The following is a 56661-nucleotide window of genomic DNA, read 5'->3' as shown; positions in this document are numbered from 1 at the left end:
GATCTTCATCGCGTCGAGGACGAAGCGGGCGAGCGCTGTCAGGCGCACCTCGTCGACATCGCTCGCGCCCGACTCGTTGGCGACGAACACGGCCATCAGCGGTCCTCTCCGACCGCGGGGACGGTCACCGTCGCTCCCGGCGGCCGGAGCGCGCCGGCGCCGCCGCGCCGGGCAGGTTCTCAGCCGCGTCCCAGCGGGCGTAGGCGTCCACGATCTCGCTCACCAGCCGGTGACGGACGACGTCGGAGCTGGTCAGGGAGGCGAAGTGCACGTCGTCGACGCCGTCGAGGATTTCCCGGACGACACGCAGGCCGCTGCGGGTGCCGCTGGGCAGGTCGACCTGGGTGATGTCACCCGTCACCACGATCTTGGCGCCGAAGCCGAGCCTGGTCAGGAACATCTTCATCTGCTCGGGCGAGGTGTTCTGCGCCTCGTCGAGGAGGATGAAGGCATCGTTGAGGGTGCGGCCGCGCATGTAGGCCAGCGGGGCGACCTCGATGGTGCCGCTCTGCATCAGCCGCGGGATCGAGTCCGGGTCGACCATGTCGTGCAGCGCGTCGTACAGCGGCCGCAGGTACGGGTCGATCTTCTCGTACAGGGTGCCGGGCAGGAAGCCGAGCCGCTCGCCGGCCTCGACCGCCGGGCGGGTGAGGATGATCCGGTTGACCTTCTTCGCCTGCAGCGCCTGCACGGCCTTGGCCATGGCCAGGTACGTCTTGCCGGTGCCGGCCGGGCCGATCCCGAACACGATCGTGTGCTGGTCGATCGCGTCGACGTAACGCTTCTGGTTGAGGGTCTTGGGCCGGATCGTGCGGCCCCGGTTGGAGAGGATGTTGAGGGTGAGGACCTCGGCCGGGCGCTCGCCGGCACCGCTGCGCAGCATCGCCAGCGAGTGGTCGATGTGCTGCGGACTGAGCTCCGTGCCCGCGTCGAGCAGCGCGATGAGCTCGGCGAACAGCTTCGCGGCCAGCTCGTTCTCCGCCGGCGCGCCGGTGATGGTGATCTCGTTGCCGCGCACGTGGATGTCGGAGGAGAAGGCCCGCTCGATGGTGCGCAGCAGCTCGTCCTGGTGGCCGAGCAGGCTCACCATGCTGTGCGGACCGGGTACGACGAGGCGCGTCGTGGCGGGAACGGCCGACGCGACGGATGGCGTGACGGATTCGGGCATAGAGAGCGGCCAGCTACGGCCGCGGCACCTCTCAGAATCGATTACCGTGGTGATGGGTCGGCGACTCGTGGGCCACGGCGCCTTATGGGCTACGGAGTGAACCACGGGTGCTACCCGTCCAGTCTATCCATCATCACCCGGGCCGTCCCAGCGACCGAGTTCGGCCTGCACGACGGCCGCCGCGACCACGCCGGCCGTGGACGTGCGCAGCACCGTGGGCCCGAGCCTCGCCACGGCCGCGCCGGCCTGCCGCAACGCGTCGACCTCGCCGTCGTCGAGCCCGCCCTCGGGACCGACGACGAGCAGGATCTCCCCCGCCGGGTCCGCATCGAGGCCCCCGGCCGGACCGACACCGCCGGCGTCCACGGCGGCACCGGCCTCGGCACGCCATCGCCGCGCCAGGCCGACCAGCGGCTCCTTCGCCTGCTCGTGCAGCGCGACCGCGAACGACACCGATGCCACCCGCCGTGCCAGCTCCGCGGTGCCCACGAGCTCCGTGACGCACGGCCAGTGCAGGCGGTGGGACTGCTTCGCCGCCTCGGCGGCGGTGCGTGCCCAGCGCTGGCGGGCCCGCGCGCCGCGCTCGCCCTCCCACCGGACCACCGACCGCGCCGAGGACCACGGAACGATCTCGTCGACGCCGACCTCGGTCAGCATCTCCACGGCCCGCTCGCCGCGGTCCCCCTTGGCAAGCGCCTGCACGACGACCAGCCGCGGCCGCGGCGGCGGTACCCGCACCCGGCCGCGCACCGCACAGTCGATCTCGTCTCGGCGCACCGCGACGACGATGCACTCCAGACCGCCGCCGACGCCGTCGGTGACATCGACGGGCTCACCCGCCCGCAGCCGGCGCACCGCCGCCGCGTGATGACCCTCCGGGCCGTCGAGCGTGAAGGCGTCCCCGCTCGGCAGCGGCGAGACCTGGAACAGCGCGCTGGTCAGGGGATGTCCTCGAAGTCCTGGCGGTGCCGGCGCGGCGCGTCAGCGGCCACGCCGGGAGCCGCGCCGGCGGAACAGGCCGCTCGCACCGCCGCCGGTGGAACCACCCACCACCGCGGGAGCCTCCTCGTCGCGCAGCTTCGCGAGCTCCCGCAGCAGCCGTTCCTGCTCCGCGTCCAGCTTGGTCGGCGTCTCGATGTTGATGTGGATGTGCAGGTGGCCACGCCCGGCGGCGCGCAGGTGCGGCACCCCGCGACCAGCCAGCTTGATCACCTCGCCGGGCTGGGTGCCGGGCTTGACGGCGATCGTCTCGGTGCCGTCGAGGGTCTCCAGCGTGGCGGACGTGCCCAGCGCCGCCGAGGTCATCGGCAGCGGCAGCTCGCAGTGCAGGTCGTCGCCCTCGCGGGTGAACACCGCGTGCTGCCGCTCGGAGACCTCGACGTACAGGTCGCCGGGCGGGCCGCCACCGGGACCGACCTCACCCTCGCCCGACAGCCGGATGCGCATCCCGTCCTCGACGCCGGACGGGATCTTCACGGTGAGGGTGCGGCGCTTGCGGACCCGGCCGTCCCCGCCGCAGTCGCGGCAGGGGTGCTCGATCACGGTGCCGGTGCCCGAGCAGCGCGGGCACGGGCGGGAGGTCACCATCTGGCCCAGGAAGGACCGGGTGACCTGCTGTACCTCGCCGCGGCCGGCGCAGGTACCGCAGGTCGCCGGGTGCGTCCCGGGCGCGGCACCGGCCCCGGAGCAGGTCGAGCACACCGCCGCGGTGTCCACCGTGATCTCGCGGGTGGCGCCGAAGGCGGTCTCGGACAGGTCGAGCTCGATGCGCAGCAGCGCGTCGTTGCCACGCCGCACGCGCGAGCGCGGGCCACGGTTCGCCCCGCCGCCGAAGAAGGCGTCCATGATGTCGCCGAGCCCACCGAAACCGGCGCCGAACGGCGAGCCGCCACCGCCGCCACCGCCCGGCGCGAGCGGGTCGCCGCCCAGGTCGACGATCTGGCGCTTCTCCGGGTCGGAGAGCACCTCGTAGGCCGCGGTCACCCCACGGAAGCGCTGCTGCGCCTCCGGGTCGGGGTTGACATCCGGATGCAGTTCACGGGCCAGCTTGCGGTAGGCCCGCTTGATCTCGTCGTTCGACGCGTCTCGACGCACGCCAAGAACGGCGTAGTAGTCCACGGCCATCAGTCGGCACCCAAGAGTTCACCCACGTATTTGGCGACGGCCCGGACGGCCGCCATCGTCCACGGATAGTCCATGCGCATCGGCCCGACCACGCCCATGCCGCCCAGTGCGAAGGGGCCGCGGCCGTAGCCGGTGGCCACCACCGCGGTCGACCGCAGGGCGTCAACGTCCGTCTCTCGGCCGATGCGTACCGTTACAGTACCGGTCTCGCGGGCCGAGCCGATGAGCTTCATCAGCACGACCTGTTCTTCGAGCGCCTCGAGGATAGAGCGCAGCGAGTCCGCGAAGTCGACCGTGGCCCGGGTGAGGTTCGCCGTGCCGGCCATGGCGATGCGTTCCTCCGGGCGCTCCACCAGCGCCTCCAGCACCACTCCGGTCATCGTCGCCAGGCACGGCCGGAGCTCGGGCCTGGCCTGGTCGGGCAGCGCCGCGACCACCTCGTGCGCCTCCGCGAGCCGCTGGCCGGTGAGGCCACAGTTCAGCGCCGAACGCAGCTCCGCGGCCATCTCCTCGTCCACCGGGGTGAGCAGGTCGACGATGCGCTGCTCGACCCGACCAGACTCGGTGATGATGACCATAAGCAACCGTCGCGGACCGAGGGTGACAACTTCGATGTGCCGCACGCTGCTGCTCGACATCGACGGGTACTGCACCACGGCGACCTGCCGGGTGAGCTGCGCGAGCAGCCGCACGGAGCGGCGGACGACGTCGTCCAGGTCGACCGCGCCCTCCAGGAAGCTCTGGATCGCGCGCCGCTCCGCGCGGGACAGCGGCTTGACGCCGGACAGCCGGTCGACGAACAACCGGTAGCCCTTGTCCGTGGGGATACGCCCCGCGCTGGTGTGGGGCTGCGTGATGTAGCCCTCTTCCTCCAGCGCCGACATGTCGTTACGAACCGTGGCCGGCGAGACGCCGAGGCTGTGACGCTCCGCCAGCGCCTTGGAACCCACCGGCTCGTTGCTGAGGACGAAGTCCTCGACGATCGCCCGAAGGACTTCGAGCCGCCGATCCTCCAGCACGCGGTCGCACCCCCTTCAGCAGCGGGACGTGGCCGGGCCACGGTGCGTGCACCGGCGAACACCGGAACTGGCACTCGGCCGCAGTGAGTGCCAAGTGTAGCCGCCAACGCTCGGACAAGCACAGAACATCAGCGACCTCACGAATAGCCGGTGAGGATCCGGTAGCCGGTGAGGATCCGGCGACGTCCCCCTGCGAGAACGACCCCGCGGCGCGGCGTGTTCCGGGGCACGCCGGACGCCGCGTCAGTCCGGCAGCAACGCGCGCACGACCGTGTCGGTGAGCAGGCGACCGCGCCGGGTCAGGCGCACTCGGCCGAACTCCAGCCCGCCCGGCTCGACCAGGCCCGATCGGGCCAGCTCCGCGCAGGCGGCCAGCCCCGCCTCGGCCAGCTCGCCGACGGGAAGCCCCTCCGCGAGGCGCACGCCCAGCATCACCCGCTCGACCCGCCGGCTCTCGTCGTCGAGCTCCTCACGGGCAAGCGCCGGGCTGCGGTCAGCACCGAGCCGGGCGGCGTACTCGGCGGGATGGCGGACGTTCCACCACCGCACGCCACCCACGTGGCTGTGCGCGCCGGGACCGAAGCCCCACCAGTTGTCCCCGCGCCAGTAGCCCAGGTTGTGCCGGCAGCGGGCATCCGCGCCGCGCGACCAGTTGCTGACCTCGTAGTTGACCAGACCGGCGGCGCCGAGGATGTCGTCCGCGAGCAGGTACCGGTCGGCCAGCAGGTCGTCGTCGGGTTCCAGCAGCTCCCCGCGCCGGACCCGGCGGGACAGCTTGGTGCCCTCCTCCACCGTCAGGGCGTAGGCGCTGACGTGGTCGGGCCCCAGCTGCACCGCGGCGTGCAGGCTCGCCGCCCAGTCGGCCTCCGACTCGCCGGGCGCCCCGTAGATGAGATCGAGGCTCACGTGGTCGAAGCCGGCCTTGCGCGCCCAGCGCATGACCTCGGACACCCGCCCGGGGGTGTGGCGGCGGTCAAGGGCCGCCAGCACGTGCGGCCGGTCGCTCTGCATGCCGAACGAGATCCGGGTGTATCCGGCGGCGCGCAGCTGCTCGAGCTGGGCCGGGTCGACCGACTCCGGGTTCGCCTCGGTCGTGACCTCCGCGCCGGGAGCCAGCCCGAACTCGGCGTCGAGGGCGCGCAGCAGGCGGGCGAGGTCGCCCGCGGGAAGCAGCGTCGGCGTGCCGCCGCCGACGAAGACGGTGGCGATCGGGCCGGCCGCCGCGCCGAGGACCTCGCGGGCCAGCCGGATCTCCCTGGTCGCCATGTCGACGAAGGTCGTCAGGCCCACCGAGGAGATCAGGGCGCCGCCGAGATCCGCGGCCGTGTAGGTGTTGAAGTCACAGTAGCCGCAGCGCGCCGCGCAGTACGGCACGTGCACGTAGGCCCCGAGGGCACGGTGCGCCAGCTCGGCCAGAGCGGCCGCGGGCAGCGCGCCGTCGTCGGGGGGAGGTGCCCCGTCGGGAGGCTTTTGTGGCATGCCCCCAGTGTGCCCCCAACCGATGGATTTACGGCAACGCAAAGTTTGTCAAGCGCACCAGCGGGCCGAGGCTGGCCACAGCAGGACCACGTGCGGACCAGCAGGTCCACACGACCCCCGGCCGGCCGGGGTAGACATCAGCGATGTTTTGCCGACGTTGTGGGCAGAGGGGAGGAATATGGGCGAGGCGTCGTGGACTGGGCGCTCCGTGTACGAAAAGATCCAGTCATGGACGATGACGTCAGAGCCGTTCTGGAGAACATCTTCGAGCTGCTCCCGCCCCGCACCACCGTGTATCGTTCCAGCGCCGCCGCGTCGGGCGGCGGCCGCTCGCTCATCGAGCCGGTGACCGAACCGATCCCGCTGCCCGCCGCGCCGCTGCCCGCCAGCTGACCCGATCCGACCACCCCGGGGCCCCGCGACCGGGCGCCCCCCACCGCGCCGCCGGCCGCGCTCGACGGCGTCACGCCGGGGACTCCGAGACGGAGCGCGACCCGGGCGGCGCCACCACACCTCGGCACCCCCGGCCGCCCCGGTGCTGGTGCTACTTGGGCTGGCTGGTCTTGGTCGCGTCCGTGGACAGCGCCGCGATGAAGGCCTCCTGCGGAACCTCGACCCGACCGATGGTCTTCATCCGCTTCTTGCCCTCCTTCTGCTTCTCCAGCAGTTTGCGCTTGCGGGTGATGTCACCGCCGTAGCACTTCGCCAGCACGTCCTTGCGGATCGCCCGGATGTTCTCGCGGGCGATGATCCGGCTGCCGATGGCCGCCTGGATCGGCACCTCGAACTGCTGGCGGGGAATCAGCTCGCGCAGCTTCGTCGTCATCGACACGCCATAGGTGTAGGCCTTGTCCTTGTGCACGATCGCGGAGAAGGCGTCGACCGTCTCGCCCTGCAGCAGGATGTCGACCTTGACCAGGTCGGCGAGCTGCTCGCCGGCGGGCTCGTAGTCGAGGCTCGCGTAGCCGCGCGTGCGGGACTTCAGCGCGTCGAAGAAGTCGAAGATGATCTCGCCGAGCGGGAGCGTGTACTTGAGTTCCACCCGGTCGGTGGACAGGTAGTCCATACCGCCCAGCACGCCGCGCCGGCCCTGGCAGAGCTCCATGACCGCGCCGACGAAGTCGGTGGGCAGCAGCAGCATCGCCTGGACGATCGGCTCGTGCACCTCGGCGATCTTGCCCCCCGGCCAGTCGCTGGGGTTGGTGACGGTGACCTCCGAGCCGTCCTCCATCACGACCCGGTAGACGACGTTCGGCGCGGTGGAGATGAGCGTCAGGTTGAACTCGCGCTCCAGGCGCTCCCGGACGATCTCCAGATGCAGCAGGCCGAGGAAGCCGCAGCGGAAGCCGAAGCCGAGCGCGGCGGACGTCTCCGGCTCGTAGGTGAGGGCGGCGTCGTTGAGCTGGAGCTTGTCGAGCGCCTCCCGCAGCGCCGGGTACTCGCTGCCGTCGATCGGGTACAGGCCCGAGTAGACCATGGGCAGCGGGTCACGGTAGCCGCCGAGCATCTCGGTGGCCGGGCGCACGCTGGTGGTGATGGTGTCGCCGACGCGGGCCTGGCGGACGTCCTTCACGCCGGGGATGACGTAGCCGACCTCGCCGACCGACAGCGAGCCGGTCGGGTGCGGGTCCGGCGAGATCACGCCGACCTCGAGGGTCTCGTGGCTCGTGCCGGTGGACATCATCAGACAGCGGTCCCGGGTGGTGAGCGTGCCGTCGACGACCCGGACGTAGGTGATGACACCGCGGTAGATGTCGTAGACGCTGTCGAAGATCATGGCCCGGGCCGGGCCGTCGGGGTTGCCGACCGGCGCGGGCACCTGCCGGACGATCTCGTTGAGGAGCTCCGGGACGCCCTGACCGGTCTTGCCGGACACGCGCAGGACGTCGTTCGGGTCGCAGCCGATGATCGCCGCGATCTCCTCGGCGTACTTCTCCGGCTGCGCCGCCGGAAGGTCGATCTTGTTGAGGACCGGGATGATCGTCAGGTCGTTCTCGATCGCGAGGTAGAGGTTCGCGAGAGTCTGGGCCTCGATCCCCTGCGCGGCGTCGACCAGCAGCACCGCCCCCTCGCAGGCGGCGAGCGAGCGGCTCACCTCATAGCTGAAGTCGACATGCCCGGGCGTGTCGATCAGGTGCAGGATGTAGTCCCTGCCATCCTCCGCCCGCCAGGGCAGCCGCACGTTCTGGGCCTTGATCGTGATGCCGCGCTCGCGCTCGATGTCCATCCGGTCGAGGTACTGGGCGCGCATGTTGCGCGCCTCCACGACGCCGGTCACACCGAGCATCCGGTCGGCGAGGGTCGACTTGCCGTGGTCGATGTGGGCGATGATGCAGAAGTTGCGGATCATCGCCGGGTCGGCGCCGGGCGACAGGTGCGGGGCTGCGGACACGCGGAGAGTTCTCGTTTCGCTCGCGGTGGTCACGGGACCCGCGGTGGTGGCGGACGGGTCCCGGGCCGGGATCTGGGGTCGACCTCACCTTCATCGTGCCAGGAGCCGCGGCGAGGTTGCGGTGGTGCACCGGGCGACACCAGGTTCGATCCCACCGGTGCGCGGTTTGATAACGTGAAGACCTCCAGGTGGGCTGCCGGCCCTGACCTGGCTGCAGGTACGGCACAACAGATCCTGATCTGGCCGCGGGTATGGCATGACCAGTACCGAGCGTCAGGTGCGGATCTACCCATCCCGACTCGACAACCCAGAGGTTCCTCCGCGTGGCCAACATCAAGTCGCAGATCAAGCGCAACCTCACCAACGAGAAGCGGCGGCTGCGCAACAAGGCGGTCAAGTCCGAGCTCAAGACCCACGTGCGTCGCTTCCACGCGGCCGTGGACGCCAAGGACGTCGAGCAGGCCGGTGAGACCCTGCGGATCGCCAACCGCAAGCTCGACAAGGCGGCGAGCAAGGGCGTCATCCACGCCAACCAGGCCGCCAACCGCAAGTCGGCGCTCGCTCTCGCCCACGCGAAGCTGATCGCCAGCTGACCCTCCGCGGCCGAGCCGGGGTGCGTTCGCGCTCCGGCTTTTCTGCGTGTCCGGAGACGGATTCGTTCCGGTGGATACCGCCCTACCGCGGGGCGCCGTCCGGCCCGGGTGGATCCGCCGCGTCGATGGTTGCTTCCGGGCGCATCATGCGCTTCAGCGCCTCGTGGTAGGCGACCATCGCGGCGACGGTGGCCGGCAGCACCACCACGACCCAGGCGCTGGCCAGATCACCGAGCGCGACGACCACCGTCACCAGCGCGGTGATGCCCATGAGCAGCCCACGCATCCACCCGGCCGGCAGTACCCGCAGCCCGAACCAGCCACCCGGCGGTGGCACGTCGGGCTCGGGCCCCGGCGAGGCCGTCGGCGAGGTCATCCGCGTCCCCCTCGGGACCCACGGTCGCGTGAGAGCGAACGGGCCACGGCGACCTCCCGCAACAGCTTCTCCAGGGCGTAGCCGGCGTCGACGGAAGCGCCCTTGACTCCCGCGTCCGCGGTCGCCGCCGCCCGCAGCGCGATCCCCAGCCCGGCGTCCGACCAGCCCCGAGCCGAGCGTTGCGCCTTCTCGACCTTCCAGTCGGGCATCCCGAGCGAGCGGGCGAGGTCCCACTTGGTGCCGGGCCCGGCCGCGGCGACCCGGGCCAGCTCCCGCAGCCCACCGGCGACGGCGCTGGAGATCAGCACCGCCGCCGTGCCGCCCTCCACCGCCTGGCGCAGCAGCGTCAGGGCCTGCGGCAGGTCGCCGCCGATGATCGCGTCCGCGACGGAGAAGCCACTCGCCTCGGCCCGACCGCGATGGAAACGCGCCACCGCGGCCTCGTCGAGCATGCCGCCCTCGGTGTCGGCCACGAGCTGGTCGCACACGGCGGCGAGCTCGCGCAGATCACCACCGATGGCGTCGAGCAGGGCCCGCACCGCGCCGTCACTGATGCGCCCACCGAGCCGGCGGACCTCGGCGACGACGAAATCGTGCCGGTCCCGCGGCTTGGTGATCTTCGCAGCGGTGACGACCCGCGCTCCCGCGGCCTTCATCGCGTCCGCGAGCTTGCGGTTCTTCACCCCGCCGCTGTGGACCAGCACCAGCACGACGTCGTCCAGCGGGTGGCCGAGGTAGGCCAGCAGGCCGTCCCGCAGCTCCTCGCCGAGATCCTGCGCGCCGCGGACGATCACGACCCGCCCGCCGCCGAACATCGACGTGGTGCCGAGGTCGACAAGGTCCGCGTCGGTGAGCTCACCCGCGCCCCGGTCGACGACCTCCACCTCGGGGTCGCGCCGGCGGGCACCGTCGACCACCTCGCGGACGGCTCGCCCGACAAGCAGGTCCTCGTCACCCGTGACGAGGACGAGCGGGGCGGGTGCGGAGGCGGAGGCGGCCACACCGGTGAGCATGTCACGATCCGTCCCCGGCCCGCCGGCGCACCACCGACACGTCACCCGGGAGCGCCACACCGGGGTCTGCCCGTGGGGATGGGCAGGCTCCTCCGCCCCCCACGGCTGCCCCGGTCCGCGCGGGCATGGCCGGGGCGGTGACGGCGAGCGCTCCGTCGCGGTCGGTGCGGGCGACGGCCATGCCGGCCCGGGCCAGGGTCCGCAGCGTCGGCGGCGCGGGGTGGCCGTAGTCGTTTCCCCGGCCCACGCTGACGAGCGCGAAGCGCGCTCCTGACGCGGCGAGAAAGGCCGGGTCCTGGTTCGCCGAGCCGTGATGGGGCACCTTCAGCACGTCCGCCCGCAGCAGCGTCGCCTCCCCCGGCAGGTCGCGCAGGCTCCGCTGGGCGACGGCCTCGACGTCCCCGGTCAGCAGCACGCGCAGCGCGCCGACCCGCGCCGAGACGACGAGCGAGTCGTTGTTCGGATCACTGTCGGTGCCGTGCAGGACCACGCGGGGTCCAAGTGCCGTCCAGCAGACCGCGCCGGCGGCACCGGCGGTCCCGGCCTCGATGGTCCGCAGGGGCACGCGGGCCTGCTGCGCCCACCGGCGCACCAGCCGCCACTGCCCGGCCGGCTCCCGCAGCTGGCCGACGACCACCTCCCCCACCGGCAGCCGGCCCAGCACCGCGGGCAGGCCGTTCACGTGATCGGCGTGCAGGTGGCTGAGCAGGATCAGGGGCAGCGACCGAATGCCCAGCTCGGTGAGACAGCGGGCGAGGAGGCCGGGATCGGGCCCCGCGTCGACGAGCACGGCGCTGCCCGGCCCGGCGCGCAGTACCAGCGCGTCTCCCTGGCCGACGTCGCAGGCCACGAGACGCCAGTCGGCCGGCGGCCAGGCGGCGAATCGCTCCACCACCGCGCAGCGCGCCAGTAACAGGCCGGCCAGCGCCGCCGCGGCGAGCCGTCGGCCCCGCCGCCGGCGCAGCAGCGCCAGCGCGACGGCCACGGCGACGGCGGCGCCGGCCGCACCTTCGGCGCCACCGGGCCAGCCGAGCGTCGCCCGCGGCAGGGCCGCGCAGCGATGCGCCACCGTCACCAGCCACCAGCAGGGCAGGTCGGCCAGGTGCGCGAGCCAGCGCGCCGGCACCGGCGCCACCACGCCGACGCACAGCACCAGCACACCGAGCACCGTCGCGACCGGCACCGCCGGCGCGGCCAGCACGTTCGCCGGGATGGCGACGACGCTGACCCCACCCCCGATCCAGGCCAGCTGGGGTGTGCAGGCGAGCTGCGCCGCGGCCGCGACGGCGAGGACGTCGGCGATCCGCTCCGGCAGCCGCCGGGCCAGCGCGACCCGCCAGCCCGGTGCCAGCACGATCATTCCGGCCGTCGCCTGGACGGACAGCGCGAACCCGACCGACACCGCGAGCGTCGGCTGGACGAGGACGAGGAGGGTCACGCTGGCGGCGAGGGCGGGCAGCACCGCCCGAGGCCGGCCGGCCGCGTAGGCGGCCAGCCCGATCAGCCCCATCACCCCGGCGCGCAGCACGCTCGGCGAGGGCCGGGCCAGGACGACGAAGGAGATCAACGCGCCACCGCCGAGTGCGGCCCGCATTCGCCGGCCGCGCCGGGCCCAGGCCGCGGCGAACAGCACCGACGCGGTCACGATGGCGGCGTTGCCGCCGGACACGGCCGTCAGGTGGGACATCCCGGCGGCGCGGAAGTCGGCCCGCACGCCCGCGTCGAGCCCGGAGACGTCGCCGTCGACGATGGCCGGCAGCAGGCCGCGCCGCGGCTGCGGAAGCCCGGCCGCCGCCTCGCGCAGCCCCGCCCGCAGCCGGCCGGCGGCCCGCTGGACGGGGCTTGGCCGCCCGCGCGGCTGCGGGTCGCCGCTGACGAGCAGCACCGCGGCGACCCCTGGGTCGGACCGGGGCGCCGCCAGCCGACCGGTCACGGCCAGGTGCTGGCTGGGAAGCAGCTCCTGCCAGGCTGAGCCCCGGCCGATCAGGACGACCGCCGCGCGCACCCGCAGCGTCACTCCCGCGGCGGTGACCCGCTCCAGGCGGGCCGGCGTGACGTAGGTCGCCCGCGCGCGATCTGGCGCGAGCTGCCCCTGGCCGGTGCCCTGGCGGGGGTCGTCGGTCACGACGACCTGCGCGGTGGCCGCCGCTTCGCGACGCACCAGGTCGGCGAACGGGCCGCGGTCCCCAGGGCGGGTCCCGAGGCCGCCAGCGATGACGCCGGCTGCGAGAAAGACGACCACGACCGCCCCGAGCGTGACGAGCCGGGGCGGCTCGTCACCCGGGTTCCGGCCCGAAGGGCGCTGATCGGCCTGCCTGGGGCCGCGCCTGGGGCGAGCCCGGGCGGACCCCCGCCGTCCGGGCACACCTCGCCGATACCAACCGGCCAGCAGGGCCGGCACCGCGATGACCGGCACGGCGGCGAGGGTGAGCAGGATGCCCGGCATCGTCCAGCGCACCGCGACCGCGGCGCCGGCCCAGGCGGCGACCGCCGGCAGCACCAGCCGTGCGTCGACCGGTTCCGGCGGTGGCCCGGGCCGCCTGGCCGGCCCGGAGTCCACGGTTGCCTCCCGGGGGTCGTGGGACACCACGACGGTCAGACCCGCACGAGCGGCAGCAGATCCGCCAGCCGCCGATCACCGACGCCGCTGACCTCTCCGAGCTGTTCGGGAGACCGGAACGGGCCGTGCTCCGCACGCCAGTCCACGATCCGCTGCGCCAACACGGGACCGACCCCGGGCAGGCCGTCGAGCTGTTGCGCGCTCGCGCTGTTGAGGTCGAGGGGACCGCCCGACGCCGCGCCAGCCCCGGACGTCCCGCCAGCCCCGCCGCCAGCGGATCCGTCGCTGCCACCGGCCGGTGGCGGGACCGCGGCGGGCGGCGAGCCGGGCCGCCCGTCGACGAGCACCTGCTCGCCGTCGACGAGGATCCTGGCCAGGGCGATGCCGGTGGTGTCGGTTCCCGGCAGGACCCCCCCGGCCCTGTCGATCGCGTCCACGACCCGGGCACCAGCGGGCAGGCGCACCACCCCGGGACGGGTCACCCGACCCGCCACGTCGACCACGACCTCGCCGCCGGCGCCCGCCGAGGCCGATGACCCGGCGGCACTCCCCGACGGACGTGGAGTGGCGGCGCCCGCGGCCCGGGCGACAGGGCCGTCGGCCGCGCCCGCTGAGGCGACGACGAGCGACGACGTCGAGGCGGGCGCCGCGATGGGGACCGGGCGGTGCTGCCAGGCGAGCCAGGTCGCCATGACGGCGGTGGAGAGGGCCACCAGGGCGAGCACGAGCGTCGCACTGGCCGCCGGCGTCGCCACCACGGCGCGCAGGCTCATCGGCAGCCGTTCGGCCAGGCGCGCACGGATCGAGTACCCGCCGGCGGTGGGGTCGGGAACGTCCACGCGGTGCTCCGCCGCCGGCGGCGCCGGCTCCCCAGGCGTCCGGAAGTCGTCCTCGAACGGGTCGCCGTCGGGCTGTTCTACTCGGTCGTCGCGCGGGTGCCGGTGGTCGAACGGATCCGGACCGGCGGGCGGGAACTCCTCGTCGCTCAGGTCGCCGTCGTCGGCGAAGTAGCCGGCGCGCACGCGGGAGGCCGGCGGCGCGACGGGTGGATCGCCCGGCCGGTGCGCGTCGTCGAGGCCGAGGGCGTGATCGGCCGGGTGGGCGAGCGGCGGATTCGGAACGCCGTCGCGAGCGGGCCGTGGCAGCGGGGGCAGCGGGACGGGCGGCGCGGCATGGTGAAGCGCCGGCGTCGTCGGACCGGGTGGGTGGGCCGGCCCGGGGCGGGCGCAGGGCCACCCGGGTCCGGGGGTGACTGTGACCATGAGCGGACGTTAGGTCGACCATCGCCCACGGCGCGGCCCGCCGCGGGGATCTGTGGATGACGCCCTGTCGTCCACAGGCCACCGCACCATTCTGGCCGGGCCTCGAGCGGGTCACTACGGTCATCGACATCTCACCGTCGCGCTCACGGGCACGGCACCCGAGCCGGCCGGAATATCCGCGGGGAGGAGGCGTTGACCCCCGCTGTAACTTGCACACGCAACCGGTCCGCCCCCGACGACCTGCGCACCGCGTCAGTGCGCCCAGCGCGCGGCGCCCATCCCAGGAGGACACACGATGACGGCTCCCACCCTCGGCCAGCTCGACCTGACCGGCACCTGGACGATCGACCCGGCCCACACCCGCATCGGCTTCGCCGCGCGGCACGCGATGGTCACCACCGTGCGCGGCCAGTTCTCCGGGGTCGAGGGGACGCTCCAGCTGAACGGCGCGGAGCCGACGGCGTCCACGGCCACGGTGACCATCCGGACCGACTCCTTCGACACCGGCGTCGCGGACCGCGACGGCCATGTGAAGTCGGCGGACCTGCTGGACGTCGCCACCTACCCGACGATCACCTTCCTCAGCACGGGCGCCACGGCCGGCAGGGGCGACGACGAGTACGTGCTCACGGGCGACCTCACCATCCGCGGCATCACCCAGTCCGTGGACCTCGCCATCACCTTCGAGGGCAGCTCCAGGGACCCGTTCGGCAACACCCGCGCCGGCTTCACCGGCGCGACGACGATCAACCGCAAGGACTTCGGCCTGACCTTCAACGCCGTTCTGGAGACCGGTGGCGTCCTCGTCAGCGACAAGATCAAAATCGAGCTGGACATCTCGGCGATCAAGGCTTCCTGACGCGATGTCAGGGTCGTCGGCGCTGCGGTAGACCACGAGGGGATGTCGCTGTTCCCCGCTCACGGTGGCGGTAAGGTCCAGACGACCACGACATACAAGCATTGCCGGGAGGTTCGCCGATGCGCGTGAACGTCGATTTCGACCGCTGTGCCAGCAGCGGCACGTGTGTCCGGCTGGCTCCGGACATCTTTGAGATTCGGGATGACGGCTACCTCTATCTCCTCAACGGGGAGCCAGACGACTCGCGGCGGGACGATCTTCAGGAGGCGGTCGATTCCTGCCCAACCGAAGCAATCAGCCTCAGCGAGAGCTGACGACATAGATCGGCGTAGCCGCAACGAAGCCTGGTGCTGTGTCCGGTCGGCGATACCCGAACCGGATACGGCAGCAGACGCTGGGTACAACTCCTCGCGACGCGGGTCGGCGTGTGTCGCCGAACGTGCAGGGGAGGTATCTCGATGGCGACGATCTACCGGCAGCAGCGGGACAGCGCGCCGAGCGCCCTGTGGCCCGCCCTGGTTCTCCTCGGCGTCGCCGTCACGGTGCTCGGTCTGCTCCTGATCACGAACCCCTTCGCTACCGCGGGCGCGCTCGCCGCGCTGGCCGGCGTCGCGCTCGTGCTGTCCGGGATCAGCGAGACGATCGCGGCGGCGCGGGCCGAGAACGTCGCGGGCGCCGCGCTGTTCGGGATCCTGCTCGTGCTGGGTGGGATCGTGATCCTGCTCTGGCCTGGCGCGACGCTGCGAGTGGTGGCGCTGGTCGTCGGTTCGGTACTGATCGTCACCGGCGCGGCCCGGGCGATCCTGATCAGAAGGTCCCGGGCGCCGGGCGGCGGCGGTCGAAACGCCCCCACCGGGTACGCGCTCGCCGCGCTCAGTGTCGTACTGGGAGTTCTCGCGCTCGTCTGGCCGGGGGCGACGATCGTGGTGTTGGCCATCCTGTTCGGCATCCAGCTCATCGTCACCGGCGTCGCCGAGACCGCCCTGGGCCTGGCGCTGCGCCCGCACGGCCGGCACGCCTGACAGGAGGGTGGGGCGCGAACGGGTCCGCCGACCGCCAGGCCCGTCACGAAACCCGGTGGGCATCGCGGGGCCGGGCGGTCGGGTGGGCGTGCCCCTGGCGGCTCAGCCGATGATGCGCTCGCGCCACCGGCGGATCGCCTCATCGGAGGTGCCGTGGCCACGCAGCCAGCCGGCGACACCGCCCGGATGGGCGGACGTGGTGGCGAGCACGGCTTCGGCCGCGACCGGCGAGACCCGGACGAGCTCCTTGTCCACGTCCTGCGAACCGCCGCCGGGCAGCAGGGCGTGCCCACGCAGGCGCCGCAGCACGCCGGGCATGTTCGCCTCGGTCGCGAGGTAGTCGGCGAGGACGTCCGCCTCGAGGACGTCCGCGAGGCGCAGCAGCACGGCGACGGTCACCCCGGTGCGGTCCTTGCCCGCGGCGCAGTGCACGAGGATCGGGCCCGGCGCCGCGGCGGCGACCTCGACGATCTCGGCGATCTGTGGGGCGGCGTGCTGGAGCATCGCCTCGTACAGCGAGCGCAGCCCTCCGGTCATCGCGGCAGAGGTGGCGGAGTGCTGACCGGCGCCCGCGTCCTCGCCGAGCAGGGGGAAGACCCGGACCGTCGAGCCGAGGGCGGCGAGCGGGTGAGCATGGGGGCCGCGCTCGGCCGCCGAGCGCAGATCGATCACGGTGGGCGGCGGCCAGGCCAGGGACGCCGGCGGATGGTCACCCTCCTTGGGCATCTCGCTGCGGTAGAGCACGCCCGCGCGGGTGCGGCGGCCGTCCTGCGTCCGCAGGCCGCCGACGTCACGAAGGTTGACCAGGCCGGCGACGTCCGGTGGCGCGGGCGCCTCCAGCGGCGGCGCGCCGTCGGCGGTGTCGGCGGTGTCGGTGGGATCGATGCGAGACGTCATGTCTGTCTCCTCCGGCCGGGGCCGGCAGCGGCCCCGCGGCCGTGCTGCGCCGCGCGTCGGCCGTGCCTGACCTGCTGACTCGCTGTGCTCGGGGAAGGCTGTGCGGTGGCGGCTGTGCTCGGGGACGGCCGCGGCAGTTCCCGGCCCGCCGGGCGTCCTACACCGGCCCGCCGGCCCCGCGCGCACGCCGTGACCAGCCGGCTGAACACGGGCCCTGACCGTCCGCACCCGCCGTCGAGCACCATACTCGCGGACCGGGCCACCGTCGGTGGCCTATCGCCCGATGCGTCCCGCTCCTCACACCGGCCGCACGAACGCCCGAACACCCGGAGGCGGTCAGGCCCCGGACCGGTCGGCGGGCACCGCGAGGTCGGCGGACGCGAACGACGACAGGTCCACCGCGTCGCCCGGCCGGCGCACGGCGGCGGGCAGCGGGCGGTCCACCGCCTCGAACCCGAGCGCCAGAGCGGCCACGGACGGCGCGCCGATCCGCTCGACCGCCTCGGCGACCACGGGATCGAGCTCGACCGGATCCGTGAGGTGCGGCCCCTTGTTGCGCACGTTGCCCACGTCGGCGCCGACCGGGTGCGCGGCGACGGCGCCCGCGGGCGCCGGGCGCAGCAGCGGTTCCAACGCGGCCGCGTCCCCGGCGGGATCCAGCCACCGGTCCCAGGCGGCGACGGGCAGGATCACCGGGGAGCGGTCGTGCAGGAAGGCCAGCCCGTCGGCCGGGCCGGTGGTGAGGATGGTGAACGTCACCAGCGGCTCGTCCCCCTTGCGCCACACCTCGTAGAGGCCGGCGAAGGCGAAGATCCCACCGGTGGCGGGATGGCCGGCCGGATACACGTAGAACGGCTGCCCGCGCCGCGCGGCGCCGCCGGGGCGGAACCACTCGTAGAAGCCGGAGGCGGGGACGAGGCAGCGCCGCGACGCGTACGCCGCGCGGAACGCCGGCCTGGTGGCGACCGTCTCCGCCCGCGCATTGATCATCCTGGCGCCGATCGACCTGTCCTTCGCCCAGGACGGCACCAGCCCCCAGGTCGCCATCCGCAGCGCCCGGCCCGCCTCGGCCACAACGATCGGCATCGTCGACGTCGGCGCCACGTTGGTGTTCTCGCGCACGGCGCCGCCCGTCTCGTCCCGGGCGGACATGGCGGCGACGAGGTCGTCGGTCTTGAGCTTCTGCGTATAACGACCGCACATGCCGCCCAGTGTCGCAGCCGGGTCCGACAGATCCGGGCCCGCGCGGGTGCCAGGCGTCGGCCGGGCGGGCTCAGCCGAACAGCGCGGCCCCACCGAGGGCGGCGCACCCCAGGCCGGTCAGGCCGAAAAGCCCCACCCAGAAGGTCGGCGGCAGGCCGGTGAGGCGGCCGAGCTGGTCGGGGTCGGAGTCGCGGGCCCGCCGCCGGCGGCGCTGCCGCTGCACCTCGACGACCGGCCGCAGCGCCCCGAACAGCAGGAAACAGGCGATGTAGGCGGCGAAGCCGGCCCGCACCGTCGGCGGCGCGAACCAGGAGATCGACAGGATCACCCCGGTGCTCACCAGCAGTGACGCCACCCCGAAGCCGTTGCGGATCACGACGAGCATCGCCAGCAGCAGCGCCACGCACAGCTGGAGCACCAGGCTGAACCGCCCGATCGCGAGCAGCCCGGTGGCGCCGAGTCCGATCAGTGACGGGGCGGGATAGCCGGCGGCCACCGTGGCGATCACTCCCGGGCCGGTCGGGCGGCCGGAGGACACCGTGACGCCGGAGGTGTCCGAGTGCAGCCGGACGCCGGCGAGGCGCCGACCGCAGGCCACGGCGGCCAGGGCGTGACCGCCCTCGTGCGCGATGGTGATCATGTGGCGGGCGACTGGCCACACCCGGTCGCTGAGCACCGTGAGCGCCGCGAGGACGGCGGCCACCACGAGTACCCACTGCGGCGGGCTCGGCTGCGCCTCGAGGCTGCGCCGCAGTATGTCCATCCGTCCGCCCTTCCGCCGCGTGCGTCGTACCAGGTCCGCAGGGCCGGCCCGGTGCCGCCGTCCGTTTCCACCGGGCATCGGCCGGTCCGGCGGCCGATCGCCGGATTGTCCGGCTGCCCGTCCGGTCATCATCGCTGCTGAACCTGAGTGGACAGCGCGGTGGCACGGGCTCGACGGCGTCGGGTTGGCGACGCCAGCCGGCACACATCCCGCAGGTCCGGCGGTAATGTCGGGTCCAGTCAAGGGGCCGACGGCACGTTGGCGGGGGCAGATCGTCGAGCTGGCGTAGTCGAGACAAGAGGTCAGGACGAGCTGGCGAGCACGAGCACGAGCTGAGCTGGCACGAGCTGAGGAGTGGCCTGCCGTGGCGGAGTACGTCTACCGACCGGTCGTCGCCGTCGCCAAGGGACTGTTCGGCGCACTGCGGCTGCGGATCGACATCCAGGGCGTGGAGAACATCCCGGCCTCCGGGGGCGCCGTCGTTCTGATCAACCACATCTCCTACCTCGACTTCGCCCTCGCCGGGCTGCCGTTCTGGCAGGCCGGCCGTCGCCCGGTGCGCTACATGGCGAAGAAGGCGGTCTTCGACCATCGGGTCGCGGGCCCGCTCATGCGCGGGATGCATCACATTCCGGTGGACCGGCAGGCGGGCGCCGCGTCGCTGCGGGAGGCGCTGACCGCGCTGCGCGCCGGCGAGCTGGTCGGCGTCTTCCCCGAGGCGACGATCAACCCGAGCTACTGCCTTGCCTCGTTCAAGTCGGGGGCCGCCCGGATGGCCACCCACACGAAGGTCCCGGTCATCCCGGTGATCCTGTGGGGCAGCCAGCGGACCCTGACCAAGGGACATCCGTTCCGCCCGCGCGAGGCGGTCGGCACGCCCATCACCATCACAGTGGGCACGCCGGTGCCACCGTCGGAGCTGGCCGACCGGCGGGCCGGGACCGACGTGTTGCACAAGGTGATGGTCGACCTGCTCGACACCGCCCAGCGCGGCTACCCGCGTCCCGCGCCGGGGCAGCCCGACTGGTGGCTGCCGGCGCACCTTGGCGGCTCGGCTCCGCCGCCGCTCGCGGCCGACGCCGACGAGGTCTGACCGCCCCGCCGGCGGTGCGCCTCGCCGAGGCGGAGCGACATCGTCGGTCCGTGATGCGCGCATGGCCGAAGCTGACAGCCCTCCGTCAGTTTCCTTGACGGTTCGCGAGCTTTTCGGCGACTGTTGAGCCCGGATATTCGGGGCCCGGTTCCGCCGGGCCGGGCAGCGGTGGAGAGTGACGGTGCGCGAACGTCACCGCGAGACGGATGACGAGATCTTCATCGATTCCCTACCCAAGGTCGACCTGCATTCCAGGCTCGTTTTCCCGGGCATCAGCCGGGACCGCCCTGCACCTGGGGAAACCGATTCTCGCCAGCCTCGTCCGGACGCGGCCCTGTTCGCCGCACTGGCCCGGCGGACGGCGCGGCGACTCGCCGCCCAGCGGGTGCGATATGCCGAACTCAGCGTGTTTCCGATTGATGGCGGATATTCGGACACCCAGGTCGAGGAGATGTTCGCCGGGCTCGATCAGGGCCGGCGCGCGGCGGAACGGCACGTAGGTGTCGCGCTACGCTGGACGGTCCGGATACCCGCCCCGTCCGGCGCCGGGCGGACGGCGATGGCGCGGCACCGGGCGGCGGCGGAACGCGCCGTGGAGCTCGCGCTGTGCTGTGGCCGGGGTGCGGTCGTCGGTCTGGAGCTCGCCGCGGCGGCGCCGGGCCACCCCACAGGCGGTGCCGGCTACCTGGCCGAGGTGTTCGCGGTGGCGCGGGCGGCGGGGCTGCGCAGCCTCCCCCGCGTCGGGCGGCACGGCGGTCCGGCGGCGGTGTGGGAGGCGGTGACCACGCTGGGCGCGCACCGTGTCGGCCACGGTCTCGGTGCGCTCGCCGACCCGGTGCTCGTCCAGTACCTGCGCGACCAGCACATCGCGATCGAGACCTGCGACGGCGGCGGGGACCGCGACGGCCCGTTGGCCGCGGCACTCGGCCGGGGTCTCGCGGTCTGCCTGGGCTCCGCCGGGGTCGCGGGTGGCACGTCCTCGCCACGCGGGGCGTACCTGCGCGCGATGCGGGTCGCGGCGCTGCGCCGGGAGGAGGTGGTCCAGCTCGTCCGCGCCTCGATCGGCCAGGCGTCGCTGCCGGAGCCGGCCCGGGCGCTGCTGTCCGCCGAACTCGACGCCGCGGCGGCCGCGTGGTGCCCCCGGCTGCCCGCCACCGCACCGCCCGGGATCGCGCCGACGCCGGTTCCCGGCGCGCGGGGCCCGGCCCGTCGGTGCCGGCAGGGCGCGTTTGTCGGCGGACGCCCCGGGTATCGTGCGTCCGGATCATGAAGGAGAAGGACGTCACGCGGAGGTTTCCCCGTGTCCACCGTTGGCTGGATCCTGCTGATGGTCTGCGCCGCGGCCACCATCACCCTTGCCGCCCTCGCCGACCGGCGTGGCGGCGGCCGGCTGGCACTGCGGCGCCGGTTCGGCCCGGAATACGACCGCGCGGTCGCCAGGCATCGCGACCGACGTGCCGCGGAACGCCATCTGACCAGCATCGCCGAAAAGCGTGACGCGCTGACGCTCACACCATTGAGTCAACCGGAAAGGGAGGTGTACGCGGCCCGCTGGGAAACATTGCAGACCCGTTTCGTCGACGATCCGACCGGGGCGACGCACCAGGCCGACATGCTGATCGCCGCCGTGATGCACAGCCGCGGATACCCGCCGACCGACGCCGCCGAGCGGGCCGATCTGCTCGCCGCGGACCATCCCCAGCTCGCGATCAGCTACCGGGAGGCCCACGCGGGCGCCGCGGGCGGCGACGGCCGGCCGCCCGACACCGAGCGCCTGCGCATGGCGTTCGTGCGCTACCGCGATCTGTTCGACCGGCTGTGCGGCGTCGGCATCGGGCCGCGGGACCCCGGCGTCCCCGACGACGCGCGGCGCGCCCACCCGGCCGCCCGCACGATCACCCCGACCACCCCGACCACCCCGACCACGCCGCGACAACGGCGGGCGTGATCTCGGCAGGTCGGGAGTCAGGAGGAGGCAGAGGAGCGGACCGTCGCCGCCCGCCGACAGCGCGCCTCGAGGGCGGCGCGCCGCGCCGGCTGGACGTTGGCCAGGCCCAGGTCGCCGCGGTAGTGGGCGAGGACCCGGTGGTCCATCAGCCGGAACCACAGCGGCGGCAGGTAGGCCGCCAGCAGCAGAGTGGCGTACCCGGCGGGCAGCTGCGGGAACTCCTCGAACGAGCGCAGGGCCTGGTAGCGGCGGGTGGGGTTGGCGTGGTGGTCGCTGTGCCGCTGGAGCTGGTAGAGCGCCAGGTTGCTGATCACGGCGTCACTGTTCCAGCTGTGCCGGGGGGTGACCGCCTCATAGCGCCCGGACGGGGTACGCGCCCGGGCCAGACCGTAGTGCTCGATGTAGTTCACCCCTTCGAGCAGGGTGATCCCGACGATCGCCTGGGCCACCAGGAACACCAGCACCGAGGGCCCGAGCACGGCGGCCAGCGACCCGAACAGGGCGGCGGTCAGCAGCCAGCCGAGCAGCACCTCGTTGCGCGGTGAACACACCCGCCCTCCGCGCAGCCGCAGCCGCTGGCTCTCCAGGTCCCAGGCCGAGCGCAGGCCGCCGAGAACGGTGCGCGGCCAGAACCGCCAGAAGCCCTCCCCGAGCCGGGCGCTCGCCGGGTCCCGCGGCGTCGCCACCCGCACGTGGTGGCCTCGGTTGTGCTCGACGAGGAAGTGGCCGTAGGCGGTCGGCGCGAGCATCAGCCGGGCCAGCCAGCGCTCGAGCGGGCCGCGCTTGTGCCCCAGCTCGTGGGCGGTGGTGATGCCGACGCCGGTCACGGTTCCGACGGTGACCACGGCGCCGAGGCGGCCCAGCGGCGTAAGGTGCCCGCCCGACCAGGCCACCGCGCCCAGGACCAGCCCAACGGCGGCCAGCGGCAGGTAGAGGTACGTACAGCGGCGGTAGTAGCGGTCCTCCTCCAGCGCCGGGCAGATCTCCTCCGGCGGGTTGACCGGGTCCGCCGGCGAGGTCAGGTCGAGCAGCGGGACGAGGACGAACACGAACAGCGGGGTGATCCACCAGTGCACCCCGAGACCGGTGCGGTGCCACAGGCCATAGCCGACGACGGCCAGCAGCGGCACCATGACGGCCGTCAGCCACATGTAGCGTTTACCGTCGCGCCACGCGGCGCAGCCGGGTGCGGTGAGCACGGGGGCGGCCACCGGTACCTCCGATCCGCCGGGCCGACCGGCCGGGCATCGATCGCGGCCGATCCGGCCGCGGCAGGCAGGCGTCGGCATGGGGCATCCGACGGTTCGGCAGAACCGATCCGTCAATCTGCCAGCCGCCCACCGGGCACGACAACAGGATCTCGGCCACAAGACACCCGAAGGAAGCACCGCGCCGTGATGACGCAAGGGGTCCCACCGCCGCCCGCCGGCCGGCGCTCCCGGTCGATGACCGACTCGCCGCCCTGGGTCGGCGCGGTGATGATCGCCACTCTGCTGCTGCCGGCGCTCGTCCTCATCACGTACACGCTGCTGCCGCTGCCCGGCCAGGAGCGGTTCGGCCGCGGCAACTACCTGCTGGCCGGGGCGGTGTTCGCGGCGAACATCCTGCTGCCCCGCCTGCTGCGCAGGGTGCGGCGGCTGCGCCGGGCCCTGCGCCGGCACCGCGCCCGCCGACGGGCGCGCCAGGCGGCCCGCGAGCGGTAGTCCGGGCCGGACCCGGGCCGACGCCAGGCGGACCGTCACAGGTCGACGGGCGACAGGATGGCCCACGAGAGGCGGTGCCGCGACAGGCTGTGCCGGGACAGGCTGTGGCCGACGGCGTGGAGTACGCCACGACGGGGCGGTGCGCCGCTGTGCCAGCTGCCACGATGGCCGGGTGTCCGCCTTGGTCGTCCTCGTGGTCGGCCTGCTCGCCGGGATCGTCGTACGCCGGCGCCGGCACCTTCCGCCGGGCGCCGCGGCGGCCGTGAACAGCTGGCTGCTGGACATCGCCCTGCCCGCCCTCGTTCTGCACGAGCTGCACGACGTGCGTTTCCCGGCCAACCTCGCCCTGGTCGTGGCCGCGCCCTACCTGCTGTTCGCCGTGACGATCGGCCTCTACCTGCTCGCGGCGCGGACGATGCGGCTGCCCCGGACGACCGTGACGGCGCTCATCGCGGCGACGGCGGTGGCGAACACCAGCTTCGTCGGCTTCCCGATGGTCACCGTGTTCTACGGCGCCGACTCCGTGCCGATCGCCGTGCTCGTCGATCAGCTCGGTTCGTTCCTGCTGCTCAACACGGTGGTGCTCGGCACCGTCACGATCGTCGCCGGTGCGTCGCTGCCGCGTGCGGAACTGGCGCGCCGTGTCCTGACCGCCCCGGCGCTACTGGCCCTGCTGGCGGCGCTGGTGTTGCGGCCGGTGAGCTTCCCGGGCTGGCTGGACACGGCGCTGGCCTCGCTGGGCGCGACCCTCACCCCGCTCGCGCTGTTCTCGATCGGCCTGCAGCTCGAGGTGCGGGCGGTGCGGCGGTGGTGGTGGGAGCTCGCCCTCGGCCTCGGCGTGAAGCTGGTCGCCGCCCCGGCGATCGTCGTGGGCCTCTACGCGCTGACCGGCCGGCTCGGTGACCATGCCGTGACGATCGCGCTGTTCGAGACGGCGATGCCGCCGATGGTCGCCGGCGCGCTGATCGCCGCCCGGTACGACCTCGCGCCCCCGCTGCCCAGCCTGCTGGTGGGCGTCGGGGTCCCGCTGTCGTTCGCGACGCTGCCGCTGTGGTCACTGGTCCTCGGCTCGTGACGCGTCCCGCCGGCCGTCGGCCACCGTCGCCCGGACCGCGACCTCGCCCAGGCCGCCAAACCGGCACTGGCCTGGGGCAGGGACGAATCTGGTGAGCCGGGCGAGTCCACGAGCTAGGGTGGAAGACGGACACCGGCGAGGTGTCCGGAACCGTGCTTCGCGCCAACCTCGCCCCGCGGGGCCGGCGGTCCGCGGCGGGCACGAGCGGGTCCGTGCCGGCTCGGGCGGTGGCGCGCTCGTCGCCCCTCGCGACACGAGGTTCGCGTCGCGGTTCCGACAGTGCCTGCGTCCCGCGTGTGACCGGGAGCCGGCCACCCACAGGGAGTTGTGCGTTCGGTGAGTGCAGTGCAGACGGCGGACCGTGGCAGCGAGGCGACCGTGGACGCGGCGTCGACGCTCACCCGACTCGGCGTGGTCGGCTGTGGCCTGATGGGCTCGGGCATCGCGGAGGTCGCCGCGAAGGCCGGCCTCGACGTGGCGGTCCGGGAGATCGACGAGGCGGCCGCGGCCGCCGGACGGGCCCGGCTGACGACGTCGCTGGACCGCGGGGTGCGCGGTGGCAAGCTCAGTGAGGCCGACCGGGACGCCGTGCTCGGCCGCCTGTCGTTCACGACCGACCTCGGCGACTTCGCCGACCGCGACGTCGTGATCGAGGCCGTCGCGGAGAACGAGCAGCTCAAGGCCGACATCTTCGGCGCGCTCGACAAGGTCGTCACCCGGCCTGACGCGATCTTCGCGTCCAACACGTCATCGATCCCGATCGCGAAGCTGGGGATGGCGACCTCCCGGCCCGAGCAGGTCGTCGGCATCCACTTCTTCAACCCGGTGCCGGTGCAGAAGCTCGTCGAGATCGTCCCGTCACTGCTGACCTCGCCCGAGACCGCGCAGGCCGCGCAGGACTTCGCCACCGGCCGGCTCGGCAAGGAGGTCATCCGCTCGCAGGACCGCGCCGGCTTCGTCGTCAACTCGCTGCTCGTGCCGTACCTGCTCGCCGCGGTGCGGATGCTGGAGTCGGGCTTCGCGGCGGCGGCGGACATCGACCGCGGCATGGTCCTCGGCTGCGCCCACCCGATGGGCCCGCTGGCACTGTGCGACCTCATCGGCCTCGACACGATCAAGGCGGTGGCCGAGTCGATGTACGAGGAGTTCAAGGAGCCGCTGTACGCGCCGCCGCCGCTGCTCATGAGGATGGTCGACGCCGGCCTGCTCGGCAAGAAGTCCGGCCGCGGTTTCCACTCCTACCCGCGCTGAGGACCAGCCGTCCACCGCACCGGGTGGTTCTCCGGGTAGGACCCTCGGAGAGGTAAGAGAAGTTCCTGACGATCAAGGCGGCCGGCCGTGAATCCGAGTTTCAGCCTCTATCAGCTCGCCGAGGAGCACGCAGCGCTGCGGGAGGCGGTGCGCTCGCTCGCCGAGAAGGAGATCGCGCCGCACGCCGCGGACGTCGACGAGCGGGAGCGCTTCCCGCTCGAGGCGCTCGAGGCGCTACGGCGCACCGGGTTCAGCGCGATCCACATCCCCGAGCAGTTCGGCGGGCAGGGGGCGGACTCGGTCGCGACCTGCATCGTCATCGAGGAGGTCGCGCGGGTCTGCGCGTCGAGCTCGCTGCTGCCGGCGGTGAACAAGCTCGGCAGCATGCCGATCATCCTGGCCGGTTCGGAGGACCTGAAGCGGCTGGTCCTGCCGTCGGTGGCGAGCGGCGAGGCGACCATCTCCTACGCGCTGTCCGAGCGGGAGGCCGGCTCGGACACCGCGTCGATGCGCACCCGGGCGCGCCTCGACGGCGATCACTGGGTGCTCGACGGGACGAAGGCCTGGATCACCAACGCCGGCGAGTCGACCTGGTACACGGTGATGGCGGTGACCGATCCGGACGCCGCCCGCCCGGTCGACGGCATCTCGGCGTTCGTGGTGCACCGCGACGACCCCGGCTTCGAGGTCGGTTCGAAGGAGCGCAAGCTCGGCATCAAGGGCTCCCCCACCCGGGAGATCCACTTCACCGGCTGCGCGATTCCCGCCGACCGGATCATCGGCGAGCCCGGGACGGGCCTGCGCACCGCGCTCGCGACCCTCGACCACACCCGCCCGACGATCGGCGCCCAGGCCGTCGGCATCGCCCAGGGCGCACTCGACGCCGCCCTCGGCTACGTCCGGGAGCGGCGCCAGTTCGGCCGGCCGATCGCCGACAACCAGGGCGTCCAGTTCATGCTCGCCGACATGGGCATGAAGATCGAGGCGGCCCGCCACCTCGTCTACGTCTCCGCCGCCCGCGCCGAGCGCGGCGAGCCGAACCTCGGCTTCGTCTCGGCGGCCGCCAAGTGTTTCGCCTCGGACGTGGCCATGGAGGTCACCACCGACGCGGTCCAGCTCTTCGGCGGCGCCGGCTACACCCGCGACTTCCCCGTCGAGCGCATGATGCGCGACGCGAAGATCACCCAGATCTACGAAGGCACCAACCAGATCCAGCGCATGGTCATGTCCCGCGCCCTGCTCGGGCGGTAGGCCGGGAGGTGGGCCGGGCCTCGGCTGACGGCGGGTAGGTCAGTTGATGCAGGCGGCGAGGGCTGTCGTCGTCGGCACGGCCGTGGGGCTCACGGTCGACGAGCTCACCGAACCGGGCACGGCGGGGTCGGTGGGCGCCGGGGAGATGGCGCTCGCCTGGGGCGGCGAGGCCAGACCCGGCTCGCCCGCGCCGCCGCCGGAGGTGCTCCCCTTGTCCGCCGACGTGTCGGTCGCCATGCTCGGTGGCGTGGTCCCGTCCATTGTGCCGGTGCCGCTCGTCAGCGACGCGGTCGGGCCCGAGGTCGACCCCGCGGTGGCGGACGGGTCGGCGGGGCTGGCGGACGGGGTGACGCCGGGGACGTCGAGCGAGCCGCCGGAGCCGGTCCCGGGTGTGGTGGGAGCGGTCGGCGTCGAGGTGGTGCCGCCCATGATGCGGGCGAAGAAGTCGCGCACGGCGGCCGGATCGTAGTGGAAGTAGAAGGCCGGGTAGCTCACCTGGCTGGTGACGGGGACGGTCGCGAAGGTCACGGCGCCCGCGTCCATGCCGCGCAGGCGGTCGGCGAGGCGGCGCAGGTCGGCGAGATCGGTGCCGCGGTCGAGCACGGTGGAGTGGGTCAGCGCGTCCAGGAACGAGGTGAGCTTCGCGGGGCTGAGCAGCACGTCGTTCGAGGTGACCTTGCGGAACACCGCGGCCAGGAACGCCTGCTGACGGTGGATGCGGGACAGGTCGCCGTCGATGAACCCGTGGCGCTGGCGGACGAAGGCGAGCGCCTGCGCCCCGACCAGGTGGTTCGTGCCGGGGTGGCCGACAAAGCCGGAACTCGGGTCGTTGAGGTTCGTCGCGCGCACCCGCCGGCCGTTGTCGAGCACGAGGGGCTCGACGTACGGGGAGGGGGTGAGGCAGACGTCCACCCCGCCGATCGCGGTCGTCATCCGCTGGAAGCCGCCGAAGTCGACCTCGGCGTAGTGGTCGAGACGAATGCCGGTGAGCTGTTCGAGGGTGGCGACCAGCAGGGCCGGGCCGCCGCTGTTGAACGCGCTGTTCACGCGGTCGTGCCGGGCGCGGTGACGCTTGCCGTCGGCATCGGTGTACGCCGGGATCGGCAGGTAGAGGTCGCGCGGGACCGACACGATCGTGGTGCGGCCGTCCGCGTCCAGGTGGGCGATCATCATCGTGTCGGAGCGGGCGCCGCCGACCTTGGCCGCGTCCGAGCCGGTACGCACGTCGGAGCCGACGAGCAGCCAGTTCTCGGTCCCCGCCGGGACGGCCGGGGGGCGGCGGACGTCGGTGTGCGGCAGACCGATGTCGGCCCGGCTGATGTTGCGGTCGTACACGGTCAGGACGACCCAGCCCGCGACCGAGGTGGCGAGCACGGCGAGGCTCAGCGCGCCGGAGAGCACCAGCATGATCCGGGAACCCGGCCGCCGGCGGTGCCGGGGCTCGCCCGGAGCCACCGGCGCGATGCGGTCCGGACCCGCCGGCTCGGCTGGGCCGGTCGGGGGTGTCGGGTCGGCGAGCGGCGGCAGCGCACCCTGGTCGGAGGTGGCACCGGCCGCGCCGTTCCGGTCGCCTTCCCGCCCGATCTTCAGTGCCATATCAGATGAATGAGACATATCGGCACACCGGACGGACGCCGCGACGCGACACGGGCGGTCCGGCTCGGTTCACCTATCGCCTCTTCCCTGCACTGATCCATCGAATTGACGGGTTAGACCCACCACCATAGGCAGAATTTCCGGAACAGGCAGAGGCCATCAGGCCGTATGTGACGACGACCGCGTCTACCTGGGCAAATCCTGCACCGGCCGGATCCCTGCGGCCACTCTGGCCACTCTGGCCACTCTGGCCACTCGGGTCGCGACGCCCCGCACCCCGTCGACCGCATGCCGCCGGATCGACCCGCGCAATACCGCCAGGCCTGGCGCACACCGGTTACTCCGGACTGAATCACGACATCAGCCCGAATCACGACATCAGCCCGAATGCCGCAACACGCCCGGAACCATCGAACCACGGACGACCCACCATCCCCCGCGTCCCGCTGGCACGACACCGGGACCAAACCTCGGGAACGGGTGGGCCGCGTGGGTGATCAGGCGCGATCCGAACGTGGGATCAGGCGCGGTCCAGCTCGGCGAGGGTACGTCGCAGTCCCTCCGCCAGCGGCGTCGGCTCCCAGCCGAGTTCGGCTTGGGCCCGCCCGGCGTCCGGGACCGCGTTCCAGCGCAGGTAGTGCAACTGCCCGCGGGCGAGCGGCGGCGGCCGCCGGGTCAGCCGGGCGGCCCACTCGCCACCGGCCGCCAGCGCGGTGGCCAGCGGCGACGGGAGGGTGGCGAAGGGGGCCCGGCCCCGGCCGGCGACGTCCACCACCGCGGCGGTCAGCTCCCGCAGGCTGACGTGGGCATCGGAAAGGATGTAGCGCTCACCGGGTTGGCCGAGCCGGGCGGCGGCAAGGTGCCCGCGGGCGAGCCCCTCGGTGAACACCAGCCCGAACCCACCCGGCGGGACGACGGGAAGCAGCCCGCGGACCGCGGGCCGGAACATCCGCCGCTCCATCGCGGTGACGCCGTAGGGCGGGAATCCGTACACGGTCGACGGGTTGACGACGACCACCTCGACCCCGCCCGCCGCGGCGAAAACCGCGCGCTCCGCCTCCTGCTTGGACCGTTCGTAGGGAGTGTGTCGGGCGGTGGTGGCGAGGTCCGTCTCGTCGAACCGGCCGCCGGGCCGCGCCTCGAAGACATCGATGGTGCTGGTGTGCACGAATCGGCGTACTCCGGCCCGGTCCGCCGCCCGGGCGAGACTGGCCGAGCCGGTGACGTTCACGCGGGTGAAGCGGCCGGGGTCGGCCAGCCACTGCTCGGGCACACCCATCGCGTTGACCACGACCTCGATCCCGTCGACGGCTGCGGGCAGCGTGTCCGGCTCGGTGACGTCGCCGACCACCTGCCGCGCCGCCGCGGGCATCCTGCCCGTGGCGCGGGCCGGGTCGCGCACGAGGGCGCGCACCTCATGGCCCTCCGCGAGTGCCGCCCGGACGACGGCCGCGCCGACCTTGCCGGTTGCCCCGGTCACCAGGATCCTCACCGGCGGCAGCCTACGGCCTCCCGCTCGCCGCGCCCGCGGGCTCGCCAGGCCGCACCACCCCGCGCGCGGAAGAATTCCGCGGCGAACCTGTGCGCCACGGCGGTGATTGCGCGCGCCACGTACGGGAGACGTCAACCGGTAAAATGGGTCGCAGACTCGGGCGGCGTCAGGCCGACACACGGCGGCGTCCGTCATCCGGTGGTCCCGGCCCGGCGGAATGCCGGTGGCGCCCGCCGCGCTTCCCTTCAGATGACGGGAGCGGCCGGTGGTGTGAGGAGGACCTCGATCGTGCTTGATCCGCGAGAGCTTTTCAGTCTCACCGAGGACGCGTCGGGCGACCCGGTCGACCAGCATCGCCCGATCATGCTGGAGGCGCTGACCGGGGTCGTCGACGCCGGTAACGCGGTCAGTCTCGCCGGCGAGCATCTGCTGACGGCGCTCGACCACCGCATCGTCGCGACCTTCGACATCGACCAGCTGCTGGACTACCGGTCGCGACGTCCCACCATGATCTTCTCCGAGGATCACTGGGAGAGCTACGCCGATCCGGTGCTGGCCATCTACCAGCTGCACGACGAGTCGGACGTGCCGTTCCTGCTGCTCACCGGCCCCGAGCCCGATCTGCAGTGGAAGCGTTTCACCGCCGCGGTCCGCGACCTGATGGGCCAGCTCGGTGTGCGTCTGAGCGTCGGGCTGAACGCCGTCCCGATGGCGGTGCCCCACACCCGGCCGGCGACGGTCACCGCCCATGCCACCCGCAAGGAGCTCATCGCCGGCTACGAGCCCTGGCTGCGCCGCCTGCAGGTCCCCGGCAGCGCCGGCCACCTGCTGGAGTACGAGCTCGGACGTGACGGGCAGGACGCGATGGGCTTCGCCGTCCACGTCCCGCACTACCTGTCGCAGACGACCTACCCCGCGGCCACCGAGGTGCTGCTCACGTCGGTGTCGAAGGCGACTGGGCTCATGCTGCCGCTCGACGGCCTGCGCTCGGCGGCGGAGGCGGTCCACGACGAGGTCAACAACCAGATCGCCCAGGGAGGCGAGGCCGCGGCACTCGTCCACGCGCTGGAGGAGCAGTACGACGCCTACCAGCGCGGGCGGCGCGGCCCCAGCCTGCCGACGGTGGACGGCGAGGAGAAGCTGCCGACCGCCGACGAGCTCGGCGAGGCGCTCGAGCGATTCCTCGCCGAGCAGTCCGAGCCTGGCGGCCCGAACCCGCTGGCCTGATTCACCGGCTACGGCCGGCCTTTATCACGTTCCGCCGAACTGCGCACGCGCATTGCCATTAGATGCGCGTGCGCGGTTTCCGGAAGTTGCCATTTCAGCCTATTCAGATCAGGAGTAGCATTCCGGTTCGCCTGCCCGGAAGTCGTCCGGAACGACAGCGCGCCGTCGCCCCGGTGACACACCGACGGAGAGAACCGGATAATGACCTCATCTGAGATTCCCGCGTGAGCGCCCCCGCCCGCGAATCGGGAAACGCCAGCACAACCGCGCCCACAATGGAAGTCGATCGGCCGGAACCTGACAGTCCACAACCGGTCAGCACGCCACCCGACACTTTGTCGGTGGAGGGTGCATTGCCGGTCGAGGACGCATTGCCGCCAGCGCGCGATGCACTGTCGGGGGATGACGCACCGCCTGCGGACGACGCACCGCCTGCGGACGTGGCGCCGCCGGAGGACGTGGCGGCAGCCGCGGGCGAGGCCGTGGCGGAAGACCAGGCCGTAGCGGCGGACGTGACCTCGGCGGTGGATGCGGCGCCGGCGGTGGACGATGTGACGCCGGCGGATGGCGAGAAGTCCGTCGCGAAGACGCGCGTCTCCTCCACCGGGACCGCCACTCCGCGGTCGGCCCGCCCGCGCACCGCCAAGGACCGGACGAAGCGCGGCAGGACAACCGGGGGGACCGGAAAGGCGACCGAGAGGACCGGCGGCGCGACCGCGACGCTCTCGGTTCCCGCGCCACGGACGGCCACCCCCGACGTCGGCATCGCTTCGTCCCCGAGCGCCGCCGGCGGGGGGTCAGCCCCCGCCAGCACCGGTGTTCGCGGTGACGCCGGCTCGCACGACACCCAGGCTCCGACCGGTCCCGCGGTCGTCGACAGCGATCCTGTCGCCGACCAGAAGACGGCACCTGAGCAGCACAGCGACCCCGACGAGGCGGAGCGGACCCACCCGGCCGAGCCAGCCCAGGCGGAGGAGCGGGCCCACCCGGCCGAGCCAGCCCAGACGGAGGAGCGGGCCCACCCGGCCGAGCCAGCCCAGACGGAGGAGCGGGCCCCCGCGACCGCGCCAGCCCAGACGGAGGAGCGGGACGAGCAGGCCGAGGCGACCGCCGATGGCGAGCCCGGCCAGGCGGCACGCCCGGCGCCGCGGCGGCGGGGAGGCCATCTGCGCAAGCCGATGCGTACCGTCCTGCTGACCATGCACGTGATCGTCAGCGTGGGGTGGAACGGTGTCGCCTTCGCCCAGCTGGTCCTCGCGTCCACGGCGGCGGCCGACGACGGCCTGCGGCACTCGGCCTACGAACTCATGCATGTCGTGGACCGCACCCTGGACATTCCGCTGGCGCTGCTGACGCTGATCACCGGCATCGTGATGTCCCTGAAGACCCGCTGGGGCCTGCTGCGCTATTGGTGGGTCGTCGCGAAGCTCTCCATCACGGTCTTCGCGGTCATCAGCGGCGGTGCGGTCATCCGAACCCTCATCGTCGCCGCCGGGCACGCCACCGCGGGCGGGCAGACCACGTATCCCGCTCAGGCCGTCGCGCTCATCCTGTGCGCGAGCGTCATGAACGTCCTGTTCATCACGGCGACGGTGCTGTCGACGGCGAAACCCTGGGGGCGGACTCCGCGGGGACGGCGGGACCCGGCACTGGCGATGGCACCGGCCGGCTGACGGCCCTGCGCGCCGCTGCGGCCCCCGCCGTCGACACGCGGGGGCCGCAGCGCGCCGCAACGGGCGTGGAGGGCTCTCAGCGGCGGCCGGGCACCCGGCCGATGTCGGCGTCCGACAGGGCACGGACCGCGAGGTCGTCGACGATCCGCTCGACGATCGCTCCCACCGGCAGGCGTTCGACCTCGGCGAGCAGGCGGGTGGCTTCGGCGTCCGCGTCGCGCGCGTCCCAGCCCTGGGCGTCGAGGCTGTTGCGGAACGCCTCGCGGTATTCCGCCTCCGTGATTCCCGGCAGGTCACGCACCATCGCCGTGGTGGTGCCGTAGAAGGAGCCAAGGCCGACGAAGACCCGGCCGCATTCACAACGGCCATGCGGCCGGTCCAGGTGCATGTCACAGAACGCGCGCAGGGTGACGAGCTCGCCTTCCACCGCCCAGTGGAAATCGTCCACACGCAGGCCCTGCGCGTACGCGGTGGCCGTGAGAAGTTTCATGACCTTCAAGCTCCTCGTGGTCGCCCGACCGCTTCCGGGTGGGAAGCGGCTGCCCTCCGGATCTACGAAAAGACAACCATCCCCCACCGACAAAGTCTCGACTTGACCGTGATCGGGTACTCTCGACCCACGTCACGGCCCGGTTGGGCACCCGTCCACGGACGGGTTCGGCGGGCGGAGGCGCTGGGAGGACGGTAGCTCGTGGCCGCAGACGCCGCAGCATCCCCCGGCCCTCTCCCCATCACCGACGGTGCTCCCCCGCCGCCTGCCGTCGCCACCGCCGGCACGCCCGCCGCCGCTCCCGGCAGTGCCGACCCTCCCGGCCACCGGACCGAGAGCGCCGCGCTCGCCGCGACGGCCGAGCGGGCGCGGCCGGCCCGGCTGGCGGCGGGTGGCGCGACCTGGCGGGGGCTCCTGTTCCTGCTGCTGAACCTTCCCCTCGGGCTGGTCGGCTTCGTCTTCGTGACGACGATGCTCGCGCTCGGCGTGGGCCTGGCCGTCACGGTGATCGGGCTGCCGGTGCTGGCCGTCGGCCTGTGGGTGTGCCGCGGTTTCGGCGCCGTCGAACGGGCCCGGGCGCGGTGGCTGCTCGGCCTGCGGATTCCCGCGCCGTCGCGCCCGCCGCGCCGGCGTGTCGACGGGCTCGGCGCCACCTTCGCGGCGCTGGGCGACCCGGTGGCCTGGCGCCACGCGCTCTACCTGTTCATCCGGCTGCCGTGGAGCATCATCAGCTTCGTGGCCGCGCTTGTGCTGGTCACGGTCGGGTGGGTGGTACTCCCCTGGGCCACCCGGGCGCTGGTGGCGGTGGATCGAGCGATGATCCGCGGTCTACTCTCCCCCTCCGAGTCGGTCGAACGGCGGATCCGGGAGCTGGAGGGGGACCGCGGGACCCTCGTCGACTCGGCCGCGGCCGACCTGCGCCGCATCGAGCGCGACCTGCACGACGGCGCCCAGGCCCGCCTCGTCACTCTGGCGATGGGGCTGGGAATGGCGAAGGAGAAGCTCGCCGACGATCCGCACGCCGCGGCGCAGATGGTGGCCGAGGCACACGGGGAGGCGAAGCTGGCGCTCCAGGAGCTGCGCGATCTCGCCCGCGGTATCAACCCGGCGATCCTGACCGACCGCGGCCTGCCCGCGGCACTGGTCTCCCTGGCCGCCCGTTGCACCGTGCCGACCCGCGCCGCCGTCACGCTGGACAGCCGCCCGGCCGCGGCGGTGGAGACCATGCTCTACTTCGCCGCGTCGGAGCTGCTGACCAACATCAGCAAGCACAGCCGGGCCGAGGCCGCCACCGTGGAGCTACGCCGGGTGGACGGTGGGGCCACCCTCGTCCTGGAGGTCGGCGACAACGGGGTGGGCGGGGTGGATCCCCGCGGCGGCTCGGGTATCGCCGGGCTGACCGAACGCGTGGACGCGGTCGACGGCACGCTCGTCGTGGACAGCCCGCCCGGCGGTCCGACCCTGGTCAGCGTCACGGTGCCCTGGCGTGAGTCCACGGAGCTCGTGGAACCCGCGCGACGCTGAGATCACCCGGACCGGGCGGCATGCGAACCCGGCTCGGCGGACGGCGCCGCCTCCTGACCAGGCAGAGACACGGAAGGTTCCGCCACGGCGGACGCCACGTCATCCGGCGTGGCGTCCACGGGCTTCCCGGTCTCGGCGGCCTGCGGACCATCGTCGAGCACCACCCGACCGGGCAGGAGAAGCGCGCAGGGGAGGGCGACGACGGTGGCGCCGAGCGTCCACCAGAAGGACACCGCGAAGGCGTGGGCCTGCGTCGCCGGGTTGGGTGACCCCGCGCCGCGCAGCTCATGCGCGAGGACCACCGCCAGCACGGCCGTGCCCAGGGAGCCGCCGATCTGCTGGAAGATCCGCACCGCGGAGGTCGCCCGCGGGATCTGCGCCGACGCGAGACCCGTGTAGGCGGCCGACATGACCGGAATGGTCGCCGCCGCGAGCCCCATGCCCCGGACGACCAGGGACGCACCGAGCAGCAGCTCACTGGTGTCGGTACCGATCTGGGTGTACGCCACCGAGCCCAGGATCGCGAGGGAGAGGCCGATGAGGACCAGCAGCCGAGGGCTGGTCCGGTCGACCACCCGGCCGAGCAGGATCATCGCGATCATCATGCCCAGGCCCTGCGGGGCGAGCAGCAGCCCGGCATCGGTCGCCCCGCGGCCCCGCACCTGCTGCTCATAGAGGGGAAGCAGGAACATCGCGCCATACAGCGAGATGCCGAACAGGAACATCAGCCCGGCGGACCCGCTGAACGGCGCCGAGCGGAACAGGCGCAGGTCGATGAGCGGGACACCCCGCATCCGCAGGGCGTGGACCGCGAAGGCGACCAGCAGCAGCACCCCGACGACCAGCGGCACGAGGCCCCGCGGATCCGCGAAGTCGCCCCGCCGGCCCGCCTCCGAGAAGCCGTAGACCACCGCAGCGAGCCCGGGCGACAGCAGCGCGAAGCCGAGGCCGTCGAAGGCCTGGTGGCCGGCACCGGGCAGCGGCGGCATCCACCGCCAGGCCAGCGCGAAGGCGATGACACAGACCGGCACGTTGATCAGGAAGATCCACCGCCAGCTCAGCGAGTCGACGAGGACGCCGCCGACCACCGGCCCGAGCACCGGCGTGAGCAGCGCCGGCACGGCCACGGTCGCCATCAGCCGGCCCAGCCGTCGCGGGCCTGCGGCCTGCGCGAGGATCGTCTGCATCAGGGGCAGCAGCAGGCCGCCGCCCAGGCCCTGGACGATCCGGAACGCGATCAGGCTGCCCGCCGACCAGGCCGCCCCGCACAGCGCGGATCCGGCCAGGAACAGTGCCAGCGCGATCAGCCACATCCGCCGGCCGCCGAAGCGGTCCACCAGCCAGCCGGTCAGGGGGATGACCACGGCGAGGGCCAGCAGGTACGCCGTGCTGACCCACTGGATCGTCGCGACACCGGCGTGGAACGAGCGGCCGAGCGTCTCCAGCGCGACGGACACGATCGTGGCATCGAGCTGCACCACGACCGTGCCGGCCAGGACGATCAGCGCCAGCCGGATGAGCGCGGGATCGAGGCGCTCGGGATCGCCACCCGCCCCCGCGTCCTCGGCCGCGCTCGATGCCTGCGATGCCATGACCACCTCCGCGATCGTTCGCGCCGGTCGACAGCCGGGAGCCGAAGCCAGGCGAAGCCGGACACACGAAACGTGCACGCAGAACGATACACCGTCTCGCTTACCGATACGTCGACTCGGTTTCGATAGCGTGTCTCGGTCTCCGACTCCCGCGTAACCTCGAGGCATGGGCGACCAGACCGGCGGTAGCGGCGGCCCGGCCCTCGAGCCGGCGGCCGATCCGGCGCTGGACATGGACGTCGTGGCGAGTGCCGTCGATCTGGTGTGGACCAAGCCCACCGCGCGGCGCCGGCCCGCGCTCACCCGCGAGGCGATCGTCGAGGCCGCGATCGCGATCGCCGACGCCGAGGGGATCGAGGCCGTCTCGATCCGCCGGGTCGCCGCCGCCCTCGACGCCCGGCCGATGACGCTCTACTCCCACATCGCCCGCAAGGATGGCCTGCTCGCGCTCATGGCCGACCACATCGCGGCCGAGGTGCTCGTGCCCGAGCCGCTGCCCGCGCGGTGGCGCGACGCGCTGCGTGCGATCGCCCACCGCACCCGGGACAGCAGCCTGCGACATCCGTGGATGCTGCGCATCCACGCCGGACATCCCCTGCTCGGACCGAACGCGCTGCGCCACGCCGAGCAGTCGGCGGCCGCCGTCGCCGAGCTCCCGCTCCCCCCGCGGCGCCGGGTCGCCCTGCTGCGCGCGATCGACACGTACACCCTCGGCCACGTCGCCACCGAGCTGCACGAACGCCAGGCCCGCGACGCGTACGAGCCCGGCGTGCTCCAGTCCTACCTGGCCGACGTGCTCGGCAGCGGCGACCACCCGCACCTGGCCCAGCTGCCCATGTCGATCGTCGTGGCCTCCGAGACGGACGCGCGGGAGCGCTTCGAGGAGGGCCTCGAGTGGCTGCTCGACGGCATCGCGGCGAGCGTCGACGCGGCGCTCGAGGATCCGGCGGGCGCGGACGCGGCGGGCGCGGACGCGAGTGCGCGGAAGGGACAGCAGCCGGACGGCGTCCGCGTCAGACGCTGCCAAGCACCCGAGTGACGCGGATCTCCAGCACGACCCGGGCCGGGTTGACCCGCGGCTGGCGGTAGCGCAGCGCGTAGCGGCGCTCGGCCTCGGCCACGCTGGCAGGATCGTCGCGCACGACGGCCAGGCCCTCCAGCGTCGACCAGCGGCGCCCGTCGATCTGGCACAGGGCGACGGGGGTGCCCGTCGCGGGGCCCGCGGCGATGATGCGCGCCTTGCGGGACCCACCGCCGGTGATCACCCGGGCGAGGCCGGTGTCGGCGTCGAGCGTGGCGCCGACCGCGACGACGTGCACGCTCCCGTCCGGGCGCACGGTGGTCAGGCTGCACAGGTGCCGTTCCCGCCAGAACTCGGCGAACTCCGGGCCGCGGGACAGCGGAGGCGGCGACGGGCGGGCGGGGCTCGGCACGGGACCAGCCTCCCACGCCCGCGCCACCGACGGACGGACGGACGGGCGGACGGACGGGCGGGCGGACGGGCGGCGTCACCCGTCCCCACGCCCCCTGTCACCATGGGCACCCAAATTGGGACCTTTACCCGCCCGACACGGCATCGTCATGGACAGGAAATGACCAGTGACGACGCTCCGAGTCGCGATGCGGGCGCGGCGCCCGCGGCGGGGGACGGGAGCGACATGCCGTTCGACTTCAGGACGATCAACAGCGGCGACACGGCGTGGGTGCTGTCCAGCGCCGCCCTCGTCCTGCTCATGACGCCCGGCCTCGCCTTCTTCTACGGCGGGATGGTCCGCGTCGAGAACGTCCTCAGCATGATCATGCAGAACTTCTTCTGCATTGGCATCGTCAGCGTGCTCTGGGTGCTGGTGACGTACAGCCTGGCATTCGGTGGGGCGAACGGCCTGATCGGCGGGTTCGACCAGGTCGGCCTCGCGCACCTGGACCGCCAGGTCGCCGGCTACACCGGGCCCGCGGCCCAGACGATCCCGCCGGTGGTGTTCGTCTGCTTCCAGCTGATGTTCGCCGTCATCACGCCCGCGCTCATCACGGGCGCGAGCGCGGACCGGTTCCGGTTCAGCGCCTTCGTGATGTTCATCTCGCTGTGGTCGGTGCTGGTCTACGGCCCGGTCGCGCACTGGGTCTTCTCCCCCACCGGCTGGCTGTACAAGCACGGCGCCGAGGACTTCGCCGGCGGGACGGTCGTGCACGCCAACGCCGGGGCGGCGGCGATCGCGATCTCGATCGTGCTGGGTCGCCGCCGTGGTTGGCCGACGGGCGACTTCCGCCCGCACAACGTGCCCTTCGTGCTGCTCGGCGCCGGGCTGCTGTGGTTCGGCTGGTTCGGCTTCAACGCCGGCTCCGCCCTGAGCGCCGGCCGGCTCGCCGGCAACGCGTTCATCAACACCAACACCGCGGCGGCCTGCGCCCTGCTGGGCTGGATCATCGTGGAACGCATCCGGGACGGGATGGCCTCCACCCTCGGCGCGGCCTCCGGTGCGGTGGCCGGGCTGGTCGCCATCACGCCGGCCGCGGGGTACGTGACGCCGATGGGCTCGATCGTCATCGGCTTCCTCGCCGGCGGGGCCTGCGCGCTGGCGACCGCCATCAAAGGCAAGGTCGGCATCGACGACGCCCTGGACGTCGGCGCCGTGCACCTTGTCGGCGGCGCGCTGGGCGCCCTGCTCATCGGCCTGCTGGGCTGCAGCGACGTCGGTGGGCGCGACGGCCTGTTCTACGGCGGCGACGCCGGCCTGCTGCGGGAACAGGCGGTCGCCGTGGTCGCGGTCGTGGCGTACTCGTTCGTCGCGTCGCTGCTCATCGCCGGGGCAGTCCGGCTGGTGCACCGGCTGCGGGTCACGCCGGACGAGGAGGTCGAGGGGCTCGACACCACCCAGCACGGCGAGGTCGCCTACCGGCTCTGGTGACGCGGCGCCACTGCCCCGCGATCCCGCCGCGCGTCTCCTGGTCCCGCGGGACCCGGGTCAGGGGTCAGGCCAGCCCCGGTGCGACGCCGACCCGACGATGGGTGAGCACGGGGAACGCCTCGCGCACCGCGGCCACCCGGGCCGGGTCGAGCTCGGAACACAGCCGCCCCTCGCGCGCGTCGCACTCGGCCACCACCTCGCCCCACGGGTCGACGACGACGCTCGCACCGGCGAGCTCGCGGCCCGCGTGCCGGCCGGCCGCGTTGCAGGCGACGAGGTACACCTGGTTCTCGATGGCACGGGCCCGGGCGAGCACCCGCCAGTGCGCCAACCGGTCCGCCGGCCACGCGGAGACGACCACGACAAGCTCGGCCCCGGCGTCGGCGTAGAGCCGGAACAGTTCGGGAAAGCGCAGATCGTAGCAGGTCGCCAGCGCGACCCGACCGAGTGCGCTGCCCACCGTCGGCGCGTACGGCACCGCGGCCCGCCCCGGCACGCCCGGCGCTGACGTGCTCCCCCCCAGCTCGGCCGAGGCCGACGTGCTGCCTCCCGGGGCTGCCGGGGCTGACGTGCCCGGCGTCAGCAGTCTGGCCTCGTCCGACTCGTGGCCGAACAGGTGGATCTTGCGGTAGGTCAGCAGGATCTCGCCGGCCGGGTCGACGAGCACCGAGGTGTTGAACAGGCGGCCATCCTCGGCCCGCTCGACGAGGCTGCCCGTGACCAGGTGGAACCGGCCGTCCCGGGCGGCCGCCCGCAGGGCGCTGACCAGCGGGCCGGTCAGCGGCTCGGCCTGCGCGGCGTAGTCGTCGAAGTGGAAGTACCCGGTCGCCCACAGCTCGGGCAGCACGACCAGGTCGGCCTCGACGGCACGCAGCTCGGCGAGGACCCGCCGCACCCTGTCCGCGGCCGGCTCGCCGTCCGGGCAGGCCAGCTGCAGGCACACCGTCCGGATCGGTCCCACACCGACCGCGGCCCGCTCGACACCCGTCGGCGCCGTCATGATCGCCGCCCTTCTCCCACCGATCGCCAACTGACAACCGCCAACCGAGAACCCGCCCGTCAGCCGACGCCGAGCATCGCCTTCCACTGCTGGGCGCTCGCCGGCCGGAAGACGTGGTTCATCCGCTTGACGACGGACAGGTCCTCGGACGCCTTCGGCGAGTACTGGTGCCCGGGGAACACCACGGTCGCGTCCGGCAGGCCGGCCAGGCGACGCAGGCTGTCGTACATCAGGCCCGCGTCCCCGCCGGGCAGGTCCATCCGACCGCAGCCCTCCAGGAACAGCGTGTCGCCGGCGACGAGGCGGCCGTCGATGAGGAAGCACTGGCTGCCGGGGGTGTGGCCGGGGGTGTGCAGCAGCTGGATCGGGATCTGCCCGACCATCACCACATCGCCGTCGTCATGCTCGACGAGGTCGGAGGCGGAGACCTCGGTCGCGCGGCGCACCCACTCGGCCTCGTCCCGGTTGACGTGGACGGGCAGGCTCTCCCGCGCGAGGAGCTGGCGGACGCCCTCGATCTCCAGGCCGAACGCGGACCCGCCCACGTGGTCGGCGTGGTAGTGGGTGACGAGTGCGCCGGTGAGCCGCATGCCGTCGGCGGCGGCCAGATCGATCAGGTCATCGACCTTGTAGGCCGGGTCGACGACCACCGCCTCGCCGGTCTCCCGATCCCCCACGAGGTAGACGAAGTTCACCATCTGGGTACCAACCGGATCACCGACGGCGAAGTCGCGGCCAGACAGCAGCTGGCGGAAGTACAGACGATCGGTCATCCGTTCAGCGTACGAAGGTCGGGCCCGAGAGGTGGGACGCCAAGGGCGGGAGGCTACATTCGGCGACATGACGGGTGACGAGCCCGCGTCGCGGGAACCCCCCGCGGACCGCCCGCGACTGCCCGGTTCCCGGATCACCCCGCGCCAGGTGGCGCACTGGCGGCGCTCGGGACTGGTCCGCGATGCCGGGCGTGACCTGACGGAACTGCGGGTGATCGTGGCCCTGCGCCGCGCCGGGATGAGCCTGGGCCGCATCCGCGCCGCCTTCGAGCACGTGGCCGCCGCCGAGGCCCACGCCGTGTACGCGGGTGAGCTCTACGTGCGTCATCCCGACGGCAGCTGGGAGGGCGACCGCCGACCCGGTCAGCATCCTCGGCTTCGAACTCGGCGCGGACGACTACCTGACGAAGCCGTTCTCCCCGCGGGAGCTCGTCGTCCGCCTGCGCGCGGTGCTGCGGCGCACGGCGGGGACCGCGGCATCGGGCGTGCTGCGGGCCGGCGGCCTCACGGTCGACGTGGCGCGCCGGCGGGTCAGCGCGCACGACCGCCCGGTGGCCCTGACGCTCGCCTCATCGCGACCGCGCGGCAGGTCGGACGACCAGGACAGCATCGCCACCGACCCGCGCACCTTCGTCCGCTCGACGGGAGCTTCGACCTCGCCCGCGTGCTGGAGGAGTTCACCGACTGGTGGATCCAGAACGGCGTACAGCTCACCAGCACCGGCCACTACTCGGAGGCCGCCGCGCAGCTCATCCTGCAGGGCTACCCGCAGCGGCGGTCAACGGGACCGGCATGGTAGTCAAGCGGACCCTCACTGACCCGCCGGCCCTGCCGCCAGCGTCGGCCGCGTCGTCGACGGTGCCGGCGCGCGATGCGCGGTGAAGAAGTCGAGGATCGCGCCGGTGGCGTCGAAGGTCCTGCCAGCGGCGGAGGTGTGCGGATCGCGGCGCGCCTCCGGGCTCGACGGCCAGAAGTGGGTGCCGCCGACCACGGTGTCGAACAGGACCTCCGAGCCGGCGGCGCAGCCGGTGAAGCGCAGCGCGACGACGCCGGCGGCGGGCTGCGTGCTCGCCGGCAGCGGGTCGCAGCCGTACCGGCCGGCATAGCCGCGCATGACGACCGGCGCCGCGGGAACCGGCACGGTGGCACCGACGACCAGGCCACCGTCGTAGGGCACCGAGGGATCTGCCGTGCCGTGCACCGCCATCGTCGCCGGGGCGCGTCCCGCCGGGCAGCGGGCCTCCGACGTCGAGGAGACCATCGCCACGGCGGCGAAGCGGCCGGAATGGCAGACCAGCGCCGCGGCGAACTCCGCGCCGTTGGAGTGGCCGGTGGCGTAGACCCGCCGGGCGTCCAGGCAGAAGCGGCCGCCGAGATCGGTCAGCAGCGCGTCGACGAAACCCAGGTCATCGGCTTTGACCGGATCCCCCGGCGTGTTCCACCGCGTCGGCACTCCGAGTGCGTCCGGGGTCACGACGAGAAATCCCCGGGCGGGGCCGACCGCGCCCATTCTCGACCGTTGTTCCTCCAGCACGCCGTCCGCCTTGAAACCGTGGAAGTCAAAGAGCAGTGGATAGGCGCGGCGGCCGTCATAATGCGTGGGAATCGACAACCGGTAGTGACGTGACGTCCCATGGTAGGCGAACGTGTGGACCCCGGCCGTCAGTGGAATCCGCGCTGGGCCCGGGCCACAGGAGCCGTCCGGGGACAGTCCGGGTGAACCCGCCGCGGTCGATCCCCCAGATGCTCTGGCGGCCGTTCCACCAGCGGCTCCGGTCCGCCCGTGTACCACGAGCAGAACCAGTAGGGTTGTCACGACCACGACAGCGACAATGGCCGCCCTCCACTCTGGGGAGACCCGTTTCCCGTACACCGGTCCATCGTACGAACGGGAATGGCCGGAATGAATATTCGGCCACGGACGAGTACCCGACACCCGGCTTTCGTTCGGCGGGGGTCCGGCCTGGCCCCGGGTGCCTCGGTGCCGGCCCCCGGCCGAGTGAGCCGACGGCCGCCGGCCACTCGTGGTCCGCTTCATGGCGACCTCCGCCGGTTCGAGGTGGTTTCCCGCTCGTGCCTGCTCCCCGCCCCTGCGGACCATAGACTCGCTGAATGTGGCGGTGTGCGGGCGGGCCGCCCGGCGCGCCGGTCCGCCCCCGGGGGTAGGGACGGCGCCGCCGGCAGGCCGTGAACCGCGCCCGAGGCGTCCGCGACGCGCCAGCCATCGATCTCCCCAGGGGGCACCCATGACGACCGAACCGGCAACGCAGGCCGCACCGCGCGCCGAGGGCACGCCCCCCAGCAGCAGCGCCGCGCCGGTACCGGGGCCGGCGGAGTCCCGGGCCCGGGCGCGACCGGCCATCGTGACCGTCGACGACGATCCGAGTGTGTCCCGCGCCGTCGCTCGTGACCTGCGCCGCCAGTACGGCGAGCGGTACCGGATCGTGCGCGCGGACTCGGGGCCGCAGGCGCTGGAGGCGCTGCGCGAAATGAAGCTGCGCGGCGACCGGGTGGCCGTGCTGCTCGCCGACTTCAGGATGCCGGCGATGAACGGCATCGAGTTCCTCGAACAGGCGATGGACCTGTACCCGGCGGCGCGGCGCGTGCTGCTGACCGCCTACGCCGACACGACCGCGGCGATCGACGCGATCAACGTCGTCGACCTCGACCACTATCTGCTCAAGCCGTGGGACCCGCCGCAGGAGAAGCTGTACCCGGTCGTCGACGCCCTGCTGGAGGCCTGGGTCGGCACCGACCACGACACCGCCGCCGAGACCCGGGTGGTCGGGCACCGCTGGTCGGCGCGGTCCTACGAGGTGCGCGACTTCCTCGCCCGCAACCAGGTGCCCTACCGCTGGTACCTGTCGGAGGAGCCGGAGGGCGCGCGGCTGCTCGCCGCGGCCGAGGCGTCGCCCGACGCGCTGCCCGTGGTCATCACCCCCGACGGCGTGACGCTCACCGACCCGACGGACGCGGAGCTCGCCGGCCGGGTGGGCCTGAGCACCACCCCGACCGAGGACTTCTACGACGTGGTGGTGATCGGCGGCGGCCCGGCGGGGCTCGGCTCGGCGGTGTACGCGGCGTCCGAGGGGCTGCGCACCGTGCTCGTCGAGCGGATGGCCACCGGCGGCCAGGCCGGGCAGAGCTCGCGGATCGAGAACTATCTCGGCTTCCCGGACGGCGTCTCCGGCGCGCAGCTCACCGACCGGGCGCGGCGGCAGGCGGTGAAGTTCGGTGCCGAGGTGCTGACCACCCGCGACGCCGTTGCCCTCGAGGTCAACGGCCCGGCCCGCACGGTGCGCTTCGACGACGGGCAGGAGATCTCCGCGCACGCCGTCGTGCTCGCCACCGGGGTGTCCTACCGCCAGCTCGCCGCCCCCGGGGTCAGCGAGTTCACCGGCCGCGGGGTGTTCTACGGCTCGGCGCTCACCGAGGCGCCGTCCTGCTCGGGCCAGGACGTCTACATCGTCGGCGGGGCGAACTCCGCCGGCCAGGCGGCGATGCACTTCGCCCGGCACGCCCGCCGCGTCACCCTGGTGGTGCGCGGGCCGTCGCTGGAGGCGTCGATGTCGCACTACCTCATCCAGCAGATCGCCGCGGTCGACGCGATCACCGTGCGGACCTGCACCGAGGTCGTCGGCGTCGAGGGCGACGGCCACCTGGAGCGGATCACCCTGCGTAACAGTGCCAGCGGCGAGACCGAGACCGTCGACACCCACTGGCTGTTCGTCTTCATCGGTGCCGCGCCACGCACCAGCTGGCTCGACGGTGTGCTGCACCGCGACGAGCGCGGGTTCGTCCTGGCCGGGCCGGACCTCATCGTCGACGGGCTGCGGCCGAGCGGCTGGGCGCTGGACCGCGACCCGTACCACCTGGAGACGTCCGTCCCGGGCGTGTTCGTCGCCGGGGACGCCCGCGCCGAGTCGGTGAAGCGGGTCGCCTCCGCGGTCGGCGAGGGCGCGATGGCGATCGCGCTCGTCCACCGTTATCTCGAGAAGCGCTGACGCCGTCGCGCCACGCGGACGACCGCCCGGGGAGGATGACCATGACGACGACGCCGTGCAGCGCCGCGGAGCTGCGCACGCTGTTCCTGTTCGAGAAGCTCGCCGACGACCAGCTGGACTGGCTGTGCGAGCGCGGGCACGTCGAGCTGCTCGAGCCCGGGCCCGTCTACGCCGAGGGTGACCCGGCGACCTGCTTCTACGTGCTCATCGAGGGCGCGCTGGTGCTGTCCAGCCGGGTCGGCGCCGACGACGTGGAGGTCGTGCGCACCGACCAGCGCGGGGTGTACGCCGGCGCGTGGCACGCCTACCTCGGCGACCGGATGCCCCAGCTCTACAAGAACTCGATGCGGGTCACCGAGCCCAGCCGCTTCTTCGTCCTCGACGCCGAGGACGTGGCCGTGATGATGCGCGAGTGGTTCCCGATGGCCCTGCACATGCTCGAGGGCCTGTTCTTCGGGATGCAGAGCACCCAGCAGATGGTCGGCCAGCGGGAGCGGCTGCTCGCGCTCGGCTCGCTGTCGGCGGGGCTGACCCACGAGCTGAACAACCCGGCCGCCGCGGCCGTGCGGGCGACGGCGGCGCTGCGCGAGCGGGTCGCCGGCATGCGCCACAAGCTCGGCATGATCGCGGCCGGCCCTTACGAACGCCCGGAGCTCGAGTCGCTGGTCCGCCTGCAGGAGGAGGCGGTGGAGCGGGTGGCGAAGGCACCGTCGCTGACCCCGATCGAGACGTCGGACCGCGAGGACACCCTCGGCGACTGGCTCGACGAGCACGGCATCGGCGACGCCTGGGACATCGCGCCGATCTTCGTGCAGGCCGGGCTGGACATCGACTGGCTCGACCACGTGGCCGCCTCGGTGCCCGCGGGCGTGGTCGAGGGGGCGGTGCGCTGGCTGACCTACACGGTCGAGAGCGAGATGCTCATGCGCGAGATCGAGGACTCCACCACCCGCGTCTCCTCGCTCGTCACCGCCGCCAAGCAGTACTCGCAGATGGACCGGGCGCCGTTCCAGACCGTCGACATCCACGAGCTGCTCGACAGCACCCTGATCATGCTGGGCCGCAAGATCGGCGACAATGTCGACATCCGCCGGGACTACGACCGGACCCTGCCGCCGATCCCCGCCTACGCCGCCGAGCTCAACCAGGTCTGGACCAACCTGATCGACAACGCGGTGTCGGCGATGGACCACCGCGGCGTGCTGACCGTGCGCACCTTCGCCGACCACGACAGCCTCGTCGTCGAGATCGGCGACACCGGGCCGGGCATCGACCCGGCGATCCGGGACCGGATCTTCGAGCCGTTCTTCACGACGAAGGCGGTCGGCGAGGGCACCGGACTCGGCCTGGACATCTCGTGGCGGATCGTCGTCAAGAAGCATCACGGCGACCTGCGCGTCGAGTCGGTCCCCGGCGACACCCGCTTCCAGGTCCGCCTGCCGTTCACCGCCCCGAGCTGACGGTGGCGGCGGCGCTCACCGAGACGGGACGGCCCGGCCGCCTCAGGCGACCGGGCTCATGCCGCCGTCGAGGTTGATCGCCGTACCGGTGAGGTAGGCGGCACGGTCGGACACCAGGAAGGCCACCAGGTCGGCGAACTCCTCGGCGTGGCCGAACCGGCCCAGCGGGATGCCCGACGCCGTCCCCATCCGCGCGTACAGCTCGTCGACGGGGACGCCCTGGCCCGCGGCGACCCGCTCCCACTGGCCGCTGCGCACCAGGCCGACGAGGATCGCGTTGACCCGCACCCCGTCCGCACCGAACTCCTTGGACAGCGCCTTGGTCAGGGCGAGTCCGGCGGCCCGGGTCACCGACGTCGGCATGGAGGCCGCGCCGGGCGCGCGGGCCGTCACCGACAGCGAGTTGACGATCGCGCCGCCCCCGGCCCGGCGCAGGTGCGGCAGCACGAGCCGGCAGGCACGGACCGCCGCGTACAGCTTGAGATCCAGATCGGCCTGCCAGACGTCGTCGTCCTGCGTCTCGAACGGCCCGGCGCTGCTCGCCCCGGCGTTGTTGACCAGGCCGTGCACGGCATGCCAGCGGTCGGCGGCGGCGTCGACGAAGCGAGCGAGCGCGTCCGGGTCACGCACGTCCGCGACGATCGGCAGGACCTCCCCGGGGCCCTGCGCGGCCTGCTCGGCGACGGCGAGCAGGCGTGCCTCGTCCCGCCCGCAGAAGGCCACCCGCGCGCCCTCGGCGGCCAGCGTCCGCACGAGCGCGGCGCCGAGACCGTCGGAACCGCCGGTCACCAGCACCACCCGCCCCGCGAGATGCAGGTCCATCGCGCTCCCGTCCCGTCCCTGTCGACGCCCGTGCCCACGGCCCACGGCCCACGGCCCACGGCCCACGGCCCACGGCCCACGGCCCACCCAATCATGCGGCGCCGCAGGATGCTCCGAAGCCACCGAACCCGTGCGCCACGGCCCGCGCGCGGCCTGGGCCGCCTCGTGACCCAGCACCCGCGCCTGCGCCTGCGCCTGCGCCTGCGCCTGCGCCGATGTGATACTGCGGATCGTGGAAGATACGACGATGCGTGCCGCCGTCTGTCGCCAGCTCGGCGAGCCGGGGGCCCTCTCGGTGGAGGCGGTGGACAGGCCGCGGCCGGGTCCCGGCGAGGCGCTGGTGCGCATCCACGCGGCCGGGGTCAACCTGCCCGACGTCCTGATCATGGCGGGCCGGTATCAGGTGGCCGTGGCACCGCCGTTCGTGCTGGGCGCCGAGTTCGCGGGGGTCGTCGCGGAGGTCGGTTCCGGCGTGGGCCGCGTGCGGGTCGGCGACCGGGTGGCCGGGATGGTTACCGGTAACACGGCGGCGAGCGGCGCGTTCGCCGAGTTCGCCGCGGTCCCGGAGTCCGCGCTCACCCCGGTGCCGGAAACGGTCGACCTCGCCGTCGCCGCGGCGACCTGGGTGTGTCACCTGACCGCCTACCACGCGCTGCGGTCAGTCGCCGAGCTGCGCGCCGGGGAGCGGCTGGTCGTCCTCGGCGCGGCCGGCGGGGTCGGCCTCGCGGCGGTGGAGGTGGGCGCGCTGCTCGGGGCCACGGTGGTCGCCGCGGCGTCGAGCCCGGAGAAGCTCGCCGTCTGCCGGGACCAGGGCGCCACGCATCTCATCGACTACGAACGCGAGCCGCTGCGGGACGCGATCCGCGCCGCGTGCGGCGGGGCGGACGTGGTGCTCGACCCGGTCGGCGGCCGGTGGGCGGAGCCGGCGCTGCGCACGCTCGGCTGGGGCGGCCGGTTCGTCACGATCGGCTACGCCAGCGGCGAGATCCCGAAGATCCCGCTCAACCTCGTGCTGCTCAAGGGCATGACCATCCTCGGCTTCGGCAACGCCGGCCTCGAGCTCAACGAGCCCGAACTCGCCGCCCGCGATCGCGCCGAGCTCGGTGACCTGCTCGCCGACGGCAAGCTCGCGCCCCGCATCGGCGCCCGTTATCCGCTCGACGAGGCCGCGGCCGCCCTCGCCCTGGTGGCGAACCGGCAGGCGATCGGCAAGATCGTCCTGGACATCGCTCCCTGACCGCCCCCTAACCGGGCATGTCCGGCCTGACCGGCCCGCCCGGTCCGGTCCGCCTCTGTCCGCCGACGGTGGCGGGCCGGCCCCACTTCACTCCCCAGCGTCACTACTTTCCGTAGTCAGACGGGCGTGGACGCCCCTCCGAACCGCATGGCGCCAGGACGCTCCGGGTACGGACGTGGTGGTCACCCGGCGGGAGCGGTGAGGAGTCCTGGTGGAGGAACGTCTCGACCTGTTCACACTGCTCGATCTCGCGGTCACCGTGACCGATCCGGGGACGGGACGCATCCAGCGGGTCAACGAGGCGGCGTGCGTCCTGCTCGGCCGGCCGGAACCGGAGCTGATCGGCCTCCGCTGGCGGGACGTGGCCGTGCCCGAGGAGCGTGCCCTGTGGCACCAGGAGATCCACCGCCCGGAGGCGAACTCGTCGCGCCGGCGGCTCGTCCGACTGCTGCGCCCCGACCACAGCGTCGTGCACGCCGTCGTGAGCTCCGCCCGCCTGCCGGCGGCGGACGGCGACGGCGCGCTCCTCATCCAGCTGCAGGACATCTCGGACGAGATCGCCGCGAACGAGCGGCTGCGCCTCATCCTGGACAACACCCCGGTATCGATGTTCCTCGTCGACCGCGACGGCATGGTCCTGGCGAGCAAGGGCCTCATGGACGCGGTGGCCTCCCGCATCTCGCGCCACCCCGACACCTCGGCGTTCGAGCTGTTCGCCGACATGCCCGTGGCCGTCGCGCTGCTGCGCCGGGCACTGGGCGGCGAGCCGGTACACCAGGTCATCGACGTGCTGACGCGCTGCTATGACCTGCACATGGTGCCGATCTTCGGACGGGATCGCGAGGTCAGCTACCTCACCTGCGTGGCCACCGACGTCACCGAGCACCAGCGCCTGCTGGCCACCCTGCGCACCCGGTCCGTGGAGCAGTCGCTGATCGCCAGTCTGGGTCAGCAGGCGCTGGAGTCGCTGAGCGCCACCGCGCTGTGGCAGCACGCCGCGAGCCTTCTTGCCCGCCATCTGCGGGCCGACACGGTCCGTATCCACGAGCTCGACGGCGCGGGGAATCGGACCCGGCTGCTGGCCGCCGTGACGCGGCAGGCGCCGCCCCGCGCCCGCGCCCCGACAACGGGTCCGGAGTCGGGCCCGGAGTCGGGCCCGGAGCCTGAGCCGGCGTCGCTCGGGCCGCGCCTGGCGGAGACCGTCGAGCGCGCGGTGGACTCCGACGCCGACCTCTGCCCCGCCGATGCGACCTCCGGCCTCGCCGTCGGCGGGCACAGCCTCGTCGTCGCCACGGGCCGGGGCGACCATCCACTGGCCGCCGTCGAGGTGGACCGGCAGCCCTCTGTCGCCCCCTTCACCGAGCAGGACGCACAGTTCGTCCGCTCCGTCGGCGCCGTGCTCGGCGCCGCGGCGATGCGGTTCCGGACCGAGGAGGACATCCGCCGACAGTCCCTGCACGACGGCCTCACCGGCCTGCCCAACCGGGTCGCACTGCTCGACCGGCTGGACCGCGCCCTGCGCCGGGCCCGCGCCGACCAGAGCCGCATCGGGGTGCTGTTCATCGACCTCGACGGCTTCAAGACCGTGAACGACACGCTCGGCCACCAGGCTGGCGACCATCTGCTGCGGCTGGCCGCGACCCGTCTGGAGCACGCCGTGCGGCCCGGTGACGTGGTCGGGCGGCTCTCCGGCGACGAGTTCGCGATCCTGTGCGAGCACATCGACTCCCCCGACGACATCGAGGCGATCGCCGACCGGATCCTGACGACGCTGGACACTCCGTGTGTGCTGGACCAGCAGACGGTGATGCTGTCCGCGAGCGTCGGCCTCGCGCTGTCCGAGCCGGAGACCACCAGCGGCGAGGACCTGCTGGGCGCCGCCGACATCGCGATGTACACCGCGAAACGCCGCGGCCCCGGTCGGCGGGCGGCGTTCGACGAGGCGATGCGCACCCGGCTGGTGGCACGGCTCACCGAGCAGGGCGAGCTGCGCCGGGCGGTGGACGCGCAGGAGCTCGTCCTGCGCTACCAGCCGATCCGCGAGGTCGGGAACGGGCTGGTCGGCGCGGAGGCGACGCCGCACTGGCGGCATCCGCGGCGGGGGCTGCTGGCACCGTCGGGGTTCCTGCCGGGGCGCGAGCAGATCGGGCTGCGGGTGCCGATCGACCGGTGGCTGATCGGCCGGGCCTGCCGAGACGTCGCCCGATGGGAGGGCGGTGCCCTCCCCGACGGCCATCCGCTGCTGCTCATGGCGGTCTCCGGGCCCTGCCTGGTCGAGCCGCGCTTCGTGCCGGAGCTGGACGTGCTGCTGGCCAGCACCGGCGCGCGGGCCCGCTACCGGCTGTGCTTCGAGATCGCCGAACAGGAGATCGTGGCCGACGAGGAAGCGGTCCTGCCGGTGTTGCAGAGCCTCACCGGCCTCGGCGTTTCCGTCTGTATCGGAGAATACGGCGCGACCCGGCCGATCGTGTCGAAGGTCCCCCACTTTCCGTTCGGGTATCTGCGCATCAGCGGTGCGTACGTCGACGGCGTCGACGTCAATCCGGTCCGGCAGGCGGCGGCCGCGGCGATCGTGCACTTCGCCCACCAGCTCGGGGTGCGCACCGTCGCCGGCGACGTCTCGACCCGCGAGCAGTACGACATGCTGCGGTCGTTGCGCTGCGACCTCGCCCTCGGCCCGGCCGTGGGACCGCGCCGGCCGGAGCCGCCCCGGCTGGCCGCTTCCCACCTGGACACCGGCGGTCCGGCGGGTCCCGACGGGGCGCCGGCCGACGACGCCGATGGTGCCGATGACGCTGGGTGAGTCATCCACCCTTTGCCATACCGAGAATGCCATTTTCCTCTGTCGCACCGCTCCGTGTTCGGCACACCACGTCACCGTCGAGGCACCGCCCCGGCGGCCGGTGGCACCTGAACCGTGCGGGCAGTAGAAAAAGGGGACGCGTGCCGTCCTTGCCGGACCAGGTACGTACGACGCGGAGGATGGGAAACGCAGGATGGGAAAAAGATGAGTCTTGCTACCAAACCGGGCGCTCGTTTCCGGTCGGCTGTGGACGCGACGGAGATCATTGTGGTGAAGCCGGCGAAGGACCCGGTGGATCTGCGCTGTGGCGGTCAGCCGATGGTCGCGTTGGGCGACGACGTGCCCGGCGGTCTGGCCTTAGACCCGGCGTTCGCCGGCGGGACGCAGCTGGGCAAGCGGTTCGCGGACACCGACACCGGCCTGGAGCTGCTGTGCACGAAGGGCGGTGAGGGGTCGCTGTCGATCGGGCAGACGCCGCTGCCGCTCAAGGACGCCAAGCCGCTGCCCTCCTCGGACTGACGGGGTCGACACGATGCACCTCGGCATGCTCCTCGAGATGGCCGCCGACGGCCTGGCCGACCGGACCGCGCTCGGCCCCGCCGCGGACGGGCCGTCGTTCGCGGAGCTGGGACGCCGCGCGCGTCGCCTGGGCGCGGCGCTGGCGGCCCGGCCGGGCACGCGGATCGGGCTGATCGACCTGAACTCGCCTGCCGTCCCGCTGACCCTGTTCGGCTCGGCGATCGCGGGCAAACCGTTCGTACCGATCAACTACCGGCTCGCCGACCCCCAGCTGCGCGCCATCGTCGCTCGTACCGCCCCTGCCACGATCATCGTCGGAGACGGCGTCGCCGAGCGCGTCGGCCCGGTCGACGGCATCGAGTACCTCACCCGGGCCGAAGCCCTCATGATCGCCGCGGATCCCGACGGCGAGCAGGGCGACGGCTGGGGCGGCGACGCGGACGACATCGCCGTGCTGCTGTTCACCAGTGGCACCACCGGCGAGCCGAAGGCCGCCGTCCTGCGGCACAGCAACCTCACCGAGTACATCATCACGACCGTCGAGTTCGGCGGCGCCGCCGAGGACGAGGCGGCGATCGTCAGCGTCCCTCCGTACCACATCGCCGGCATCTCGGCCGTGTTGTCCTCGACGTACTCCGGCCGACGCGTGGTGCAGCTCGAGGCGTTCGACCCGAAGGAGTGGGTCGAACTCGTCCGGGCCGAATCCGTCACCCAGGCCATGGTCGTCCCGACCATGCTCGGGCGCATCCTCGACATCGTCGAGGCCGACGGCCAGGGCCTGCCCTCGCTGCGCTCGCTGTCCTACGGCGGCGGCCCGATGCCGCTGCCCGTGATCGAGCGCGCCGTCGGACTGCTGCCCCACGTCGGTTTCGTCAACGCCTACGGCCTCACCGAGACCTCCAGCACCATCGCGGTGCTCGGCCCCGACGACCACCATGCCGCCTTCGCCAGTACCGACCCCGCCGTGCGGGCGCGACTCGCCTCGGTCGGCCGGCCGCTGCCGACCCTGGAGGTCTCCATCCGCGACGCCGCCGGCGAGCTCGTGCCCACCGGCGAGCGCGGCGAGATCTGCGTGCGCGGCGGGCAGGTGTCCGGCGAGTACCTCGGCCGCGGCACCACCCTGGACGCCGACGGCTGGTTCCCGACCCGCGACGAGGGTCACCTCGACGACGCCGGCTATCTGTTCGTCCACGGCCGCCTGGACGACGTCATCGTCCGCGGCGGCGAGAACCTCTCCCCCGGCGAGATCGAGGCCGTCCTGCTCGAGCATCCGGCCGTGCTCGAGGCCGCCGTCGTCGGCATCCCGAACAAGGAATGGGGCGAGCAGGTCGCCGCGGCCGTCGTCATCGTCGGCGAGGTCTCCGAGGACGAGCTGAAGGCGCACGTCCGCGCTCGGCTGCGGTCCAGCCGCACCCCGGACCGCATCCAGTTCCGCGCCGACCTGCCCTTCAACGAGAGCGGCAAGCTGCTGCGCCGCGTGCTACGCACCGAGCTCGCCGACGCCTTCGCCTGACGCTCCACCCGCACGTCCCGTTCCACCCGCACCCCCCGGACGGCCGGCGCGGCGAATCTACTCCCACGCCGGCCGGTCCGTCCGTCGGTCAGACCGGCGACCCGCAGGTGCGCCCGGGAGCGCAGCCGCGGCAGTCCGCTCGCGAGCAGGGCCGAGGTCAGCGAGGCGGTCAGCACGGCGACCTTCACGTGATCGTCCCGCCGCCGCCCGCGCCGAACGTGAGCTCGCCGACCCCGCCGATGCGACGACGCTGACGACCGCGAGCAGCGCCGGATGTCCGACGCGCCACCCGATCGCCGATCCCCCGGCCGAGGCGCCGTCGGCCGATCGCCCGGCGTGCACGGCCGCGACGAGGGCGGCGGCCACCAGGGTGAAGCCGGCCAGCCGGGCGGCGGCCCGACATGGCAGGACCGGCCCCACGAACAGCGCGGGCAGCGCGATCACAGCGAGGCTCTCCCACCGGGCACCGACGGCGGCGGCGCACCCGGCCACCGCCGCGCACGCCCCCAACGCCGCGCCCAGCAGCGCACGCCCGGCCGGCGACCCGCGCCGGTCCGTCCGGCGGTGCCCGACCACCGCGGCGGGCGGGCCACCGACCGGGGCGGGCCGCCGTATCCCTCGCACGTTCGGCCGCTCTCAGCCGCGGGTGTCGGACGTCACGGCGGACGCCGGACGCCGGGCCGGCGGCTCGGGCCGGGGCGGGGCGCCGACCCCCGCGGCGGCGGGCGGCGAGGTGGTCCCCTCCCGGTGGACCTCCCCGTCGGGTCCGTAGCGCACCGGCCAGGACAGCGCGGCCGGACCGAAGCGGCGCAGGTCACGGACCTGGTCGCGCCAGATCACCAGCATCGGCACCACGAACATCGCGCCCAGCAGCACGAGCGCGATGAGTACCTGTCCCCATTCGAAGTCGGAATGCATCTGCGTTCTCCCCTGCTCCAGGAGTCGCCGATCCGCCGTCCGGTGGTCGCCCACGGGCCCACGGGCGGTCACAGGGAGCTCCGCACACCTGGAGCTCCGGAGCCCGGGGCCATGACGCGCCGCGGCCCGCGCGCCAGCCCCTGGTGCCCAGCACGGAGGGCCGGTGCGCCGCGGCCACGGACGGGGGTGAGGCAGGCACGCGAGTCCGCGGGCGCGCATCGGCACGGATACGCCGGACGCGCTCGTGGCCGCACGTGGCGACACAGTCGGGACGCGGCGACACAGGACTCGCCGACGGCGAGCCCGTGCGGCCCGCGGTGGCCGACCGACCGGCGGCGGACGGGCAGAAAAAGGATGAAGGTGGATCCGGCGGCGTGGCAGCGGCCCGCGCGGTGGGGTGCTACCTCGCCGGGAGAACGGGCGGTGGGCCGCGGGCGGCCTGGAAGCGGCCCTCCTCGCCGGGGCGGCCAGCACGACGGGTGATCCGCCGCCGGCGCGCGACCAGGGGAAGCGCCAGCGCCGCCGCGGTCGCGGCGAGCGCGAAGGGGCCGGGCTGCGTGGGCGACCAGGACCCGGCGAGCAGGGTCCTCGCGTCGGGCCGGACGCTGGCCGACTCGGCCGGCCCGACCGGGGCGACGGCGGCCACGGCGGCGGGCAGGGCCCGCTCGACCAGATGCGTCGCGCCCTGGCCACCCGCGCCCGGCGGACCTCCCACCAGGCCGATCAGCAGCAGGAGGGTGGCCACCCAGACCGGGCGCACGCGCCGGTGAGCGGAGATGGCCATGGGACCAGGTTAGAGGAGGGTGCCCATCGCCTCCACGCGGTCGCGGCCGCCCAGCGTCCCTCGCCGGCGGCCCGGCGGGAGACCCCTCGTGGACCGGTCTCGTCACCCACCGTCCGTCGTACGCGACGTTCCGGGCGAGCCTCGCGAACCGGTACCGCCCGCTGCACGTTACATGTAACGTGCAGCGCGGGAGGTCCAGGATGGTGACGTTCTTCTCCGGCTGCCTGCCCCGCACGCCCCTGCGCGAGCAGGTGGCGGCGGCGGCCGCGGCCGGGTTCGACGGGCTGACGATCTGGCCCAACGTGTGGCGCCACGCCCGCCAGCGGGACGGGATGAGCCTCGCGGCGATGCGTGATCTGTTCCAGGAGCACGGCCTGACCCTCGAGGCGGTCGAGTGGACCGCCGACTGGGTGCCGCCCGTGGCCGACCTGACGGGCGGGATGATCCCGCCCGCAGCGTTCCGAGCGGAGGTCTTCGAGGTGGCGAGTGCGCTGGGCGCCACCACGGTCGTCGCGGCCCACGCGCCGGGCGGCGAGGCCGATCCGGACCGCGACGCCGCGTCCTTCGCGCACCTGTGCGACGAGGCCGCCGGGCATGGGCTGCGGGTCGCCCTCGAGTTCGTCCCCTTCACCGGCCTGCCCGACCTGCCGGCGGCGACCACGCTGCTGGCTGCGGCCGGCCGGGCGAACGCCGGACTCGTGGTGGACGTCTGGCACCTGGCCCGTTCGGGCGGTACGGCCGTCGACCTGCGTGGCCTCGACCCGGCGTCCGTCCTGCTGGTGCAGCTCGCCGACGGTCCCACACGGGCCGCCGACGACCTGGCCCGCGAGGCGGCGTCGGCCCGCCTGCTGCCGGGCGACGGGGAGCTCGACGTCGCCGGATGCCTGGCGGTGCTCGCCGAGCTCGGTGTGCGGGCGCCGACGGGTCCCGAGGTCCACCTGGCCGAGTGGCGTGGCCTGCCCGCCGCCGCGCCGATGGCGCAGCTGTTCGCGGCGACCACCCGTGTCCTGCCCCGCGACGCCCCATCAGGTCCCGCGGTGTCCGGTTCCGCGGTGTCCAGTTCCGCGGTGTCCGACGCGACCACCGAAAGGTTCCGCACTTGACGTCCTCTCCCGCGTGAACGCGGGGGATTCCAACTTCTACACACCCACCGGAGGAGGTGCGCAGTGTTGAGGTTCGCGGTTCACGGGCACCGGCAACCCGGTGCCTCCCCGCGCGGCCACGGCCCGTCCGGCCGCGATGGTGCGTGCTGCGTTGACGTCGGCGTTGGCCGTGTG

Annotated in this window: 52 protein-coding genes and 1 pseudogene (1 of these 53 only partly in view); 25 read left to right on the top strand and 28 right to left on the bottom strand. The window is 73.4% G+C overall.

The window, feature by feature from the left end; genetic code table 11:
* The 6 genes from ybeY to hemW form a co-directional block, all read right to left on the bottom strand.
* Positions 1–96, bottom strand: the beginning of a protein-coding gene (gene ybeY / locus C1A33_RS07770) for an rRNA maturation RNase YbeY (RefSeq protein WP_101830837.1). Its footprint begins 453 nt before the window's first position; only the first 96 of its 549 coding nucleotides appear in the window; it begins with the start codon at positions 94–96; the stop codon falls past the left edge of the window.
* Positions 97–124: 28 nt separating this feature from the next.
* Positions 125–1168 (bottom strand): PhoH family protein, encoded by a 1044-nt coding sequence (locus C1A33_RS07765; protein ID WP_101830836.1) that lies wholly within the window; start codon positions 1166–1168, stop codon positions 125–127.
* A 123-nt stretch (positions 1169–1291) separates the two neighbouring features.
* On the bottom strand, positions 1292–2098 hold the full coding sequence (locus C1A33_RS07760) for a 16S rRNA (uracil(1498)-N(3))-methyltransferase (protein WP_101830835.1): 807 nt from the start codon (positions 2096–2098) through the stop codon (positions 1292–1294).
* A 51-nt stretch (positions 2099–2149) separates the two neighbouring features.
* Entirely contained in the window at positions 2150–3292 is a 1143-nt protein-coding gene (dnaJ, locus tag C1A33_RS07755; protein ID WP_101830834.1) for a molecular chaperone DnaJ, read from the bottom strand.
* Complete coding sequence (hrcA, locus tag C1A33_RS07750) at positions 3292–4311, bottom strand: heat-inducible transcriptional repressor HrcA (RefSeq protein ID WP_101830833.1); 1020 nt, start codon at positions 4309–4311, stop codon at positions 3292–3294. Before hrcA ends, dnaJ begins: the two co-directional genes overlap by 1 nt.
* A gap of 243 nt (positions 4312–4554) precedes the next feature.
* Positions 4555–5790 carry a radical SAM family heme chaperone HemW gene (gene hemW, locus C1A33_RS07745; protein ID WP_101830832.1) on the bottom strand — a complete coding sequence of 412 codons (1236 nt, stop codon included), beginning with the start codon at positions 5788–5790 and terminating at the stop codon, positions 4555–4557.
* A 228-nt stretch (positions 5791–6018) separates the two neighbouring features.
* On the opposite strand from hemW, the gene C1A33_RS34665 reads away from it, so the two are divergent.
* Positions 6019–6183 carry a hypothetical protein gene (locus C1A33_RS34665; RefSeq protein WP_243407298.1) on the top strand — a complete coding sequence of 55 codons (165 nt, stop codon included), beginning with the start codon at positions 6019–6021 and terminating at the stop codon, positions 6181–6183.
* A gap of 151 nt (positions 6184–6334) precedes the next feature.
* Here the strand turns inward: C1A33_RS34665 and lepA are convergent, their stop codons facing one another.
* Positions 6335–8182, bottom strand: a complete 1848-nt coding sequence (lepA, locus tag C1A33_RS07740; protein WP_101830831.1) for a translation elongation factor 4 — start codon at positions 8180–8182, stop codon at positions 6335–6337.
* A 323-nt stretch (positions 8183–8505) separates the two neighbouring features.
* On the opposite strand from lepA, the gene rpsT reads away from it, so the two are divergent.
* On the top strand, positions 8506–8775 hold the full coding sequence (gene rpsT / locus C1A33_RS07735; RefSeq protein WP_101830830.1) for a 30S ribosomal protein S20: 270 nt from the start codon (positions 8506–8508) through the stop codon (positions 8773–8775).
* A gap of 82 nt (positions 8776–8857) precedes the next feature.
* Here rpsT and C1A33_RS07730 read toward each other — a convergent pair whose 3' ends face one another.
* From C1A33_RS07730 to C1A33_RS36335, 4 genes are read right to left on the bottom strand one after another with little or no spacing between them, the layout of a single operon-like run.
* A complete protein-coding gene (locus C1A33_RS07730) occupies positions 8858–9151 on the bottom strand; it encodes a hypothetical protein (RefSeq protein WP_243407297.1) in 294 nt (97 codons plus the stop codon).
* Positions 9148–10164: a DNA polymerase III subunit delta gene (gene holA / locus C1A33_RS07725; RefSeq protein ID WP_101830829.1), complete on the bottom strand. Its 1017-nt coding sequence runs from the start codon at positions 10162–10164 to the stop codon at positions 9148–9150. Before holA ends, C1A33_RS07730 begins: the two co-directional genes overlap by 4 nt.
* Position 10165: 1 nt before the next feature.
* The gene (locus tag C1A33_RS07720; RefSeq protein ID WP_243407296.1) at positions 10166–12724 is read right to left on the bottom strand and encodes a ComEC/Rec2 family competence protein; all 2559 of its coding nucleotides are present in this window, start codon (positions 12722–12724) and stop codon (positions 10166–10168) included.
* Positions 12725–12759: 35 nt separating this feature from the next.
* Positions 12760–13986 carry a ComEA family DNA-binding protein gene (locus C1A33_RS36335; RefSeq protein ID WP_243407295.1) on the bottom strand — a complete coding sequence of 409 codons (1227 nt, stop codon included), beginning with the start codon at positions 13984–13986 and terminating at the stop codon, positions 12760–12762.
* Between the two features lie 295 nt (positions 13987–14281).
* On the opposite strand from C1A33_RS36335, the gene C1A33_RS07710 reads away from it, so the two are divergent.
* The 3 genes from C1A33_RS07710 (at position 14282) to C1A33_RS07700 (ending at position 15867) form a co-directional block, all read left to right on the top strand.
* Positions 14282–14845: a YceI family protein gene (locus C1A33_RS07710; RefSeq protein ID WP_101830828.1), complete on the top strand. Its 564-nt coding sequence runs from the start codon at positions 14282–14284 to the stop codon at positions 14843–14845.
* Between the two features lie 119 nt (positions 14846–14964).
* Positions 14965–15159, top strand: a complete 195-nt coding sequence (locus tag C1A33_RS07705; protein ID WP_101830827.1) for a ferredoxin — start codon at positions 14965–14967, stop codon at positions 15157–15159.
* Positions 15160–15303: 144 nt separating this feature from the next.
* Positions 15304–15867, top strand: a complete 564-nt coding sequence (locus C1A33_RS07700) for an HdeD family acid-resistance protein (protein WP_101830826.1) — start codon at positions 15304–15306, stop codon at positions 15865–15867.
* A 102-nt stretch (positions 15868–15969) separates the two neighbouring features.
* Here the strand turns inward: C1A33_RS07700 and C1A33_RS07695 are convergent, their stop codons facing one another.
* The 3 genes from C1A33_RS07695 to C1A33_RS07685 all read right to left on the bottom strand — a co-directional run bounded on the left by C1A33_RS07695 (position 15970) and on the right by C1A33_RS07685 (position 18730).
* The gene (locus C1A33_RS07695) at positions 15970–16764 is read right to left on the bottom strand and encodes a tyrosine-protein phosphatase (protein WP_101830825.1); all 795 of its coding nucleotides are present in this window, start codon (positions 16762–16764) and stop codon (positions 15970–15972) included.
* A gap of 336 nt (positions 16765–17100) precedes the next feature.
* Complete coding sequence (locus C1A33_RS07690) at positions 17101–17967, bottom strand: SOS response-associated peptidase (RefSeq protein ID WP_101830824.1); 867 nt, start codon at positions 17965–17967, stop codon at positions 17101–17103.
* A gap of 70 nt (positions 17968–18037) precedes the next feature.
* Positions 18038–18730, bottom strand: coding sequence for a M50 family metallopeptidase (locus C1A33_RS07685; RefSeq protein WP_101830823.1), 693 nt, complete (start codon positions 18728–18730; stop codon positions 18038–18040).
* Positions 18731–19094: 364 nt separating this feature from the next.
* Here C1A33_RS07685 and C1A33_RS07680 point away from each other — a divergent pair, with 364 nt between their 5' ends.
* The 3 genes from C1A33_RS07680 to C1A33_RS07670 all read left to right on the top strand — a co-directional run bounded on the left by C1A33_RS07680 (position 19095) and on the right by C1A33_RS07670 (position 21771).
* On the top strand, positions 19095–19823 hold the full coding sequence (locus C1A33_RS07680) for a lysophospholipid acyltransferase family protein (RefSeq protein ID WP_101830822.1): 729 nt from the start codon (positions 19095–19097) through the stop codon (positions 19821–19823).
* Positions 19824–20004: 181 nt separating this feature from the next.
* Complete coding sequence (locus tag C1A33_RS07675; RefSeq protein WP_133150597.1) at positions 20005–21093, top strand: amidohydrolase family protein; 1089 nt, start codon at positions 20005–20007, stop codon at positions 21091–21093.
* Positions 21094–21123: 30 nt separating this feature from the next.
* A complete protein-coding gene (locus C1A33_RS07670) occupies positions 21124–21771 on the top strand; it encodes a hypothetical protein (RefSeq protein WP_101830820.1) in 648 nt (215 codons plus the stop codon).
* Positions 21772–21788: 17 nt separating this feature from the next.
* Here C1A33_RS07670 and C1A33_RS07665 read toward each other — a convergent pair whose 3' ends face one another.
* Positions 21789–22982: an alkane 1-monooxygenase gene (locus C1A33_RS07665; RefSeq protein WP_101830847.1), complete on the bottom strand. Its 1194-nt coding sequence runs from the start codon at positions 22980–22982 to the stop codon at positions 21789–21791.
* Between the two features lie 186 nt (positions 22983–23168).
* Here C1A33_RS07665 and C1A33_RS07660 point away from each other — a divergent pair, with 186 nt between their 5' ends.
* The 4 genes from C1A33_RS07660 (at position 23169) to C1A33_RS07645 (ending at position 27051) form a co-directional block, all read left to right on the top strand.
* Positions 23169–23474 carry a hypothetical protein gene (locus C1A33_RS07660; protein WP_243407294.1) on the top strand — a complete coding sequence of 102 codons (306 nt, stop codon included), beginning with the start codon at positions 23169–23171 and terminating at the stop codon, positions 23472–23474.
* A 172-nt stretch (positions 23475–23646) separates the two neighbouring features.
* On the top strand, positions 23647–24549 hold the full coding sequence (locus C1A33_RS07655; RefSeq protein WP_101830819.1) for an AEC family transporter: 903 nt from the start codon (positions 23647–23649) through the stop codon (positions 24547–24549).
* Positions 24550–24894: 345 nt separating this feature from the next.
* Positions 24895–25800 carry a 3-hydroxybutyryl-CoA dehydrogenase gene (locus tag C1A33_RS07650; protein WP_207770211.1) on the top strand — a complete coding sequence of 302 codons (906 nt, stop codon included), beginning with the start codon at positions 24895–24897 and terminating at the stop codon, positions 25798–25800.
* A gap of 87 nt (positions 25801–25887) precedes the next feature.
* On the top strand, positions 25888–27051 hold the full coding sequence (locus C1A33_RS07645) for an acyl-CoA dehydrogenase family protein (RefSeq protein ID WP_101830817.1): 1164 nt from the start codon (positions 25888–25890) through the stop codon (positions 27049–27051).
* Positions 27052–27090: 39 nt separating this feature from the next.
* Here C1A33_RS07645 and C1A33_RS07640 read toward each other — a convergent pair whose 3' ends face one another.
* Both C1A33_RS07640 and C1A33_RS07635 read right to left on the bottom strand, forming a co-directional pair.
* Positions 27091–28647, bottom strand: coding sequence for an LCP family protein (locus tag C1A33_RS07640; protein WP_243407293.1), 1557 nt, complete (start codon positions 28645–28647; stop codon positions 27091–27093).
* A 520-nt stretch (positions 28648–29167) separates the two neighbouring features.
* Complete coding sequence (locus C1A33_RS07635; protein ID WP_243407292.1) at positions 29168–30127, bottom strand: NAD-dependent epimerase/dehydratase family protein; 960 nt, start codon at positions 30125–30127, stop codon at positions 29168–29170.
* Between the two features lie 300 nt (positions 30128–30427).
* Between C1A33_RS07635 and C1A33_RS07630 the strand changes: the two genes are divergently transcribed.
* Both C1A33_RS07630 and C1A33_RS37350 read left to right on the top strand, forming a co-directional pair.
* Positions 30428–31366: a proteasome assembly chaperone family protein gene (locus C1A33_RS07630; RefSeq protein ID WP_101830814.1), complete on the top strand. Its 939-nt coding sequence runs from the start codon at positions 30428–30430 to the stop codon at positions 31364–31366.
* A 482-nt stretch (positions 31367–31848) separates the two neighbouring features.
* Positions 31849–33039: a hypothetical protein gene (locus tag C1A33_RS37350; RefSeq protein WP_207770208.1), complete on the top strand. Its 1191-nt coding sequence runs from the start codon at positions 31849–31851 to the stop codon at positions 33037–33039.
* A 76-nt stretch (positions 33040–33115) separates the two neighbouring features.
* Here C1A33_RS37350 and C1A33_RS07615 read toward each other — a convergent pair whose 3' ends face one another.
* Entirely contained in the window at positions 33116–33529 is a 414-nt protein-coding gene (locus C1A33_RS07615) for a DUF7715 family protein (RefSeq protein WP_101830813.1), read from the bottom strand.
* Positions 33530–33730: 201 nt separating this feature from the next.
* On the opposite strand from C1A33_RS07615, the gene C1A33_RS07610 reads away from it, so the two are divergent.
* Positions 33731–35053, top strand: coding sequence for a sensor histidine kinase (locus C1A33_RS07610; protein WP_243407291.1), 1323 nt, complete (start codon positions 33731–33733; stop codon positions 35051–35053).
* Positions 35054–35055: 2 nt separating this feature from the next.
* Here C1A33_RS07610 and C1A33_RS07605 read toward each other — a convergent pair whose 3' ends face one another.
* Positions 35056–36645 carry an MDR family MFS transporter gene (locus C1A33_RS07605; RefSeq protein WP_101830844.1) on the bottom strand — a complete coding sequence of 530 codons (1590 nt, stop codon included), beginning with the start codon at positions 36643–36645 and terminating at the stop codon, positions 35056–35058.
* A 166-nt stretch (positions 36646–36811) separates the two neighbouring features.
* Here C1A33_RS07605 and C1A33_RS07600 point away from each other — a divergent pair, with 166 nt between their 5' ends.
* Complete coding sequence (locus C1A33_RS07600; protein ID WP_243407290.1) at positions 36812–37684, top strand: TetR/AcrR family transcriptional regulator C-terminal domain-containing protein; 873 nt, start codon at positions 36812–36814, stop codon at positions 37682–37684.
* Here the strand turns inward: C1A33_RS07600 and C1A33_RS07595 are convergent.
* The gene (locus tag C1A33_RS07595) at positions 37659–38078 is read right to left on the bottom strand and encodes a pyridoxamine 5'-phosphate oxidase family protein (protein ID WP_101830812.1); all 420 of its coding nucleotides are present in this window, start codon (positions 38076–38078) and stop codon (positions 37659–37661) included. The two genes, C1A33_RS07600 and C1A33_RS07595, sit on opposite strands and share 26 nt — an antisense overlap.
* Before the next feature lie 225 nt (positions 38079–38303).
* On the opposite strand from C1A33_RS07595, the gene C1A33_RS07590 reads away from it, so the two are divergent.
* Entirely contained in the window at positions 38304–39551 is a 1248-nt protein-coding gene (locus C1A33_RS07590) for an ammonium transporter (protein WP_101830842.1), read from the top strand.
* Between the two features lie 64 nt (positions 39552–39615).
* Here C1A33_RS07590 and C1A33_RS07585 read toward each other — a convergent pair whose 3' ends face one another.
* Both C1A33_RS07585 and C1A33_RS07580 read right to left on the bottom strand, forming a co-directional pair.
* On the bottom strand, positions 39616–40551 hold the full coding sequence (locus C1A33_RS07585; protein ID WP_101830811.1) for a carbon-nitrogen family hydrolase: 936 nt from the start codon (positions 40549–40551) through the stop codon (positions 39616–39618).
* Positions 40552–40610: 59 nt separating this feature from the next.
* Complete coding sequence (locus C1A33_RS07580) at positions 40611–41324, bottom strand: MBL fold metallo-hydrolase (protein WP_101830810.1); 714 nt, start codon at positions 41322–41324, stop codon at positions 40611–40613.
* 67 nt (positions 41325–41391) lie between these two features.
* Here C1A33_RS07580 and C1A33_RS37685 point away from each other — a divergent pair, with 67 nt between their 5' ends.
* Entirely contained in the window at positions 41392–42123 is a 732-nt protein-coding gene (locus C1A33_RS37685; RefSeq protein WP_207770207.1) for a MerR family transcriptional regulator, read from the top strand.
* 12 nt (positions 42124–42135) lie between these two features.
* Here C1A33_RS37685 and C1A33_RS07570 read toward each other — a convergent pair whose 3' ends face one another.
* Complete coding sequence (locus tag C1A33_RS07570; protein ID WP_243407289.1) at positions 42136–42936, bottom strand: CE1 family esterase; 801 nt, start codon at positions 42934–42936, stop codon at positions 42136–42138.
* Between the two features lie 634 nt (positions 42937–43570).
* On the opposite strand from C1A33_RS07570, the gene C1A33_RS07565 reads away from it, so the two are divergent.
* Complete coding sequence (locus C1A33_RS07565; protein ID WP_207770206.1) at positions 43571–45328, top strand: NAD(P)/FAD-dependent oxidoreductase; 1758 nt, start codon at positions 43571–43573, stop codon at positions 45326–45328.
* Positions 45329–45369: 41 nt separating this feature from the next.
* Positions 45370–46788, top strand: coding sequence for an ATP-binding protein (locus C1A33_RS07560; protein ID WP_101830808.1), 1419 nt, complete (start codon positions 45370–45372; stop codon positions 46786–46788).
* Between the two features lie 42 nt (positions 46789–46830).
* Here the strand turns inward: C1A33_RS07560 and C1A33_RS07555 are convergent, their stop codons facing one another.
* Positions 46831–47610: an SDR family oxidoreductase gene (locus C1A33_RS07555; RefSeq protein ID WP_101830807.1), complete on the bottom strand. Its 780-nt coding sequence runs from the start codon at positions 47608–47610 to the stop codon at positions 46831–46833.
* A 247-nt stretch (positions 47611–47857) separates the two neighbouring features.
* Here C1A33_RS07555 and C1A33_RS07545 point away from each other — a divergent pair, with 247 nt between their 5' ends.
* From C1A33_RS07545 to C1A33_RS07530, 4 genes are all read left to right on the top strand, one after another.
* Complete coding sequence (locus C1A33_RS07545) at positions 47858–48847, top strand: NADPH:quinone oxidoreductase family protein (RefSeq protein WP_101830806.1); 990 nt, start codon at positions 47858–47860, stop codon at positions 48845–48847.
* Between the two features lie 211 nt (positions 48848–49058).
* Entirely contained in the window at positions 49059–51650 is a 2592-nt protein-coding gene (locus C1A33_RS07540; RefSeq protein WP_341477196.1) for a sensor domain-containing protein, read from the top strand.
* 204 nt (positions 51651–51854) lie between these two features.
* Positions 51855–52169: a hypothetical protein gene (locus C1A33_RS07535; protein WP_101830804.1), complete on the top strand. Its 315-nt coding sequence runs from the start codon at positions 51855–51857 to the stop codon at positions 52167–52169.
* Positions 52170–52182: 13 nt separating this feature from the next.
* Positions 52183–53682 carry a class I adenylate-forming enzyme family protein gene (locus C1A33_RS07530; protein ID WP_101830803.1) on the top strand — a complete coding sequence of 500 codons (1500 nt, stop codon included), beginning with the start codon at positions 52183–52185 and terminating at the stop codon, positions 53680–53682.
* A gap of 57 nt (positions 53683–53739) precedes the next feature.
* Here C1A33_RS07530 and C1A33_RS07525 read toward each other — a convergent pair whose 3' ends face one another.
* The 3 genes from C1A33_RS07525 to C1A33_RS07515 all read right to left on the bottom strand — a co-directional run bounded on the left by C1A33_RS07525 (position 53740) and on the right by C1A33_RS07515 (position 55384).
* Positions 53740–54306 (bottom strand): hypothetical protein, encoded by a 567-nt coding sequence (locus C1A33_RS07525; RefSeq protein WP_133150596.1) that lies wholly within the window; start codon positions 54304–54306, stop codon positions 53740–53742.
* Positions 54307–54318: 12 nt separating this feature from the next.
* Positions 54319–54600 (bottom strand): hypothetical protein, encoded by a 282-nt coding sequence (locus tag C1A33_RS07520; RefSeq protein ID WP_207770205.1) that lies wholly within the window; start codon positions 54598–54600, stop codon positions 54319–54321.
* Positions 54601–55000: 400 nt separating this feature from the next.
* The gene (locus C1A33_RS07515) at positions 55001–55384 is read right to left on the bottom strand and encodes a hypothetical protein (protein ID WP_101830801.1); all 384 of its coding nucleotides are present in this window, start codon (positions 55382–55384) and stop codon (positions 55001–55003) included.
* Positions 55385–55584: 200 nt separating this feature from the next.
* Between C1A33_RS07515 and C1A33_RS07510 the strand changes: the two genes are divergently transcribed.
* The gene (locus tag C1A33_RS07510) at positions 55585–56487 is read left to right on the top strand and encodes a sugar phosphate isomerase/epimerase family protein (protein ID WP_101830800.1); all 903 of its coding nucleotides are present in this window, start codon (positions 55585–55587) and stop codon (positions 56485–56487) included.
* 36 nt (positions 56488–56523) lie between these two features.
* On the opposite strand, the pseudogene C1A33_RS36320 reads toward C1A33_RS07510, so the two are convergent.
* Positions 56524–56661 (bottom strand): annotated as a pseudogene (locus tag C1A33_RS36320) (RNA-guided endonuclease TnpB family protein); the annotation flags it as partial.

It is taken from the genome of Frankia canadensis (assembly GCF_900197875.1).
Lineage (GTDB): Bacteria > Actinomycetota > Actinomycetes > Frankiales > Frankiaceae > Frankia > Frankia canadensis.
Note: the sequence above shows the minus strand (reverse complement) of the source record. Positions and strands in the feature narration are given on the sequence as shown.

Coding starts and splice junctions, on each gene's coding strand:
- C1A33_RS07600 (WP_243407290.1), top strand. CDS start 36,812: ATGGGCGACCAGACCGGCGGTAGCGGCGGCCCGGCCCTCGAGCCGGCG.
- C1A33_RS07700 (WP_101830826.1), top strand. CDS start 15,304: ATGGCGACGATCTACCGGCAGCAGCGGGACAGCGCGCCGAGCGCCCTG.
- C1A33_RS07660 (WP_243407294.1), top strand. CDS start 23,169: ATGACGCAAGGGGTCCCACCGCCGCCCGCCGGCCGGCGCTCCCGGTCG.
- C1A33_RS07520 (WP_207770205.1), bottom strand. CDS start 54,600: ATGCATTCCGACTTCGAATGGGGACAGGTACTCATCGCGCTCGTGCTG.
- C1A33_RS07515 (WP_101830801.1), bottom strand. CDS start 55,384: ATGGCCATCTCCGCTCACCGGCGCGTGCGCCCGGTCTGGGTGGCCACC.
- C1A33_RS07560 (WP_101830808.1), top strand. CDS start 45,370: ATGACGACGACGCCGTGCAGCGCCGCGGAGCTGCGCACGCTGTTCCTG.
- C1A33_RS07565 (WP_207770206.1), top strand. CDS start 43,571: ATGACGACCGAACCGGCAACGCAGGCCGCACCGCGCGCCGAGGGCACG.
- C1A33_RS07695 (WP_101830825.1), bottom strand. CDS start 16,764: ATGACGTCTCGCATCGATCCCACCGACACCGCCGACACCGCCGACGGC.
- C1A33_RS07685 (WP_101830823.1), bottom strand. CDS start 18,730: ATGGACATACTGCGGCGCAGCCTCGAGGCGCAGCCGAGCCCGCCGCAG.
- C1A33_RS07690 (WP_101830824.1), bottom strand. CDS start 17,967: ATGTGCGGTCGTTATACGCAGAAGCTCAAGACCGACGACCTCGTCGCC.
- C1A33_RS07535 (WP_101830804.1), top strand. CDS start 51,855: ATGAGTCTTGCTACCAAACCGGGCGCTCGTTTCCGGTCGGCTGTGGAC.
- C1A33_RS07555 (WP_101830807.1), bottom strand. CDS start 47,610: ATGGACCTGCATCTCGCGGGGCGGGTGGTGCTGGTGACCGGCGGTTCC.
- C1A33_RS07705 (WP_101830827.1), top strand. CDS start 14,965: ATGCGCGTGAACGTCGATTTCGACCGCTGTGCCAGCAGCGGCACGTGT.
- C1A33_RS07765 (WP_101830836.1), bottom strand. CDS start 1,168: ATGCCCGAATCCGTCACGCCATCCGTCGCGTCGGCCGTTCCCGCCACG.
- C1A33_RS07510 (WP_101830800.1), top strand. CDS start 55,585: ATGGTGACGTTCTTCTCCGGCTGCCTGCCCCGCACGCCCCTGCGCGAG.
- C1A33_RS07640 (WP_243407293.1), bottom strand. CDS start 28,647: ATGGCACTGAAGATCGGGCGGGAAGGCGACCGGAACGGCGCGGCCGGT.
- C1A33_RS34665 (WP_243407298.1), top strand. CDS start 6,019: ATGGACGATGACGTCAGAGCCGTTCTGGAGAACATCTTCGAGCTGCTC.
- C1A33_RS07530 (WP_101830803.1), top strand. CDS start 52,183: ATGCACCTCGGCATGCTCCTCGAGATGGCCGCCGACGGCCTGGCCGAC.
- C1A33_RS07615 (WP_101830813.1), bottom strand. CDS start 33,529: ATGAAACTTCTCACGGCCACCGCGTACGCGCAGGGCCTGCGTGTGGAC.
- C1A33_RS07710 (WP_101830828.1), top strand. CDS start 14,282: ATGACGGCTCCCACCCTCGGCCAGCTCGACCTGACCGGCACCTGGACG.
- dnaJ (WP_101830834.1), bottom strand. CDS start 3,292: ATGGCCGTGGACTACTACGCCGTTCTTGGCGTGCGTCGAGACGCGTCG.
- C1A33_RS07730 (WP_243407297.1), bottom strand. CDS start 9,151: ATGACCTCGCCGACGGCCTCGCCGGGGCCCGAGCCCGACGTGCCACCG.
- C1A33_RS07580 (WP_101830810.1), bottom strand. CDS start 41,324: ATGACCGATCGTCTGTACTTCCGCCAGCTGCTGTCTGGCCGCGACTTC.
- C1A33_RS37685 (WP_207770207.1), top strand. CDS start 41,392: ATGACGGGTGACGAGCCCGCGTCGCGGGAACCCCCCGCGGACCGCCCG.
- C1A33_RS07585 (WP_101830811.1), bottom strand. CDS start 40,551: ATGACGGCGCCGACGGGTGTCGAGCGGGCCGCGGTCGGTGTGGGACCG.
- C1A33_RS07545 (WP_101830806.1), top strand. CDS start 47,858: ATGCGTGCCGCCGTCTGTCGCCAGCTCGGCGAGCCGGGGGCCCTCTCG.
- C1A33_RS07590 (WP_101830842.1), top strand. CDS start 38,304: ATGCCGTTCGACTTCAGGACGATCAACAGCGGCGACACGGCGTGGGTG.
- holA (WP_101830829.1), bottom strand. CDS start 10,164: ATGCTCACCGGTGTGGCCGCCTCCGCCTCCGCACCCGCCCCGCTCGTC.
- C1A33_RS07605 (WP_101830844.1), bottom strand. CDS start 36,645: ATGGCATCGCAGGCATCGAGCGCGGCCGAGGACGCGGGGGCGGGTGGC.
- C1A33_RS36335 (WP_243407295.1), bottom strand. CDS start 13,986: ATGGTCACAGTCACCCCCGGACCCGGGTGGCCCTGCGCCCGCCCCGGG.
- hemW (WP_101830832.1), bottom strand. CDS start 5,790: ATGCCACAAAAGCCTCCCGACGGGGCACCTCCCCCCGACGACGGCGCG.